The 51,170-nt window shown below is 67.5% G+C and carries 38 protein-coding genes, 2 tRNA genes and 1 pseudogene; 24 read left to right on the top strand and 17 right to left on the bottom strand.

Annotated features, from left to right (window positions below):
* Positions 1–272: pseudogene (locus tag ACWDTI_RS25825) on the bottom strand (HNH endonuclease); the annotation flags it as partial.
* A gap of 359 nt (positions 273–631) precedes the next feature.
* Here ACWDTI_RS25825 and ACWDTI_RS25820 point away from each other — a divergent pair.
* Positions 632–1,843, top strand: a complete 1,212-nt coding sequence (locus ACWDTI_RS25820; protein ID WP_449740988.1) for an IS110 family transposase — start codon at positions 632–634, stop codon at positions 1,841–1,843.
* A gap of 72 nt (positions 1,844–1,915) precedes the next feature.
* Here the strand turns inward: ACWDTI_RS25820 and ACWDTI_RS25815 are convergent, their stop codons facing one another.
* The 3 genes from ACWDTI_RS25815 to ACWDTI_RS25805 all read right to left on the bottom strand — a co-directional run bounded on the left by ACWDTI_RS25815 (position 1,916) and on the right by ACWDTI_RS25805 (position 4,078).
* The gene (locus ACWDTI_RS25815) at positions 1,916–2,389 is read right to left on the bottom strand and encodes an SRPBCC family protein (protein WP_449740987.1); all 474 of its coding nucleotides are present in this window, start codon (positions 2,387–2,389) and stop codon (positions 1,916–1,918) included.
* The gene (locus ACWDTI_RS25810; protein WP_449740986.1) at positions 2,386–2,703 is read right to left on the bottom strand and encodes an ArsR/SmtB family transcription factor; all 318 of its coding nucleotides are present in this window, start codon (positions 2,701–2,703) and stop codon (positions 2,386–2,388) included. The genes ACWDTI_RS25815 and ACWDTI_RS25810 overlap by 4 nt, the downstream gene beginning before the upstream one ends.
* 88 nt (positions 2,704–2,791) lie before the next feature.
* Complete coding sequence (locus tag ACWDTI_RS25805; protein WP_449740985.1) at positions 2,792–4,078, bottom strand: uracil-xanthine permease family protein; 1,287 nt, start codon at positions 4,076–4,078, stop codon at positions 2,792–2,794.
* 85 nt (positions 4,079–4,163) lie between these two features.
* Between ACWDTI_RS25805 and ACWDTI_RS25800 the strand changes: the two genes are divergently transcribed.
* The 7 genes from ACWDTI_RS25800 to cmrA all read left to right on the top strand — a co-directional run bounded on the left by ACWDTI_RS25800 (position 4,164) and on the right by cmrA (position 12,085).
* Positions 4,164–4,661: an RrF2 family transcriptional regulator gene (locus tag ACWDTI_RS25800; RefSeq protein WP_449740984.1), complete on the top strand. Its 498-nt coding sequence runs from the start codon at positions 4,164–4,166 to the stop codon at positions 4,659–4,661.
* Positions 4,662–4,690: 29 nt separating this feature from the next.
* Positions 4,691–5,875 carry a globin domain-containing protein gene (locus ACWDTI_RS25795; RefSeq protein WP_449740983.1) on the top strand — a complete coding sequence of 395 codons (1,185 nt, stop codon included), beginning with the start codon at positions 4,691–4,693 and terminating at the stop codon, positions 5,873–5,875.
* A complete protein-coding gene (locus tag ACWDTI_RS25790) occupies positions 5,875–6,306 on the top strand; it encodes a hypothetical protein (RefSeq protein WP_449740982.1) in 432 nt (143 codons plus the stop codon). The genes ACWDTI_RS25795 and ACWDTI_RS25790 overlap by 1 nt, the downstream gene beginning before the upstream one ends.
* Before the next feature lie 338 nt (positions 6,307–6,644).
* Positions 6,645–8,324: an ABC transporter ATP-binding protein gene (locus ACWDTI_RS25785; protein ID WP_449740991.1), complete on the top strand. Its 1,680-nt coding sequence runs from the start codon at positions 6,645–6,647 to the stop codon at positions 8,322–8,324.
* Positions 8,325–8,431: 107 nt separating this feature from the next.
* Positions 8,432–8,977: a PadR family transcriptional regulator gene (locus tag ACWDTI_RS25780; RefSeq protein WP_449740981.1), complete on the top strand. Its 546-nt coding sequence runs from the start codon at positions 8,432–8,434 to the stop codon at positions 8,975–8,977.
* Between the two features lie 40 nt (positions 8,978–9,017).
* Positions 9,018–11,081, top strand: coding sequence for an oxidoreductase (locus tag ACWDTI_RS25775; protein ID WP_449740980.1), 2,064 nt, complete (start codon positions 9,018–9,020; stop codon positions 11,079–11,081).
* Between the two features lie 194 nt (positions 11,082–11,275).
* Positions 11,276–12,085 (top strand): mycolate reductase, encoded by an 810-nt coding sequence (gene cmrA / locus ACWDTI_RS25770; RefSeq protein ID WP_449740979.1) that lies wholly within the window; start codon positions 11,276–11,278, stop codon positions 12,083–12,085.
* A 4-nt stretch (positions 12,086–12,089) separates the two neighbouring features.
* On the opposite strand, the gene ACWDTI_RS25765 is transcribed toward cmrA, so the two are convergent.
* Positions 12,090–13,655, bottom strand: coding sequence for a helicase HerA-like domain-containing protein (locus tag ACWDTI_RS25765; RefSeq protein ID WP_449740978.1), 1,566 nt, complete (start codon positions 13,653–13,655; stop codon positions 12,090–12,092).
* Between the two features lie 111 nt (positions 13,656–13,766).
* Here ACWDTI_RS25765 and orn point away from each other — a divergent pair, with 111 nt between their 5' ends.
* From orn to ACWDTI_RS25740, 5 genes are all read left to right on the top strand, one after another.
* Positions 13,767–14,366 (top strand): oligoribonuclease, encoded by a 600-nt coding sequence (orn, locus tag ACWDTI_RS25760; protein WP_449740977.1) that lies wholly within the window; start codon positions 13,767–13,769, stop codon positions 14,364–14,366.
* Between the two features lie 105 nt (positions 14,367–14,471).
* Positions 14,472–14,544: transfer RNA gene (locus tag ACWDTI_RS25755), tRNA-His, on the top strand.
* A 155-nt stretch (positions 14,545–14,699) separates the two neighbouring features.
* Complete coding sequence (locus ACWDTI_RS25750) at positions 14,700–14,918, top strand: three-helix bundle dimerization domain-containing protein (RefSeq protein WP_449740976.1); 219 nt, start codon at positions 14,700–14,702, stop codon at positions 14,916–14,918.
* Positions 14,919–14,993: 75 nt separating this feature from the next.
* Positions 14,994–15,155 carry a hypothetical protein gene (locus ACWDTI_RS25745; protein ID WP_449740975.1) on the top strand — a complete coding sequence of 54 codons (162 nt, stop codon included), beginning with the start codon at positions 14,994–14,996 and terminating at the stop codon, positions 15,153–15,155.
* Positions 15,156–15,174: 19 nt separating this feature from the next.
* A complete protein-coding gene (locus ACWDTI_RS25740) occupies positions 15,175–16,428 on the top strand; it encodes a PucR family transcriptional regulator (protein WP_449740974.1) in 1,254 nt (417 codons plus the stop codon).
* A gap of 50 nt (positions 16,429–16,478) precedes the next feature.
* On the opposite strand, the gene ACWDTI_RS25735 is transcribed toward ACWDTI_RS25740, so the two are convergent.
* Both ACWDTI_RS25735 and ACWDTI_RS25730 read right to left on the bottom strand, forming a co-directional pair.
* Complete coding sequence (locus ACWDTI_RS25735; protein WP_449740973.1) at positions 16,479–18,452, bottom strand: GMC family oxidoreductase N-terminal domain-containing protein; 1,974 nt, start codon at positions 18,450–18,452, stop codon at positions 16,479–16,481.
* Between the two features lie 31 nt (positions 18,453–18,483).
* On the bottom strand, positions 18,484–19,944 hold the full coding sequence (locus ACWDTI_RS25730) for an aldehyde dehydrogenase family protein (RefSeq protein ID WP_449740972.1): 1,461 nt from the start codon (positions 19,942–19,944) through the stop codon (positions 18,484–18,486).
* Between the two features lie 241 nt (positions 19,945–20,185).
* Here ACWDTI_RS25730 and ACWDTI_RS25725 point away from each other — a divergent pair, with 241 nt between their 5' ends.
* The 3 genes from ACWDTI_RS25725 to ACWDTI_RS25715 all read left to right on the top strand — a co-directional run bounded on the left by ACWDTI_RS25725 (position 20,186) and on the right by ACWDTI_RS25715 (position 23,099).
* On the top strand, positions 20,186–21,664 hold the full coding sequence (locus ACWDTI_RS25725; RefSeq protein ID WP_449740971.1) for a flavin monoamine oxidase family protein: 1,479 nt from the start codon (positions 20,186–20,188) through the stop codon (positions 21,662–21,664).
* 52 nt (positions 21,665–21,716) lie between these two features.
* Complete coding sequence (locus tag ACWDTI_RS25720) at positions 21,717–22,352, top strand: TetR/AcrR family transcriptional regulator (protein WP_449740970.1); 636 nt, start codon at positions 21,717–21,719, stop codon at positions 22,350–22,352.
* A 144-nt stretch (positions 22,353–22,496) separates the two neighbouring features.
* The gene (locus ACWDTI_RS25715; RefSeq protein WP_449740969.1) at positions 22,497–23,099 is read left to right on the top strand and encodes a hypothetical protein; all 603 of its coding nucleotides are present in this window, start codon (positions 22,497–22,499) and stop codon (positions 23,097–23,099) included.
* 9 nt (positions 23,100–23,108) lie between these two features.
* Here ACWDTI_RS25715 and ACWDTI_RS25710 read toward each other — a convergent pair whose 3' ends face one another.
* The 5 genes from ACWDTI_RS25710 to ACWDTI_RS25690 all read right to left on the bottom strand — a co-directional run bounded on the left by ACWDTI_RS25710 (position 23,109) and on the right by ACWDTI_RS25690 (position 27,632).
* The gene (locus ACWDTI_RS25710; RefSeq protein WP_449740968.1) at positions 23,109–24,596 is read right to left on the bottom strand and encodes a DUF4185 domain-containing protein; all 1,488 of its coding nucleotides are present in this window, start codon (positions 24,594–24,596) and stop codon (positions 23,109–23,111) included.
* A 113-nt stretch (positions 24,597–24,709) separates the two neighbouring features.
* A complete protein-coding gene (locus tag ACWDTI_RS25705) occupies positions 24,710–25,900 on the bottom strand; it encodes a L,D-transpeptidase (protein ID WP_449740967.1) in 1,191 nt (396 codons plus the stop codon).
* 133 nt (positions 25,901–26,033) lie between these two features.
* Positions 26,034–26,106 (bottom strand) — tRNA-Lys (locus tag ACWDTI_RS25700).
* 90 nt (positions 26,107–26,196) lie between these two features.
* On the bottom strand, positions 26,197–27,354 hold the full coding sequence (locus ACWDTI_RS25695) for a L,D-transpeptidase (protein ID WP_449740990.1): 1,158 nt from the start codon (positions 27,352–27,354) through the stop codon (positions 26,197–26,199).
* Positions 27,355–27,410: 56 nt separating this feature from the next.
* Complete coding sequence (locus tag ACWDTI_RS25690) at positions 27,411–27,632, bottom strand: DUF3618 domain-containing protein (protein ID WP_449740966.1); 222 nt, start codon at positions 27,630–27,632, stop codon at positions 27,411–27,413.
* A gap of 197 nt (positions 27,633–27,829) precedes the next feature.
* Here ACWDTI_RS25690 and bcp point away from each other — a divergent pair, with 197 nt between their 5' ends.
* Positions 27,830–28,303, top strand: coding sequence for a thioredoxin-dependent thiol peroxidase (gene bcp, locus ACWDTI_RS25685; protein WP_449740965.1), 474 nt, complete (start codon positions 27,830–27,832; stop codon positions 28,301–28,303).
* Between the two features lie 102 nt (positions 28,304–28,405).
* A complete protein-coding gene (locus ACWDTI_RS25680) occupies positions 28,406–28,978 on the top strand; it encodes a TetR/AcrR family transcriptional regulator (protein ID WP_449740989.1) in 573 nt (190 codons plus the stop codon).
* Positions 28,979–29,064: 86 nt separating this feature from the next.
* On the opposite strand, the gene acpS is transcribed toward ACWDTI_RS25680, so the two are convergent.
* Both acpS and ACWDTI_RS25670 read right to left on the bottom strand, forming a co-directional pair.
* Complete coding sequence (gene acpS, locus ACWDTI_RS25675; protein ID WP_449740964.1) at positions 29,065–29,457, bottom strand: holo-ACP synthase AcpS; 393 nt, start codon at positions 29,455–29,457, stop codon at positions 29,065–29,067.
* A 50-nt stretch (positions 29,458–29,507) separates the two neighbouring features.
* Positions 29,508–38,747: a fatty acid synthase subunit beta domain-containing protein gene (locus tag ACWDTI_RS25670; protein WP_449740963.1), complete on the bottom strand. Its 9,240-nt coding sequence runs from the start codon at positions 38,745–38,747 to the stop codon at positions 29,508–29,510.
* Positions 38,748–39,504: 757 nt separating this feature from the next.
* On the opposite strand from ACWDTI_RS25670, the gene ACWDTI_RS25665 reads away from it, so the two are divergent.
* Together ACWDTI_RS25665 and ACWDTI_RS25660 are read left to right on the top strand one after the other, a co-directional pair.
* On the top strand, positions 39,505–39,933 hold the full coding sequence (locus tag ACWDTI_RS25665) for an HIT family protein (protein WP_449740962.1): 429 nt from the start codon (positions 39,505–39,507) through the stop codon (positions 39,931–39,933).
* Positions 39,930–40,685 carry an NAD-dependent deacylase gene (locus ACWDTI_RS25660; RefSeq protein WP_449740961.1) on the top strand — a complete coding sequence of 252 codons (756 nt, stop codon included), beginning with the start codon at positions 39,930–39,932 and terminating at the stop codon, positions 40,683–40,685. Before ACWDTI_RS25665 ends, ACWDTI_RS25660 begins: the two co-directional genes overlap by 4 nt.
* 121 nt (positions 40,686–40,806) lie before the next feature.
* On the opposite strand, the gene ACWDTI_RS25655 is transcribed toward ACWDTI_RS25660, so the two are convergent.
* The 3 genes from ACWDTI_RS25655 to ACWDTI_RS25645 all read right to left on the bottom strand — a co-directional run bounded on the left by ACWDTI_RS25655 (position 40,807) and on the right by ACWDTI_RS25645 (position 47,377).
* Positions 40,807–44,973: an AAA domain-containing protein gene (locus ACWDTI_RS25655; protein ID WP_449740960.1), complete on the bottom strand. Its 4,167-nt coding sequence runs from the start codon at positions 44,971–44,973 to the stop codon at positions 40,807–40,809.
* A gap of 43 nt (positions 44,974–45,016) precedes the next feature.
* Entirely contained in the window at positions 45,017–45,352 is a 336-nt protein-coding gene (locus tag ACWDTI_RS25650) for a rhodanese-like domain-containing protein (protein ID WP_449740959.1), read from the bottom strand.
* A gap of 243 nt (positions 45,353–45,595) precedes the next feature.
* Positions 45,596–47,377, bottom strand: coding sequence for a DEAD/DEAH box helicase (locus ACWDTI_RS25645; RefSeq protein ID WP_449740958.1), 1,782 nt, complete (start codon positions 47,375–47,377; stop codon positions 45,596–45,598).
* Between the two features lie 249 nt (positions 47,378–47,626).
* Here ACWDTI_RS25645 and ACWDTI_RS25640 point away from each other — a divergent pair, with 249 nt between their 5' ends.
* The 4 genes from ACWDTI_RS25640 (at position 47,627) to ACWDTI_RS25625 (ending at position 50,938) form a co-directional block, all read left to right on the top strand.
* Positions 47,627–49,411: an AMP-dependent synthetase/ligase gene (locus ACWDTI_RS25640; protein ID WP_449740957.1), complete on the top strand. Its 1,785-nt coding sequence runs from the start codon at positions 47,627–47,629 to the stop codon at positions 49,409–49,411.
* Positions 49,412–49,600: 189 nt separating this feature from the next.
* Entirely contained in the window at positions 49,601–50,101 is a 501-nt protein-coding gene (locus ACWDTI_RS25635) for a MarR family winged helix-turn-helix transcriptional regulator (RefSeq protein WP_449740956.1), read from the top strand.
* On the top strand, positions 50,098–50,520 hold the full coding sequence (locus ACWDTI_RS25630; protein WP_449740955.1) for an organic hydroperoxide resistance protein: 423 nt from the start codon (positions 50,098–50,100) through the stop codon (positions 50,518–50,520). Before ACWDTI_RS25635 ends, ACWDTI_RS25630 begins: the two co-directional genes overlap by 4 nt.
* A 25-nt stretch (positions 50,521–50,545) precedes the next feature.
* Positions 50,546–50,938: a DoxX family protein gene (locus ACWDTI_RS25625; RefSeq protein ID WP_449740954.1), complete on the top strand. Its 393-nt coding sequence runs from the start codon at positions 50,546–50,548 to the stop codon at positions 50,936–50,938.
* Positions 50,939–51,170 lie beyond the last annotated feature (232 nt).

The following is a 51,170-nucleotide window of genomic DNA, read 5'->3' as shown; positions in this document are numbered from 1 at the left end:
GACTGCGATATCCGGGTGGCGGCGTCGGCGAAGCCGTCGACGACGAACCCGTCGGTGTCCTCGCGGGCGGCGACGAACCGGTCATAGAGCACCGCGGCCGAGCGGTAGTCACGGTAGGCGAGGTAGGCGTGTCCCCGGTCGAGGTCACCCATACCCGCCAGCAGATCGTTGGTCGGTGTCTCGTCGATCTCCTCGAGGTCGACACCACCGACAAACCCGGCCGGCAACCCACGCCACAACGGCGCAGCTGCAGAACCGGTTGTCGGGGACACGAACGGCCTTCCAGAGATGCGGACATGACTGCAGGACAACCACATTCATCTCTGTGCGCCTCCCGACTCCCGGGTGGCGCGGCCCCTCATCAACTCTTTCCTGCGATGACAACAACCTACAACAGGGGTCCGACGTTTAGGGTTGTAAGTGTTCGTCGGGGATGTGGCCCTGGGTACGACTGACTCCCGTGCGGGATGTCCTTGACTTGATCCGCCCATCCTCGATGAACGTCATCCCAGGCCTAGTTCGGCCGGCGGGCGAGACCTTATAGGAGCCTGGCCTAGAGGCCCCGTAAACGTCCTGTCCGCCCGACCGACCGAACATGTGCCGCCCATCTGAAAGAGGAGGCACGTTCATCATGACCGAAGATCGCCGCGCTGTCATCGGCGGAGTCGACACCCACTCGGCCACCCACCACGCGGCTGTGATCGATGCCGTCACGGGCGTCTACCTGGCTGATGCCCAGTTCCCGGCCACAACCGCGGGCTACCGCCAACTCGGCGAGTTCCTCGCCGCTCACGGCCAGGTCGTGCGGGTGGGCGTGGAAGGCACCAACAGCTATGGCGCTGGTCTGACCCGACATCTGCGCGCGGTAGGCATCACCGTCCGTGAGGTGATCCGCCCGAAGCGTGAACAACGCCGCCGCGGCAAATCCGATCCCCTCGACGCGATCGCCGCTGCGAGAAATGCTCTGGCACACAACGATTTACCTGAACCGAAAGTGGGAGACGGGGCGATCGAGGTCATCCGGGTACTGAGCATCGTGCGCAAATCGGCGATCAAAGCGCGCACGGCAACGATCCAGCAGATCAAGTCGATCCTCGTCACCGCACCCGCGCAACTGCGCGAACAACTCGCCGGGCTCACCGACGGTCAACTGTTCACCGTGCTGCGTACACCGACACAGACCGATACCTCATCGTGTCAGGTCACCACCGCCACGACACGTGCGCTACGCAGCCTGGCCAACCGCTACCACCACCTCACCGACGAAATCAATACCACCACAACAGAACTCGAATCCTTGACCGAGCAACAGGCGCCGGCGATGGTTCACGCCCTCGGGATCGGCGCCATCACCGCCGCGCAACTGCTCGTCACCGCCGGTGACAATCCCGAGCGTCTACGCACCGAAGCCGCCTTCGCCGCACTGTGCGGCGTCAGTCCGATCCCGGCATCATCGGGCAAGACCAACCGCCACCGACTCAACCGCGGCGGCGACCGCGCTGCCAACTGCGCGATCCACCAGATCGCGCTGGTTCGGATGGGCTGCGACGATCGCACCCAGGCCTACATCGCCAAGAAGACCACTGAGGGCAAGTCCACCCTCGAGGCCATGCGATGCCTCAAACGCGCCATCGCCCGAGAGGTCTTCGGCCTACTCACCAATCCACCGGCCGTGCCCACCATCGACGACCTTCGACCCGCCCGAAAATCCCGCGGCTGGTCGCTTCAACACGTCGCCGACCACTTCGGCGTCTGGCCCGCCCGCATCTCCGAAATCGAACGCGGCAAACGCCGTGACAATGTGTCCTTGATCAACGCCTATCGAGAACTACTCGCGGCTTGACAACCTATAGGAGCATCAAAGTTCCTGACCTGCGGGGCCCCTTCGCGACGACCGCTCTTACACCACGGACTCTCAGGCGCGCGCCACCGCGGCCCGATCGGCGTAACGGCCGAGATCCCAGCCGCGACCCACTGCGTCACGCATACTCTCCCAACCCTCACCATGGCGGTCCAGATTGCGATGTGTCAGAACAACTTCGGTCCGATCCGAGGAGAGTGCGCGGAAGCAGACCTCAATCTCGCTCGTCTTCTCGGGGTCGGTCTCCAACTGCCATTGAGTGTTGATATCCCAGCTGAAGCACACCCGTTGCGGGGGTTCATAAATCAGCACCCGCGACCACCGGCACTCACTGCCGTCGACCCCGACATCGATGATGTTCCCGCCGACGAACGGTTCGAAGACCATCCGGTCCAGTGGCGCGGAGAGGATGTGATGATCGGGATCCCACCATGTGCCGATGTCGGCGGTGAAGACGCCGAACGCCCGCTCGATGGGGATACCGACCTCCGTGGACACCCGGATCGTGGTGTCGTCGATGACTGTCATGAGGAGCCTTTCTCTTGTTCGGCCATCTGCTCGAACGAGGCCAGTGACCGCTGCCAGAAGGAATCGAAGTATGAGCGCAGCAGGGCGAGCATGTCCGGATCGACGTGATAGATCCGCCGTGTTCCCGAAGCCCGGTCCTTAACCAGGCCAACGGATTTCAGAACTTGCAGATGTTGCGACACGGCCGATCGGCTGATCGGCATGTCGCGAGCCAGATCCGTGACCGACGACGGGTGATCGACGAGTCTTTCGACGATCACCCGTCGGGTCGGTTCGGACAGCGCGTCCAGGATCTCTGAAGCGTTAGTACCCACTAACGAAAGTTACCGCTAACGATTCCCACGGTCAAGGGCTAAAGGGCCAAGAGCCCAATAGGTCAAGGGGCCCACAGCATCACGACGGTCAGTCGACCGGAACCTCGACCCCACCCGTCCCCCGCCGCCCACCGATGATCCGCATCGAGTGAAAGATGACCAGAGCGGCAGCCGCGCCCAACGCGATGCCACCGAAGTTGAGATCACCCACGACCCAGGTGAAGTCGGCGATCCCGATCACCAACGGGATGGCGGCGGTGAACTGGTTGATGGCCCGGCCGAAGTCGACGCGATTGGACACCCAGATGTGGACACCGAGGATGCCGACGAGCCCGTAGAGCGCCGTCGTGACGCCACCGAGCACCCCATCCGGCACCGCCGCGATCACCGCACCGATCTTGGGCGAGAGCCCGAGCACGATCGCCACCCCGCCCGCGATCCAATACGCCGCGGTCGAGTACACCTTCGTCGCCGCCATCACGCCGATGTTCTCGGCATAGGTTGTCGTCGCCGAGCCACCGCCGCTGCCGGCCATCACGGTCGCCAGGCCGTCGGCCAACAGGGCCCGTCCGATCCGGCGGTCGTAGTTCGTCCCGGTCATCGTGGCCACCGACTTCACGTGCCCGATGTTCTCCACCAACAGCACCAGCACGACCGGCAGGAACATCGGGATGACCGACATGTGAAAGCTCGGTGCCCGGAACTCGGGGAACCCGATCCACGCCGCGTCGCCGATGCCGCTGGTGTCGACCTTGTCGAAGGCCAGGGAGATCAGGTAGCCGATGATCACACTCAGGAAGATCGCCAGCCGGCCCAGCAAACCGCGGAACAGAACCACCGACGCCACGAGCAACACCAGGACAATCGTGGCGATCACCGGGTCCTTCTCGAAGTTGGTCTTCGCCGTCGGCGCCAGGTTCAGACCGATCAGCGCAACGATCGTCCCGGTCACCACCGGGGGCAGCAGGACATCGATCCAGCCGATGCCGGCGAACTGAACGATCGCACCGATCACGATGAGCAGCGCACCGACGACGACGATCCCGCCCAACGCCGACGACTGGCCGTGCGAGGCGGTCGCCGCCGTCACCGGCGCGATGATGGCGAAGCTCGATCCGAGGTAGCTGGGCAGTCGGTTACGGGTGATCACCAGGAACAGCAGCGTCCCGATGCCGGAGAACAACAACGTGGTCGACGGCGGGAAGCCGGTCAGCACCGGCACGAGGAAGGTCGCACCGAACATCGCCACGACGTGCTGCAGACCGATGCCGACGGTGCGTGGCCAGCTCAGTCGCTCGCCGGGGGCGATCACCACTCCCCCGTCGACCCGACTCCAGGAAAAGAACCCGCCCGTTTTTGTTTCCGGTGCCGTCATGGGATCAGTCTGCGACATCAGAACGTGATGCGCCCCACTACTCATAAATATTCATCTCAGATGCCAATTATGGTTCACTCGTTACATGCAGTTGACCCGCTTCACCGACATCGGCCTCCGGGTCGTCATGCGTCTGGCCGTCGCGGGTGAAACCGGTTCGATGACAAAGCCTTTGACCACGCGGCAGCTCGCCGAGGAGCTGGCGGTGCCCTACACCCACGTCGCCAAGGTCGTCGGTCGCCTCTCCGAGATGGGTGTCGTGCACGCGCGACGCGGACGTTCGGGCGGGCTCGCGATCACCGACCTCGGGCGTGGGGCGCGCGTCGGCTGGCTGGCCGGCACCCTCGAGGGCGACGGCGAGGTCGTCGACTGCGACGGCCCCCAGCCGTGCCCGCTGCGGGGCGCGTGCCGGTTGCGTGGCGCGCTCGCGACTGCACGCGCCGCCTTCTTCACCAGCCTCGACGATCACACGGTCGCCGACCTCGTCGCCCAACCCACTGCGGGCGTGCTGCTCACCCTAGCTCCGCCCGGACCACGGGTGGATTCCCGAAAAGACGCCGAACCACGTTCGGAATCAAGGTAGTTCAACAACCCTCGAAGATCGGAGACACCGTGCTGTCCGCTGCACACCGTGCCACCCTGGCCGCCACCCTCCCCGCCGTCCAGAACGCGCTGGCCGACATCACCACCGGCTTCTACCGCCGGATGTTCGCCGCGCGACCGGAACTCCTCGACGATCTGTTCAACCGGACGCATCAGAAGTCCGGGGAGCAGCCGCAGGCTCTCGCCGGGTCGATCGCCGCATTCGCTGCACTGCAACTCGAACCCGATGCGCGTCGGCAGAAGTTCATCCTCGACCGCATCGCACACAAGCACGCCTCGCTCGGCGTCACCAGCGACCAGTACTCGATCGTGCACGAGCACCTGTTCGCGTCCATCGTGGATGTGCTCGGCGATGCCGTCACGCCCGACGTCGCCGATGCGTGGGACCAGTTGTACTGGGACATGGCCGATCTGCTGATCGAGTCGGAGGCAGACCTGTACGACCGTGCCGGAGTTACACCCGGCGACGTGTGGCGCGACGTACGGGTCGTCGAGCGGGTACAGGCCTCGCCCGACACCATCTCATTCACCCTGGCCGCCTCCGAGAAGGACGGCCGTCTTCCGGCATTCGTTCCCGGACAATACATCTCGGTGCAGGTCGAGTTGGCCGACGGCGCCCACCAGATCCGCCAGTACAGCCTGATCGGGGCGCCCTCCGAGGCGACGTGGCGGTTCAGCGTCACCTACGCCGGCGAGGTATCGGCACATCTCCACGAGCACGTGTTCGAGGGCGACCTGTTGCACGTGAGCACGCCGTTCGGCGACCTCACGCTCCCCGACGACGAATCTCCGATCGTGCTCGCGTCGGCCGGTATCGGCTGCACCCCGGTCATCGGCCTGCTGACCGCCATGACCCAGGAGCGCGACGAGCGGCCCGTCACCGTGCTGCACGCCGACCGCTCACGCCGGCGGCAGCCCCATCGCGGGCAACTCGCCGCGCTCGTCGAGTCGCTGCCCAACGGCCAACTCATTCAGTGGTACGAGGACGCGTCACCGCACATCCTGTCCGACCGGGTGCGAGAGGGACACATGGCGTTGTCCGACATCGAGATTGACGACAACGCTCACGTATTGCTCTGCGGCCCGGGAGGTTTCCTGTCGGCGATGCGCGGAGCCCTGCTGGATCGCGAGATCGACGAGAACCGTATCCACTACGAGACATTCGGACCCGAGCTGCTGCGCACCGGCGCGTGATGACCACGGCATCGGCGGTGGCGGTCGCGATCACCTTCGTCTGGCTCGGCATGGTGCTCGCGATCTCGTTTCTGGAGGCCCCGTTGAAGTTCCGGGCACCGGGGGTCACGGTACCGATCGGTCTGGGCATCGGGCGGCTGGTGTTCCGGGCGCTGAATGCGACCGAAACCGTCTGGGCGGCAATCATCGTGGTGGCCGTCGTGGCCCGCTCCGGGGACGGCGCGGCCGTCCCGGTGGCCACCGCGGTCGCCGTCGGTGCGCTGGTCCTCCAACTCGTCGCCATCCGCCCGGCACTGACGCGCCGATCGGATGCCGTCCTCGCCGGGCACGAAGGTCCGCGCAGCCGAGTGCACTATTTCTACGTCTTGCTGGAGGTGGTCAAGGCGATTTCTCTTGTTGTGCTGGGCATCACACTTCTGGCAGGTGGCTGACACGTCGAGTCGCTGACAGCGACCTCCAAGCTTCGTTCAAGCTCGCCCGCAGGATGCGCTCCTAGGTTGAATCTCGTCGGCGACGGTGCCGACCACGACCAAGGGAGACAACAATGCCTCAGCCCGGACACAACGGCCCCGCGCCGGCCCCGAAGCCCCAGCCGCAGCACCCGGCTCCGCCGCGGCGTCGGCGCCGGCGTCGCGTCTGGAACCGTCGTCTGCATCGTTGGGACTGGGTCTGGTTCTGATCCAACCCGGTTTCTGACCACCTCCCCGCACGTTCCGGGACTGCGATCTCGCGCGGTCCCGGAACGTCGCATATCACCGATCGGATGAGCATGACCGCGCGTGCCGCTTTTCGCCGTTTCCTTCCCGCCCTCGCAGGTGAGGGCAGGCGCTTCGCCCTGGCGGCCGGCCTGCTGCTCCTCGCGGCGGTCTGCGAGATCGTCGCGATCTTCGTGCTCTCCGACGTCATCGACGGCGCACTGAACGCCGACAGCGTTGTCGCCTTCGCCCGGCTCGCGGTGCTCTGGCTGCTCATCACGCTGGTTTCCACCGCCGCCGACTACTACGGCCAGATCACCTCCATCGGCATCTCCGAACGTGTGGTTCTGCGCCTGCGCGACAGACTCTTCGCCCACGTCCAGCGTCTCAACCCCGTCATCCACCGCAGGTTCGGCCTCGGCGACCTCGTCACCCGCCATTCCAGCGACCTCGAAGCGGTCGAGTACCTCGTCGGCTCCGGCGTCATGCAATTCATCATCGCGGCGGCCAACACCCTCGGCCTGGTCGTCGCCGCCTTCATCATGAGCTGGCAGGTGGCGTTGGTGGCGCTCGCCGCGGTCCCCTTCCTGTGGGCCATCTCGACCTTCTTCAGCCGCCGCCAGAGCGTCGTCACCCGCAGCGAGCGGGCCGCCAACGCCGACATCGTCGGCGCCGTCCAGACCGCGCTCGCCGGGCACGAGACGGCGGTCGCCTACAACCAGCAGGGGCGCGAACAGACGCAACTGCACCGGCACGGGGTCACCTGGCTCGGCGCCCGGATGTCGCAGACCCGGATCGAGGCCGGCTTCGGTGCCGTCATGGGATTCGGCCAGGTCATCGTCACCCTGGTGATCGCGGTCGCCGGCGTGTGGCAGGTCCGGCAAGGGGCGCTGAGCGTCGGCCAATTGCTCGCGCTCACCGGCTACCTCGGCATGCTGTACCCGAAGATGCAGGAACTCGCCGAGGTGCGGTTGTCGCTCGCGACCGCGGTCGTCAGCGCCGACCGGCTCGCCGAACTGCTCGACCTCACCCCCACCGACCGTGACCGCGTCCATGCCGTCGCCCACGACGGGCCCGATCACGACATCGCCGTGCACAACGTGACGCTGCGCCGCGGCGACGCGACGGTGCTCGACGACGTGTCACTCGACCTGCCCGCGGGCCGTATCGTCGCGCTCGTCGGCGCCAGCGGTTCGGGCAAATCCACCCTCGCCTCGCTGTTGTGCCGGTTCGAGGAACCGGACGCCGGGCGAATCACGCTCGGCGGCACCGATATGCGAGATCTGACCGGCCACTCGATCCGCGACGCCATCACCTTGCTGCCACAACAACCGGTCATCAAGTCCGCGACCATCGCCGACAACATCGGCTACGGCCGACCCGGTGCGAGCCGCGCCGAGATCATCGGCGCCGCGATCGCCGCCGACGCCGACTCGTTCATCAGCGCACTGCCCGACGGGTACGACTCGATGCTCAACGAGGACGGCCTCACCTTGTCCGGTGGTCAGCGCCAACGCATCGCCATGGCACGCGCGCTGTTGCGCGACACCCCGGTGCTGATTCTCGACGAGCCGACCACCGGACTCGACGACATCACCGCACGCCGCATCCTCCACCCGCTACGCACCATCGGCGCCGACCGCTGCACGCTGCTCATCACGCATGACGCGCGCGCGATCGAGATCGCCGACGAGGTGTACGAACTCCGCGACGGTGTGCTGCTCAGCCGCCGCGAGGAGCTCGTCACCTCCTGAGAGTCCCGGCACAACGAGTACGGGCCGGCCCGCGCGCGCAGATCGACACCCAGCGGCCGATATGCACATAGTTGCATAGTGCGTAGTTGCACTGCTACTCTTCTCGCATGGCACTCGAGCACGCGATTCTCGTCTCGCTGGCGGAACGTCCCGGAACCGGGTACGAGATCGGTCAGCAGTTCGACCGATCCATCGGCTACTACTGGTCGGCGACACACCAGCAGATCTATCGCACGCTCAAGAAGTTGCACACCGACGGACTCGTCACGTTCGAATCCATTGCGCAGGACGGCCGTCCGGACAAAAAGGTGTACACGATCTCCGACGAGGGCCGAAAGGTGTTGTCGGAGTGGGCCATGAGCCCCACGCCATATCAGCCGCTGCGTAGCGACATCGGAGTGAAGCTGCGCGCCGCCGAGTTCGGTGATCTCGCCACCATTCTCGGCGAGCTCAAGGCACACCGCGACGAACACGTCGCGCAACTCGCGGTGTTCACCGGGTTCGAGAAGGAATTCTATCCCGACCCGGACACGCTGCATGGCCGAAAGCTCTACCAGTACCTGGTGTTACGCGGCGGCATCCTCTCCGAAGAGGCGTTCGTCGCGTGGTGTGACGAGGTCATCGCCACGCTCGAACGCCAATTGTCTTCCTGACCAACCAGTTTCACACCCAACACACAAGAAAGGTCCGGCCATGTCAGCCCACACGGCAGAACCGAACAAGAACTACCCGCACCTGTTCGAGCCCCTGCAGCTCGGCGGCACCACCCTCAAGAACCGGCTGATCATGGGATCGATGCACACCGGCCTCGAGGATCGCCTCTGGGACACCGACAAGCTCGCCGCCTACTATGCCGAGCGCGCCCGCGGCGGCGTCGGCCTGATCATCACCGGCGGTTTCGGCACGTCGCGCACCGGACTACTCCTGCCGTTCGCCGGCAAGATGACCAACCGGATCGACGTCGAACGGCACCGTCGCATCACCAAGGCTGTGCACAAGGCCGACGGCAAGATCGCGCTTCAGCTCATCCACGCCGGCCGCTACGGCTACACGCCGTTCAAGGTGGCGCCGGGCAGCGAACCGTCGCCGATCCACCCGTTCAAGCACCTGACGATGACCGAGCCGATCATCCGGCACGTCATCAAATCCTTCGGCCGCTCCGCCAAACTCGCGCACAAGGCCGGTTACGACGCCATCGAGATCATGGGCGGCGAAGGCTATCTGATCAACCAGTTCCTGTGCCCGCACACCAATGACCGCACCGACAAGTGGGGCGGCTCGACCGAGAACCGGCAGCGGTTCCTCGTCGAGGTGATCAAAGAGATCCGTCGCCAGACCCCGCGCGACTTCCCGGTCATCCTGCGTCAGTCCATCGCCGACTTCGTCCGCAAGGGGCAGACCTGGGACGAGATCGCGTTGATGGCCCGCAAGGCCGAGGAACTCGGTGTCGACGCGATCAACACCGACATCGGCTGGCACGAGGCGCAGGTCCCCACCATCGTCACGTCCGTGCCGCGTGCCGCGTTCGTGAAGTTCACCGAACGGCTGCGCGACGAGGTGTCCATCCCGCTGATCGCCAGCAACCGCATCAACACCCCCGAGGTGGCCGAGGAGATCCTCGAGCGCGGCAAGGTCGACGCCATCTCGATGGCCCGCCCGCTACTCGCCGACCCGGACTTCGCCATCAAGGCGCAGGCCGGCCGCGGCGACGAGATCAACACCTGCATCGGCTGCAACCAGGCCTGCCTGGATCACGCGTTCGTCGGGAAAAAGGTGTCGTGCCTGCTCAATCCGCGTGCGGGCCGCGAGACCACGCTGACCCTGGGACCGACCCGTCGTGCCAAGCGCGTCGCGGTGATCGGCGCCGGTCCGGCCGGGCTGTCGGCCGCGGTGTCGGCGGCCCAGCGCGGCCACAGGGTCGATCTCTACGAGGCGGGCGAACACATCGGCGGCCAATTCTCCATCGCCGCACGCATTCCCGGCAAGGAAGAGTTCAACGAGACGATCCGCTACTACACCCGCCAACTCGAGGTCACCGGTGTCACCGTGCATCTGAACACCCGGGTCACCGCCGACGAACTGATCGCCGAGAAGTTCGACGAGGTCATCGTCGCGACCGGTGTCACACCACGCATCCCGCAGATCGACGGCATCGACCATCCGATGGTGATGTCCTACGCCGACGCGGTGCTCGGCCGCCGCGAGATCGGCAAACGGGTCGCCGTCATGGGTGCCGGCGGCATCGGCTTCGACGTCACCGAGTTCCTCACCGTCGACGAGTCGCCGACCCTGAATCTCAAAGAGTGGGAACAGGAATGGGGCATCAGCGAGGATCTGTCCAAGCCGGGCTTCCTCACCAAGCCGCGGCCGCTGCCGGCCGTCCGGCAGGTGTATCTGGTGCAGCGCAAGCCCGGAAAGCAGGGGGCGGGCCTCGGCAAGACCAGCGGCTGGGTCCATCGTGCGACGGTGAAGATGAAAGGCGTGGAACAGATCTCCGGCGCGAGCTACGACAAGATCGACGATGCCGGACTGCATCTGAGCTTCCGGGACGAGTCGGGAGCGGTCACCGAGACGCGAATCCTCGAGGTGGACAACGTCGTCGTGTGTGCCGGACAGGAATCCGTCCGTGAGCTGGTCGATCCGCTGACCGTCGCCGGCGTCACGACGCACGTCATCGGTGGCGCGGACGTCGCCGCCGAACTCGACGCCAAGCGCGCCATCCGGCAGGGCACCGAGGTGGCCGCCGGGATCGCCTGATCCGTTCCGACTTCGATGCCGACGGCGCACACTTGTGTGCCGTCGGCCTCGGTCGCCGGGAGGCAGGCACATGGTTCGCGACCACCTCGACTTTTCCGACGATGCGCGGATGCGACTCGAGGATCGCGAGATGTAGGTGATGCACCCTCGATGCCCACGGCTGCCGCGTGCATGACCCGACTACCATGCCCAGCATGGGAGTTCCCGCACCATCCGAGTCCGCCCGCGCCGTCGTCACCGGAGCGTCCTCCGGCATCGGGATGGCATTGGCGCGCGAGCTCGCCCGACGCGGATACTCGACGATCCTGGTCGCGCGACGCGGCGACGTCCTCGAAGAACTGGCGACCGAACTGCGCACGGAGCTCTCGGTGGAGGCCGAGGTGCGACCGGTCGACCTGTCCGAGCCGACGGCCGTCGAGGTGCTGTGCGCCGAGCTCGCCGGCCGCGAGATCAGCATCTTGTGCAACAACGCCGGCATCGCCACCTTTGGGCCGGTCAGCGAACTCGATCCGGACTACGAACGCGCCCAGGTACGGCTGAACGTCAACGCCGTGCACGACCTGACGCTCGCCGTCCTGCCGCAGATGGTGCAACGTGGCTCCGGCGGCATCCTGATGGTCGGATCCGCGGCCGGCAACATGCCGATCCCCAACAACGCCACGTACGCCGCGACGAAGGCGTTCGTCAACACCTTCAGCGAGTCCCTGCGGGGCGAGGTCGGCGGCCAGGGCGTGCACGTGACGCTGCTCGCGCCGGGGCCGGTGCGGACCGAGACCCCGGCCGCCGAGGAGGCGTCCATCGTCGACCGGATGGTTCCCGACTTTCTCTGGCACTCCAGCGACAAGGTCGCCGAGATGAGCCTGGACGCTCTGGCGCACAACAAGATGCGGATCGTGCCGGGCATGATGTCCAAGGCCATGTCGGTGGCCGGCGGCTACTCGCCGCGCGCCGTCGTCGCGCCCATCGTCGGCACGTTCTATCGCAGACTCGGCGACGGCGACTGAGTATTCAGCGCCGCCGCCGACTCGTCCCGAAGATCGCCCGGCTGAACTCACGTCCGGCCGCGCTGGCCGCGGACCTCAGGAAACTCTGCATCGGCTTGCTGGTGAGCACCTCGGTGAGGATGCCGGACTCGTCGGGCTGCGGCGCCGGGGCGGGTGCGGGCATCGGCGGCAGCGGCACGGTGTCGGGCACGGGTGCATCCGCGGGCTCCCCCGGAGCCAGCGTCTTGGCGGCCAGCTTCTCGTAGGCCGATTCCCGATCGATCGCCTGACCGTACTTGGCGTAGAGCGGGCCGGCGGTGGCCGCGGCGGTGATCCCGTCGGCGCCAAGAGCTTCCATCGACGACCGGGGCGCCCGCATCACCGTCCAGGCGACCGGCGTCGGCGCACCCCGCTCGGAGAGCACCGTCACGACGGCCTCGCCGGTACCGAGCGAGGTGAGCACCTGATCGAGCTTGTACACGTCCGAGACCGGATAGGTCTTGACGGTCTTCGAGAGCGCCTTCTGATCGTCGGGCGTGAAGGCGCGCAATGCATGCTGGATGCGGGCACCGAGTTGCGACAACACCGCGTTCGGGATGTCGGTGGGCAACTGCGAGCAGAAGAACACTCCGACGCCCTTGGACCGGATGAGCTTGACCGTCTGCTCCACCTGCGCCTTGAACGCCTTGGAGGCATCGGCGAACAGGAGATGCGCCTCGTCGAAGATGAACACCACCTTCGGTTTGTCCAGATCGCCGACCTCGGGCAGGAACTCGAAGAGGTCCGCCAGAATCCACATCAGGAAGGTGGAGAACAGGGCCGGCCGTGCGGCCTGGGCGCCCAGCTCGAACAGGGTGATGATGCCGCGGCCGTCGCCGTCGAGGCGTAACAGGTCTGCAGGCTCGATCTCGGGTTCACCGAAGAAGGTGTCGCCGCCGTCGGCCTCGAGATTGGTCAGCGCACGCAGGATCACCCCGGCGGTCTGTGTCGACACGCCGCCGATCGCCTTCAGTTCGGGCTTGCCCTCGTCGCTCGTCAGGTACGCGATCACCGACCGCAGATCCTTGAGGTCGAGGAGCGGCAGGGTTCGCTGGTCGGCCCAGTGGAAGATCAGGCCGAGCGTGGATTCCTGGGTTTCGTTGAGCCCCAAGACCTTACTGAGCAGGATGGGACCGAAGGAGGTGACGGTGGCGCGGATCGGCACACCGATGCCCGACGCCCCGAGCGACACGAACTCCACCGGAAAACCGGCCGGCTGCCAGTCGTCGCCCGTCTGCTGTGCACGCTCGGTGATCCGGTCGTTGGCGATGCCCGGGTTCCGCAGCCCGGACAGGTCACCCTTGATGTCGGCCATGATCACCGGCACCCCGTTGGCCGACAGCTGCTCCGCGATCACCTGCAGCGACTTGGTCTTTCCAGTGCCGGTGGCCCCGGCGACGAGTCCGTGCCGGTTCATCATCGACAACGGGATTCGCACCCTCGCCGTCGGATCGACCTGTCCGTCAACCGAAATCGAGCCGAGCTCCAGCGCGGCCGACTCGAACGCGTACCCGGCACCGATGGCTTGCGCGGATTCATGGGCGTCGGTCACAAGATGCTCCCTCTCGGCCGTGCGGTTGCCCGCGAACCGGTGTGTGGCCCGCCACAGCAAACAATAGCGGCCGACGGCTCCGCGTCGGTGGCGCCGACTAGTCTTGACCGGATGCAGGACAAACTCGTGTGGATCGACTGCGAGATGACCGGGCTGCAGCTCGAATCGGACAAACTGATCGAGATCGCCGCGCTGGTCACCGACAGCGACCTGAACATCCTCGGCGACGGCGTGGACATCGTCATCCACGCCGACGACGACGCGCTCGCGGCCATGCCCGACGTCGTGACCAAGATGCATGCCGCATCCGGACTCACCGACGAGGTCCGCGCGTCGACCGTCACGCTCGCCGAGGCCGAGAAGCAGGTCCTCGACTACATCCGCTCCCAGGTCACGACCCCCGGCACGGTGCCCCTGGCCGGCAACTCGATCGCCACCGACCGCGGCTTCATCGCCCGCGACATGCCCGAACTCGATGCCTACCTGCACTACCGAATGGTCGACGTCAGCTCGATCAAGGAACTGTGCCGGCGCTGGTATCCGAAGATCTACTTCGGTCAGCCGGAGAAGGGCCTCGCGCACCGCGCGCTGGCCGACATCCGCGAGTCCATTCGCGAGCTGCGCTACTACCGCGCGGCCGCCTTCGTCCCCGCTCCCGGACCCGATTCCGACGCCCTGACAACGATCGTCGCAGACCTCGGACCTGCATGAACACGCCGGGCGGGAACCGATTGGAGTTCCGGCACCCTGACCCGCTAGAGTAAGTCCCTGGCTCTGAAACTCGGTGATGAGAATCCCGGGTGTCGGACGCCGATGGTGGATGTAGTTCAGTTGGTAGAGCACCAGGTTGTGATCCTGGCTGTCGCGGGTTCGAGTCCCGTCATCCACCCCGACATCGAGGCCGGAGGGTTCATCCCTCCGGCCTCGTGCGTTTCCACCGGTGGCCGCCGCACCGCGGCCGGGGCGGGTGGCTCTCTATTTGTTACAACGTATGTTGAAACTCACAACGACCTGAATAGGTCGGGTGACTTAGGCGGATTTACGATGAACACCATGCACGGGGGAAATGAACGGCAGCTCGTTGAAGCTGTCTGCAATCGATTGATGTCCTACTTTCCGGACCGCACGTCCGACGAGGTGACCGTCGCAGTCGACGACGCGTACGCCCGGTATCGCGGGGCGAAGTCCGCCGAGGTCATCCCACTGCTGGTCGAACACCGGGCGAGCGCAACCCTGCGCGGACTCGAGTTGGCAGCAGGATAGGGTCTCCCCCTCGAGGGGTGTCGGACCATCGCGTCCGACATCAGCCGTTCACCTGAGTACCGTACGATCCCGCTCATGCTCGAGGATCTGAACAAAGCGGCCAAGAAGGTCGGGCTTCATGTCGCGGCGGCCAAGAAGGATGGGCACTACTCCATCCGCAAGGCGAAGAACGGGAAACTGGTGGCCAAGAACGTCGACAAAGACGAAGCCGCCAAGATCATCAAGAAGTACAAGTAGCCCTCACTACGATGGGTGCATGACGACCACCCAGCAGTTCTCGACGGTGACGTCAACGCTCGTCACAGCCATTGCCGGGCAGATCCTCGACGTCGCCGAAGCCGTGATCGACGAGATCAACACGGCCGTCGACCGGGGCGCTCCCGCCATGATGAGCGATCCTGCGATCGCCCATGACACGACGGCCAGCAATCGGGTCATCGTCCTGCACTTCCTGCACACGGTTTCGGTGGACCCGGATTCTCCGGTGCCCGTGCGCACCCTGCCCGAAGGCGTCGTGAAGGCACGCAACCTGGTGCGCCGTGGCATCGAACTCGACGTGCTCGTGCAGGCTTACCGATTCGGCCAGGAAGCGCTGTGGCGGCGGTGGATTGAAGTCGCCACCGACGTGGTCGACGACCGCGCCGAACTCGTCCGGGTGCTGGCCCGCAGTTCCGATCTGATTTTCCGCTATGTCAACGACTCGATGGCGATGGAGATCGCCGAGCTCAAGAACCAACACGACGAGCTCAATCACGGCGGGCTGACCCGGCGCGCGGAGACCATTCGTCTGCTGATCGACGGCGCACCCGTGGACCACGACGTCGCTACCCGGCTCCTCGGTTATCCACTGTCCGCTCGGCACACATTCGTCGCGATGTGGTCACACGACGCCACGGCCGCAACCCTCGAACGCGCGGCCGGTGAACTCGCCGCCCGCCTCGGTGCGCGCTGGGCGAGTCACCCGGCGGGCGCCGGACAGATCTGGCTATGGCTCGAGACCGGGCCCGAGGTCGATCGCGAGGCGCTCCGCCGGGCCGCCACCGATCTATCCGCGTCACCCCATGTCCTCGTCGGCCCCACGGCCGCCGGCTCCGAAGGTTTCCGGCTGGCGCACTCACAAACGGTTGCCGTCCAACGGCTCGCCATGACGAGCGACACCGACGGCGCCGTCCTCACCTATGACGACCTCGTTCCCGCGGCCCTGGCCACCGAAGACCCCACCAAGGCAGCGCGATTCGTCCGCGATGTCCTCGGCGACCTCGCCGGCGCCGATCCGGTTCTCGAGACCCTCCGGGACACCGTACGAATCCATCTGGAGGAAGGTGAATCGGCGCCCCGCGCGGCCGCCCGACTGTTCACCCACCGAAATACGGTGCTGCAGAGACTGTCTCGGGCGGAGTCGTTGATGGGGCAGCCGATAGCACCGCGTCGCCTGCAGGTCTTCCTCGCCCTCGAGATCGCCCATCGCTCACCAGAGACCCTCCCCGTCACCCGCGAGGTCACCAGATGACCAGTGGGACAGAGACATTCATGCCCCTGCCCCACTCGCCGAGCCGATGATCAGCGGGCGTCGGCCGCCAGGATCGCGTGCGCCGTCCGGCGGGCCAGCGTCATCACGGTGACCATCGGGTTCACCGACGAACAGGTGGGCATGCCGCTCGCGTCGGCGATCCACACTCCGCGGACGTCGTGGAGTTGTCCGCTCGGGTCGGCGACACTCGTCGATGGATCGGCACCCAGTGCGGCGCTGCCCATCTGGTGCGCGCTGAAGGCAACCAGCCCGCCTGGGCCGATCGGCAGCGCCTGTACCCGATCGATGTACGCGTCGACGTCGTCACCTCGACGCCACGGCGCGAACGGCTGTCCGCTCACCCAAATCGTGTCCGCTCCCTGCGCCGCATGCATGCGGATGCATGCACCCGCGGCCGCGTGGAACGTCCGCCGGTCCGCCTCGTCGTCGAACGGGTAGCGCGCCACCGACCGACCATCGTCGTCGATCGCAACGGTCCCGCTGCCGTGATCCTCGGTGATGAACACCCAGTCGGCACGCGAACGGTAGCGCCCGATGAGGTCCTTGCGCTCGGCCGCGGACGTCCACGGCGTCACCGAGGCGAACAGACCCGGGAACTGTTGCACACCCTCCACGAGGAACGCGTGATGCTCATCGGAGCCGGCGGCGAACTCGTCCATGATTCCGGCCTGAGCGGGGCCACGGAACGGCGCGAGATCCTCGTCGCCGTACAGGCCGCTCACCAGTCCGGCGGGATGCAGTCGCAGATTGGCGCCGGCCGCCGGTCCGCCGATTCCCGATCGCAGCAGCAGGGCGGGGGTCTCCATGCTGCCGCCGGCCACCACCACCGTCGGGGCCATGATCCGAAATGTCTGCGAGACAAGGCCTTCCGCGTCGACGATGTCGACGATCACGCCATTCGCCCGCCCGTCGGCGTGCAGGATCTCGCGGGCACGGGCACGCACGATCAGTTCGGCGCCGGCATCGCTGGCATCTTGTAGATATGTACGCATGGTGCCCTGCTTGGCGCCCGTCGCGTCACCGAATCCGCTGAAACCGGAGAGCTCCGGATCGAACAGTTCGGGATCGATGTTGAGGTTGGTGTGCTTGTAGCTCCATCCGCATGCCGCGGCACCCTCGGACAGCTTGGTGTGCGGACCGTTCTGGTACGCGACCTTTTCGTTGGCGCCGATGCGGTTCATCACGGCCTCGATGTGACCGTCGAACTCGTCGGTGGCGACGTCGGTCAGGCCGAACTCGTCGGCCCAGCGACGACGCAACCGCATCGGCAAGGGCACCGAGTTGGACCAGTTGAGCGTCGACCCTCCGCCGACGACTCCGCCGGCAAGGATGTTGACCGTGCCGTCGACGGTCGGAAACGCCCCGCCGTTGAGGCAGAGCTGCTGGTAGGCGGCGAGCTCGGTCAGTCCGAACTCCGCCTCGCTCACGTAGTCGCCGGCCTCCAGCACGATCACATGCTTTCCCGCACAGGCGAGTTCCGCCGCGGCAACCCCGCCGCCCGAACCCGAGCCGACGACCACCGCATCGCAGACGATCGTCTCGTCGGCGTCGGTCTCCCGCACCGTCAGGGTGCGCCCTCGCCGCCCGGGGATCTGCGGCACGCCGGGGAACCCCATACCGGTGACCAGCGGCGAGTGACCCTGCTCGTCGGTGATCGCGTAGGCGAAATTGATGGCGAGTTGCCGGACGGCGCCGATGCCGATCGCCGCTTCGGGAGCGATGCGTGCGACCACGCCCACCGTGGTCTCCCGCACGTGCTGCGGCTGGTTCTTGAGTCCGACCAAGGCCAGCGCGTCGACGAGCTGGAGCAATCCGGCGAGCTGATCGCCCGGCAGTTTGGCGGTGAGGTAGTGCTCGACGGCGAGGTGGGCGCCGACCGCACTGCCGGCGGTCGCGTAGAACCCGTACGGGTCGTCGCCATCGTGCGGTACCGGTGCGACGAAGGTGTCGACGAGTGCCGCGAGCGTCTCACGGCGCAGTGGGGTGAAGGTGATGTCTGTCATCAGTGGTCTCCTGGTGGTGTCGGAAAGGTGGTCAGGGCAACTGCAGCGAGGTGGTCTCGAGGAAGTCCTCGAAACCGGCCACACCGAGTTCGCGGCCGTTGCCGGACTGCTTGACCCCGCCGAACGGGGCATGGATGTTGAAGGCGCCGTCGTTGATCTGCACCTGGCCGGACTCGAGCCGCAGTCCGACGGCGATCGCGCGATCGACGTCGGCGGAGTACACGCCGGCGTTCAGCCCGTAGACGCTGTCGTTGGCCAAGGCGATCGCCTCGTCCTCGGTCTCGTAGGTCTGGATGATCAGGACCGGGCCGAAGATCTCCTCGCGGACGATGCGCATGTCGGGTGTGGTGTCGGTGAACACGGTCGGGCGGACGTAGTAGCCGGTGTCGAGTCCGGCGGGCGCTTCGGTCCCGCCGGTCAGGAGAGTCGCGCCCTCGTCGATACCGCACGAGATCATGGCGCGGACGCGATCGCGCTGCAGCTCCGAGACCAGCGGCCCGATGTCCGACGACGGGTCGAAGGGATCTCCGACCACGACGCTCTCGGCAGCGACCTTCGCGATGGCCTCGTACTCGGCCTTGCGCGCCGCGGGAACGATGAGCCGGGTCAACGCGATACACGTCTGGCCGGAGTTGAGGTAGCACGCGTTGGCGCTCGCGGTGGCCACGGCAACCGGATCTGCGTCGTCGAGCGCGATCAGTGGCGACTTTCCTCCGAGTTCGAGTGCGACGCGCTTGATGGTGTCGGCGGCGACGGCACCGATCCGGCGTCCAGCCATGGTGGAGCCCGTGAAGGTGACCATGTCGACGTCCGGGTGCGCGACCATCGCCTCCCCGACGGTGGTGCCGTAACCGGTGACCAGGTTGAACACGCCCTGCGGCAGGCCGATGGTCTCGAAGATCTCGGCGAGCAGGAACGCGTTGATCGGTGCGACCTCGCTGGGCTTGGCGACGACGGTGCAGCCGGCGGCCAGCGCCGGCGCGACCTTGGCGACGAGCTGATGCAGCGGGTAGTTCCACGGCGTGATGGCCGCGACCACTCCGATGGGCTTCTTGACGACCAGCGAGTTGTGGACGTGCTCGGTGTAGGGGTAATCCAGGGCGATCTGCGCGGTGGTCGCCAGCATCATCTGTGGCAGTCCGGTCTGCACCACATTGCTTGTCGCATAGGGTGTGCCGACCTCGCGGCTGATCACCGCGGCGATCTCGTTCTGGCGCCGCGCGAGCTCGTCGGCGGCCAGTTTGAGGTAGCCGACCCGCTCGGCGACATCGCGGGCGGCCCAGTTTCCGAACGCCGCCCGTGCGGCCGCGACGGCCGCGTCGACATCGGCTGGGGTGCCCGCCGGCACGGTCGCCATGACCTCGCCGCTGCCGGCGTCGGTCACCTCGATGACATCTGCCGAGGTTGACGGGATCCAGGCCCCGTCGATGAACTGGTGAGAGCGGGTGAGCACGCTCGCCTCCTTCGTGTGTTTGTTGCTGACAGCACCCATCGTCGCGCGCCGTGAGTCCCATCACCATGGGCGTCCGCACGAATCCCTGGCACCTCGATAGGCGAGTGCACATCCGCGTACTTCGGCGGCCTCATCCCGAGCCTCAAGGAAGAAGCGAGCTCACCATGGTCTGTTACCATTCCCGCTACTTCAGGTCATCTGACCTGAAGATGTCGGTACCAGCGTTTTGTCGTGTCCGCCCGAGTGACCCCAAGATCCCGCACGAGAATCGGAAATGCTTATGAGCCAACATATCTCGCGTCGCACCTTCCTCTCGGGCGCCGCGGCGGCCGCGGGTGCGGTGGCCGGAGCCGGCATCCTGGGCAGCGGCCCGGCGGGCGGCGCGCCCCGAGAGCGCACCGCCGATGTGATCGTCGTCGGCGGTGGGCTGAGTGGCCTGGCCGCGGCGAAGTCGCTGGCGGCCGCCGGCACGTCGGTGCTCGTCCTCGAGGCCCGTAGCCGTGCGGGCGGACGCGTGCACAACATCACGACACCGATTCTCGGCGCGACCGTGGATGCGGGCGCCGAGTTCATCGGTCCGACCCAGAACCACATCGCGGCACTCGCCCGCGAGTACGGCGTCGGCACCATCCCGACCTACAACCAGGGCGACAGCATCTTCTGGAACTCCGGCACAGCCACCCGGATGCCGTCTGCGCTACCGCTGCCCGCCGTCCCGGCGGCGCCCCAGGCCCTCGGCGGATTGGCCAGGGCGCAGATCGAGGCACTGGCCGGGTTCCCCGTCGGCCAACCGTGGAAGCACCCGAACGCACGCTACCTCGACTCCATCACGTGGCAGCGCTACATCGACTCCACGATCGCCGATCCGACGGCCAAAGCGCTGATGACCGTTGCCATGTCGGCGGCCCTCTCGGTCCGTGCCGACGAGGTCTCGGCCCTCTACTTCCTCAACTACATCGCGGCCGCCGGCGATGAACAGAACCCGGGCACGCTCATCCGACTGTTGAGCACCGACGGCGGCGCCCAGGAACGACTCTTCGTCGGCGGTGCGGCCCAGGTCCCGCTGCGCATGGCCCGGGCGCTGGGCAGTCGGATGATCTACAACGCGCCGGTGCGTTCGATCGGCTGGACGGGCCAGGCGGCAACCGTGAAGAGCGACGCCGGGACGTTCACCGCACGCCGGGTGATCGTCGCGATGTCCCCGGCGATCAGCGACCAGATCCGTTATCTCCCCGGGCTTCCGGCCGCTCGAGTCGGGCTGACCCGCGGCTATCACATGGGCGCGATCAGCAAGTTCTCCGCGCTCTACAAGCGACCGTTCTGGCGGGACAAGGGTCTGTCCGGCCAGGTCTACGGCAACGGTCGCCCGATCGACGTGACGTTCGAGAGCTCCACCGAGGGCCACCACATCCTCATGGGTTTCATCTCGGCCGACGCGATGCGCCGTCTCGACCATGCGTCCGAAGCCCAACTCGTGGCGGAGTGCATCGACAATTTCGTCGAGTACTTCGGGCCGGAGGCTCGCGACCACCTCGACCACGCGAACTTCAAGTGGGATCTCGAGCAGTGGTCCCGGGGCGGTCCGGTCGCGGTGAGCGCACCCGGAACCCTGACGAGATATGGTTCGGCACTTCGGGATCCGGTCGGGCCCATCCATTGGGCGGGGACCGAGACGGCCGACTTCTGGACCGGCTACATGGACGGCGCGGTCCGTTCCGGGCAACGCGCGGCACGCGAGGTACTCGCCGGGCTCCGCTGACCGCACCTCCCTGTCCCCCACACCGATCACGAAAGCGATCTCCATGGCGCGCATGCCGGTCGAGAGACGGCGAGAACTGTTACTGGAAGCCGCATTCCGGGTGATCGCCCGGCACGGTGTCGACGGCGCCACCACGCGGGCGATCTGCACCGAGGCCGGGATGACACTCTCGACCTTCCACTACGTGTTCGACTCGCGCGACGATCTCCTCGCCGCCCTGGTGCGTCGTGGCACCGACTCCGAACTGGCGGCGATCGCGCACGCGCTGAGCGAGGCGACCGCGCATCCCCACGAAGGGGTCGAAGGACTACGGAACATCCTGCGCGAGAGCCTTTTCGGCTATGTCGACGGGGTGGTGGCCGATCCCGAGCGCGAACAGGCGATGATCTCGCTCAATCAGTACGCCCGACAGCGGGCCGGACTCGCGCCGCTGGGCAGCGAGATGTACTACCGCTACTACGAAGCGATCGCGTACGGGCTGGCGACGGGAGCCCAGCTGACGGGGGTCGTGTGGGCCGAACCCGTCGACGAGCTCGCACCCCTCGTCGTCGCCGCCACCGACGGAATCACGTTGGCGTATCTCAATACTCGCGACGTCGTGTTGTGCCGCCGGATCGCCGAGGCCACGGTCACGATGCTGCTGACACACGTGGTGCCGTCTCCGGCGCTGTCACCGCCGGGGAACTGATCACCGGTCACATCGCCGGGTTCATCGGGACATCCGGCACCGTCCTCGTCGATTGACCGATCGAATCGGTCATTACGCCCAAACGAGGGACGAACCGGACGGATAATCTGACGCATCAGCCTTCGCCGACGCCGAGGAAACGACATGAAACTGCTCCGACTTGCCCTCCTGACCGTCGCGGCGATCGCGGCGCTCACCATCACCGCATCCACCGCGCACGGCGCGCCCACCACCGGCGCCCCCACCCAACGCACCGTGGCATCGATCGACGGCCGGTCGATCACCTCGATACTCACCAACGCCACCTTCGTCAGCGCACCGGGCGGCGGACTGTCGGTGGTCGACCGCAACGGCCGCGTGATCGATCGCATCGCATCGTCGATTCCGCTCAACGGCATCGCGATCCCGATGCGCGCCGTGGTGAGCGAAGACCGGACGACCGCGGTGTTCACCCCGCTCATCACACCGCAGGCCAAGGAACTGATCGGCAGGGGCATGCATCCGGCGGCCAGCAAGAAGGACCGCGCCTACCAGAGCATGATCGGGCACATCAACAACGGATGGAACCGGGGCGGCGGCGTCGCGACCGCCGTCGGCGCGATCGTCGGCCTGATCGTCGGGTGCCTGTTCATCGTCGGCTGCATCTGGGGTGCCGGAGTGGGTGCGGCGATCGGCGCGGTCGTCGGCATAAACGGGGGCGACCCACAGGCCGGGCAGGCGATCCTGAACTGGATCAACACGCCCTGACGGCGCTCGTCAGTACAACCGCGCCCGCATCAGGGTCACGTTGTACTCCGTCCACGTCGACATCGTGAAGTAGAGGTCCCCTCCGCTCGACCACGGATGCAGGAATCCGCCGTAGAGCTGGGCGTATCGGGCGGAGTGCACGAGGTCGGCGGGTTCGGACCACAGACCCTGCGGTGACCGTGCGGTACGCAGCACGATCGCCTGCCGCAGCCCGTCGAGGTAACTCAGTTGCCAACGCTGCGACGCGGCGTCGTAGCGAGCGGAGATCTCGCCGGCCGGCCCACCGAACAGCACCGACGCGACGTTGCCGTCACGGGCGGGAACCCAGCGACCGTCACGCCAGTACTGGTAGGCGGTCTTGTTGAGGACGCTGTCCTTGGGCACGCGAGCGAGACCGATCGACCCGAGCCGCGAGTTGGGCGTTCCGAACATGTAGACGTAGTCACCCTGCGGCACCATCGACGACACCTGGAACTGACTGGTGCCGAAGATGTTGTCCCACCGGGCATACGAGTCCTTGGTCCAGGTCGATCCCCCGTCGTCGGAGTACGCCAGCCCACCGTAGTTGGTCAGCCACACCCCGGGGATGGGTCCCCAGGTGCGCACCGACATGTAGCTCATGTACTGGCGGTTGCCGACCGCGAAACCCGACGTGGGAATCGTCGTCATCTCGATGTGGTCGATGTGCCTGGCCGAGATGACCTGGGCCGCATGACACCTGCTGTCCTGCACCATGGTGTCGATCGACATCCCGTCGGCGAGCTTGCGATCCGAACTGAACCCGAGGATGTTGCTGCGCCAGTCGCGGCCGTTCGCGCCCGGCGGCATGAAACCCTTGCCGAAGGTGTCGCCGAACGCGACGGCGACCTTGTCGGGCGCGGCTTCCCACATGATGCCCAGATCGGTGCCCTGCACCTGCCAGCGTTTGTCGGTGCGACTCGTCGACCCCTTGCCGGTCAGCGTCGACACGTAGTCGACACCGCCGACTCGGGGCGGCGCGGGTTTGGGCGACACCGGGGCCGGGGCGAATCCGGGCCGCTGCGCCGGCGGTGGCGGCGGCAGCGGTGCCGGATTCGGATTCGGTATCGGGATCGGGATGTCCTTCGGCGCCGGGTCCAGGGTGATCTTCGGGAACTGGATCGAGAGCGCGGGCCCGTTCGACGGCTTGGGCGGGTCGGTGAGGTCTGGGCACGGATCGGTACACGGCTTCTTCGGCGGCAGCTCGGACGGGATCCGCACCGGCGGTGCGGGCGCCGGCTCCGGCATCGGCACCGGAACGATCCGCGGATACGGCAGCGGGATACCGATGTGGTCGGGCAGCTTCGGAATCAGGTCCCGCGGATCGAACGGTTTGGGCTTCGGCGGCGCGTCGGCCTCACACCCCGAGCTCGGCAGCCACGACGGCTGGGCGTGACCGATCGCGGGTGTGACGGCCGACAGCGCGCCCGCGGCCATCACGACGGCCACCACAAGCCGGCTCCCGGAACGCGCAATCATCGTCGTCGACTCCTCGGTGATCGATTTCGAGGACGATATCACCTACGGCGCAACCGAAGCGGCCTCAACGCGGTGTTTGCGGTGCCGTCACTGCCGCGGGTTGCCGCTGCCGATCAGGCGTTGCCCTGCGACCACTGCGCCCACGGGATGTTCCAGTCGCCGAGGCCGTCGACGCCCGACAGCGTGCCGCCTGCCGTGTTCTTCACGACGACCGGGTCGCCGCGCAGCGTGTTGTGCATGACCCACAGCGCGTCGTCGGGACTCAGATTGAGGCATCCGTGGCTCGTGTTGGTGTTGCCCTGCGCCCACACCGACCACGGCGCGGAGTGAAAGAAGATGCCGCTGTAGCTCATTCGGGTCGCGTAATCGACCGGGGTGCGGTAGCCGTCGGCCGAGTTGATCGGGACGCCGTAGGTGGACGAGTCCATGATGATGTGGTCGTGCTTGTCGGAGACGAGGTAGACGCCGTTGTCGGTTTCGGTGCCCGGCTTGCCCATCGACGTCGGCATGCTGCGGATGACCTGTCCCCCACGATCGAACGTGACCTGCTTGGTGCGGTCGTCGGCGGTGATGATCATCGACCGGCCGATGGTGAAGTTGGTCGCCACGTTCTCCTGGCCGAACAGTCCGTCACCGAGGTCGATGCCGTAGGTGTTCACCGCGACGTTGACCTTGGTTCCCGGCGCCCACCAGCTTTCCGGGCGCCAGCGCACCTCGGAGTCGCTGATCCAGTAGAACGCCCCCTGGACCGGCGGGTCGGTGGTGATCCGGATGGCATCCTGGGCGGCCCGGCGATTCGGAATCGGTTCGTCGAACTTGATCGCCACCGGCTGGCCGACGCCGACCGTCTCGCGCGGCGACGGCGTCAGGTAGGCCTGTGTGAGGTTGTTCGGTGCCCGCGTGGTGAACGAGACCCGCTTGGTGCTCTTGCCACCGATACCGACCGCGTCCGCCTGCAGTGTGTACGTGCGGTTGTAACCCAGGGGCTCGGCACTGATCCAGGTGGTGCCGTCGTCGGAGAGCTCGCCCTTGATGGCGGTGCCGTCGATCTTGTCGATCCGCACCGCGGTGATCGACCCCTCGCTGGAGCGGACGGTGATCGGGGCGCCGGGCTGGATTCCGACGGCCTTGTCGACGAGGGGCCGGTTCGCCCACTCGGTGATCGCCACTCCCGGCTTGAGCATGTCCTCGAACAGGTTGGAGCTCTGGACGTTCTCCGAATAACTCGGCTTCTCGGTGCACGAGGTGACCGTTCCGATGATCGCGATGAGAATGACGAGAATCGCCGGCCGTGTGCGCCGCATGTTCCTCCAACCAGTTGCCGCCGCGGTGTCGCGACCAGTGTACGAGAAATACCGTTCGACCGGATTGTCCGACTCCGACCGCCCCGCACGAGAAAAGACGCCCCGCGGTGCGGAGCGTCCTTCTTCTGTGATGTGCGCCATCAGGGACTCGAACCCCGAACCCGCTGATTAAGAGTCAGCTGCTCTGCCAATTGAGCTAATGGCGCTTGGCGAACCGAGAGGCAACATTACATGACACGTGGCCGAAGAGTGAAATCGGCTGGTCAGCGACGTTTTCGTCCCGGCCCGAACTCCTTCTAGGCGTTACCCTTCTGCCACACCGCCCACGGCACATTCCAGTCGCCGAGGCCGTCGTCGCCCGGAAGCACCGGTCCCACAGTGTTTTTCGCGATGACGACGTCTCCCCGCAAGGACTTGCCGAGGAACCACTCGGCGTTGTCCGGGCTCACGTTGAGGCAGCCGTTGCTGACGTCGTCGTAGCCCTGGTCACCCAGCGACCATGGAGCTGAGTGGACATAGATGCCGCTGAACGAGATTCGCGTGGCGTCGTACACGGTCTCGCGGTAGCCGCCCGGTGAGCTGACCGGGACACCGTAGGTCGATGAGTCCATGATCACGCTCGGCGCCCGCTCCGCGACGATGTAGATGCCGTTGTTGGTGGGCGTCGAATCCTTGCCCATCGAGGTCGGCATCGTCCGTACGACCTTGCCGTCGATCGACACGGTGATCTGGTGTGTCTTGTCGTCGGCGACCGAGACCATGCTGCGGCCGACGGTGAAGTTCGTCGACAAGTTGTTGTCGCCGTACACGCCGTCGCCGAGATCGATGCCCTTGGTGTTCACCGCGACGTGCACCTTGGTGCCCGGCGCCCAGAAGTGCTCCGGCCGCCACCGCACCATGCTGTCGTTGAGCCAGTAGAACGCACCCTCCACGGGTGGGTCGGTGGTCACCTTGATCGCGTTCTGCGCGTTGAGTTTGTCGGTGATCGGGGTGTCGAAGTTGATGGCGACGGGCTGGCCGATGCCGACCGTCTCCCCGTCCTCGGTGATCGACGACGCGTCGGCCAGCGAATCGGCCGACGCGGTGGTGAACCCGATCTTGCTGGCGCCGCTGCCGTCGATGCCGCGGGCAGCCGCGGTCAGCGTGTAGTCCTCGCCGAAATCGAGGGCCTGCTTGGACACCCAGGTCGACCCGTCCGCCGACGTGGTTCCGGGCACCGGGCCGTCGGGTCCGGACACCACCACCGACGACAGACTGCCGTCGCGTGCGGTCACGGTGATCGGGGCGCCGGGCATGACGCCCACGGCATTGTCGGTCATCGGCTTGTCACGCCACCCGGTGACCGAGATCGTCGGCTGCGCCAACGAATCCAGGCTCGGCGCGTTGCTCACCTGATCGGAGTAGCTCGGCGATGCCGAGCAACCGGCGATCGCGCTCGCCGCGACACCGATCATCGCAACGGCGACGGCACCTTGCCGTCGCCGATTCTTCGTCGTTGTGTCCTTCACCGTCACCGCACTATCTTTCGCACCACCAGAAACACCACCACCGCGCCGACACCGGCGAGGGTGTACTTGACCGCCGGCTGGTTGAGGGTCGCGAGCACCTTGTGCTTCGCATCGTCGGCCAGACGCTGCGGATTTGCGCGGTCGGCCAGCTGGTCGAGAGTCTTGGCCAGGTCCTCACGCGCCTGCGCGATCTCCTGCTCGATGCGTTCGGTATCCCCGGCCACGTCGTTCCTCCCAGCTTGGTTCGGCAAGTCGGCTGACCCGCGTTTTCAACCACTCGAGCCTACGGCATTGTAGGCCGGACACCGTGATGTGCAGGGCGTTCGGCGCGCGGCGAGAATCGGTGAGAATCGCCCGATCCGGACATTTCGCGCCGTGACGCGGCATCTGCCCCACAGTGTCATCGACTAGCCTGGCTCGTATGCCAACCACCACGCGGTTGTCCGCCGGAGATCGTGCACCCGCCTTCACCCTTCCGGATGCGCAGGGCAACGACGTTTCCCTCGCCGATTACGCAGGCCGGAAGGTCATCGTGTACTTCTATCCCGCTGCGTCGACGCCGGGATGCACCAAGCAGGCGTGTGATTTCCGTGACAATCTCGCCGAACTGAACGACGCGGGCATCGACGTGATCGGTATCTCCCCCGACAAGCCGGCGAAGCTGCAGAAATTCATCGACGCCGAGGGGCTGACCTTCCCGCTGCTGAGCGACCCCGAGAAGAAGGTGCTCACCGCGTGGGGCGCGTTCGGCGAGAAGACGATGTACGGCAAGACCGTCACCGGCGTCATCCGCTCGACGTTCCTGGTCGACGCCGACGGCACCATCGAGGTCGCGCAGTACAACGTGCGGGCGACCGGACACGTGGCGAAACTCCGGCGCGACCTCTCGGTGTGACCGGGACCCGCAGTGACCACGCCGACGTCCGTGCAACGCGCCGAGCCGCTTCTGCCCCGTAAGCGACCGACGCAGGAACGCAGCAAGAAGAAGTTCTCCGCGATGCTCACCGCGGCGCGCGAGTTGCTCATCGAGGTCGGCTTCGAATCGCTGACCTGCGAGGAGATCGCCTCCCGCGCAGAGGTTCCCATCGGCACGCTGTATCAGTACTTCGCCAACAAGTACGTCATCGTGTGCGAGCTCGACCGGCAGGACACCGTGGATGTCCGCGAAGAACTCGCCGCGTTCTCCTCCGAGATCCCGTCGCTGGACTGGCCGCATCTGCTCGAGAAGTTCCTCGACCATCTCGCCGCGCTGTGGCGCGACGACCCGTCGCGGCGCGCGGTGTGGCTGGCGGTGCAGTCGACACCGGCCACCCGGGCGACCGCGTCACAGAACGAACGGGTGCTCGCCGATCAGGTCACGCACATCCTGGCGCCGCTCACCCCGACGCAGCGTGAACGCCGCGAGATGATGTCGCAGGTACTGGTCCACACGGCCTATTCGGTGCTGAGTTTCTCCGTGCAGGACAGCCACGACCACGACCTCACCGTGGCCGAACTCAAGCGCATGCTCGCCGGGTATCTCCTGCTCGAGGAGACCACCGCCGAGGCCGAGGAGGCCGCCGAGGCCTGACCAGACAGTTCTTCCGCCGGTTGTCGGTTCTTCCCCCCTTTGCAGGTGGGGGATGACCGAACTCCCGGCGGAAGAACTGTTGACCGTTAGTGACCCTCGAGGATCGCCACCGCGGCGGCGGTGTCGCCGTCGTGGGTCAGCGAGATGTGCAGGCGGGTGTCGGCGAGGATCTCCCCGATCTCCCCGGCCAACCGGATCGCGGGGCGACCCCAGTTGTCCGTCACCACCTCGATGTCGCTGTGGCGGATCAGCGGCAGCAGCGGCGACCGCGAGAAGCGGCTCACCGACCACGCCTTGACCACGGCCTCCTTGGCGGCCCACCGCGCGGCCAGGTGACGGGCCTCGTCACCTGTGCCGGCGGCGGCGTCGCGACGTTCGCGGGTGGTGAACCGATCCCCGAACGTCGTTCCCGGCTGTTTCAACTGATCGGCGAACTCCGGGATCGACACGATGTCGATGCCCACGCCCAACACACTCATCTTCTGTTCTGACTCCGACTTCACAGACCCCGGTTGCACTGTCCCCTGCGTCACTCTGCCACACCTGCCCGGCCGTAGCTGCCGTCCGCGGCAAGCCGCACCGACGGATTGAGCAGCAAGCTGGCCTCGGCGTCGTGCTCGTCGACCGACGCATCGAAGCGACGGTTCGGCGGCCGCTTGTAGGCTGCCTCCACACCGCACATGGCCTCGAGCAGACGCTGGCTGCCCTTGCGGGCCCGCTCCGTCGAGACGCGCCGGTACTCCTGCGCCTCTGTCTCGTCCAGGGTTGCCACGAAGGCCTCCGGATGGACGACGGCGATCAGACCCGACACGTGACCGAAACCGAGGCTGGTCAGCAGACCCGCCTTGAGCGGGAAGCGCTCGCCGAAATTCAGGGTCTCGCGCGCCCACACCAGGTGCGGGTACTCCCGCATCTTTTCGTCGATGCAGTCGAGGCTGCGGTTCGGCGGGATGACGCCGTCGCGCAACACCTGGCACAGACCGATCAGCTGGAAGGCGGCCGCACCGCCCTTGGCATGGCCGGTGAGCGACTTCTGCGACACCACGAACAGCGGGGCACCGTCACCGCGGCCGATCGCCGAGGCGAGCCGCTCGTGCAGCTCCGACTCGTTGGGATCGTTGGCCTTGGTGGAGGTGTCGTGCTTGGAGATCACCGCGACGTCGTCGGCACTGACACCGAGCGCGTTGAGCGCGAGCGCCATCGGCGAGTCCTGCGCACCGCGGGCAGCACCCAGCGCACCCAGGCCGGGGGCCGGGATGGAGGTGTGCACACCGTCGCCGAAGCTCTGTGCCCAGGCGACGACGCCGAGGACCGGCAGGCCCATCTGTGCGGCCACGTCACCGCGGGCGAGCAGAATGGTTCCGCCACCGGCCGATTCGACGAAGCCACCGCGACGGCGGTCGTTGGCCCGCGAGAAGCGGCGTTCGTCGATGCCGCGTGCGGTCATCTTGGCCGACTCGGCGGTCGCGGACATGTCACCGAATCCGACGATGCCCTCGATGCCGAGGTCGTCGAAGCCGCCGGCCACCGCGAACAGTGCCTTGCCGAGGCGGATCTTGTCGACGCCCTCCTCGACCGAGACCGCCGCCGTGGCACAGGCCGCCACCGGGTGGATCATCGCGCCGTAGCTACCGACATACGACTGGACGACGTGTGCCGCAACGACGTTGGGCAGCGCCTCCTGCAGGATGTCGTTGGCCTTGGACTCGCCGAGCAGCGTGTTGATGTACAGCTCGCGCATCGACGTCATGCCGCCCATACCGGTGCCCTGGGTGTTGGCCACCAGGCCGGGGTGCACCCACCGCATCAGTTCACTCGGGGTGAAGCCCGAGGTGAGGAATGCGTCGACGGTCGCGACCAGGTTCCACAGGGCGACCCGGTCGATCGACTCGGCCATGTCGGGCGACACGCCCCAGCGGGTCGGGTCGAAGCCGGTCGGGATCTGACCGCCGACAGTGCGCGACATCGAGAACTGCCGGGGAACCCGGATTTCCGTGCCGGACAGGCGCGTGACCTGCCAGTCGCCGGTCTCCTCGTTCGCGACCACGCGGGTCTTCTCCGGGTTCGACGCGGCGAACGCCCGGGCCTCGGCCTCGGAGCTCACGGTGAAGGTGAGGTCCTCGTCGAGGAAGACGGAGGTGAGCAGTGGCGCGGTGTTGTTCACCATCGCACCCTCGTCCGCGTAGCGGCGGATACCGCAGCGGGACACGACCTCGTCGTGGTAGCGCTCGGCGATCTCGCTCTCCGGCACCAGGTCACCGCTCTCGGTGTCATACCAGCCGGCCTTGGGCGCGGTGTCCCAGTGGATCAGGCCGGTGTTCCACGCCAGCTCCACAACACCTGCGGCCGAGAGCTTTTCGTCGACCTCCATCTCGAAGCGGGTACGCGACGAACCGTAGGGTCCGAGCTCACCGGCACCGACGATGACCACCAGGTCCTCCGGGCGGGCGTCGATCGACGGCCAGGCCGGGGTGTTGTTGGACTTCGGTGCCCGCGCCGGCGGCGGCAGTGCCGCGACGGTCTCGACGGCTTCCTCGGCCTCGTCGGTGGCGTCGGCGGCGGCCTCGGCGGCCGCGGCACCGAGTGCCTTGAGGTCGATCGACGGATCGAGTCCGCCGGTGAAGTCGGCGACGACCGGCTTGGTGCGTGCCGCCTCGCGCTGCTCCGGGGCGCACAGGCCCAGGAGGTTGGCCGCCATCTCGTCGGTGCTCCAGGTGCGCACACCCGCTGCCTCGACGGCGGTGACCATCCCGTCGTTGTGGCCCATCAGACCGGTGCCGCGGACCCAGCCGATGAGGGCGTGCGCCAGCGTGGTCTTGCTGCCCCACGAGTCCTCGGCACCCCAGCGGGTGACGAGCGCGTCGAGGGCGGCCTTGGACTCGCCGTAGGCACCGTCACCGCCGAACATGCCGCGGTTCGGGGAACCGGGCAGCACGACGTGGACGCGGGACGCGATGTCGTGATCGGAGCGCAGATCGCCGAGTCCGGCGATCAGCCGCTCCACCGACCACAGCAGCACCTTCATCTCCAGTTCGGCGCGACCGCCGGCGTCGGTGAGGTCACCGGCCACCCGCGGGGCGGCGAACGGGAACAGCATGGTCGGCTTCATCGCCGGCTTGACCACCGCCGTGGTGCCACCCAGGTTCTCGGTCTGCTCGGCACCGATCCACTCGACCAGGTCGTCGACGTCGGTGTAGGACGCCATGTTGGCCGGCGCCACCCACAACGCCGCGTCGTGGCGGGCGTTCTCGCGGTAGAGCTTCTTGTACAGGGCCAGCTTGGCGGAATCCAGCCGCGACGTCGTCGCGACAACCGTCGCGCCGCCCGCGAGGAGGCCACCGATGACCCCGGCCGCGATCGAACCCTTGCCGGCACCGGTGACGACGGCGATCTGATCGGACCACTCACCGACGCCGGGCTCCTCGGCCGCTTGCGCGATGGACCCGAAGATGCGTGCGTGAACGGCGTTTCCGGAGGCCAGCGACTTGCCCTGCCACCAGGTGGCGTGCTGGGAGACGGTGTGTCCGGCACCCTCGAAGCGGGAGACGACGTCCTCGAAATCGACGTCGAGTTCCTGCTCGTCGGTCAGCCAGATACGGACCAGGTCCTCGCGGGAGGTGGCCCACCGGTCGTCGACGAGAACCACCTTGGCGGGATCGAAGGCCGGGGCGACGGTCCGTGCCCAGTCGGAGCCGAGTTCGGCGCTGACCAGCTCGGCGACAACGGCGTTCGGGTCCTCGGCGACCTCGGCGGTCTGCGCCACATCGGCCAGGCCGAGCTTCTCGAGCACGGTGTAGGCGGCCGAGGCGAGCGCTCCGGAGCGACCGGTCAGTGCCTCGGTGAACTCGCCCAGGGCGGCCGCGTCCACGGTCCCGCCGGCTCCGCCGTCGGCGGCGGGCTTGGCGACCGAGATGCCGCGGCCGGCGCCGACCGAGGTCACCGCACGGTCGATCAGGGCGTCGAGCGCGTCGGCGTTGGCCAGCGGGCCCTCGAGCAGGTTGCCGAGATCCTCACCACGGACACTGGCACCTTCACGGGTGCCGAGCGCGAGGGCGACGACGGTGTGCAGACCCCAGCCGGGGCCGAGCTGCCACACACCGGTGACGCGATCGGTGATGTAGGACTGGCGCTTGCCCACCGGGCCGAGCACCTTACGGACCTGATCGCCGACGGCGTCGGTGAGCACCGGGCCGAGCGGCTTGTAGCCGCGCGCCAGGGTCGACACGGTCGACGCCAGGGCGTTCATGTCGGCTTCGGCGGCACCGTCGATGGCGCCGAGGCCGAGCTCACCGCCGATGTCGAGGAGCAGCTGGTTGCGGCGTGAGGACACACCGTCGCAGAGCGCCTCGATCGTGTCGGCGGAACCGATCTGGTCGGTCCGCATCTTGGTCCACAGCGCGATCACCGACTTGACCGCATCGGCAGGTCCGAACGCGATGTCGTCCGGGCGCGGTCCGGCGGCTGCCGCCGGAACCGGTGCCGGTGCGGCGGCCGGTGCCGCGGCGGCCGCGGCGGGCGCAGCTGCCTCGGCAGCGGGAGCCGCAGCGGACTCGTCGGCTTCGTCCTCGGGCTCCGGTCCGGAGTCCTTGGCGAGGATGACGTCGGTATCGCGCTCCACGTTGACCACCTCGGTGGTGGCCGATGCGTAGTCGTCGAGCTTGAGGGTGTTGGTCGCGAGGCCGGAGAGGGTCGGTGCGCCCTTCAGGCCGATCTCGACGAATCGCTGGATGCCGAGGCCGTCGCGCTCGGTGCCGGCGAACAGCAGCTCTTGGGTCTCGATCCACCGGACCGGGCTGGCGAACTGCCAGGCCAGCAGCTCGATGAGAACCACGCGAAGCAGGTCGCTCGGCTTGGCCTCCCACGAATCCCAGTCGGCCAGAACCTCATTCAGCGGATCCGACGGGACGAGGGCGGCGATCTCCTCGACGAACGGGCGCTCGAGGTTGAACAGACGGGGCACCAGGTTCGGGATGTAGCGACCGACGAGGATCTCCGGGTCGATCTGCTCGGGCAGCAGTTCGCCGAGCTTGGCGCGGAACTCCGGAACGCCGGCACGCAGCACGGTGGAGTGGAACGGGACGTCGATGCCGGGCACCAGGATGAACGACCGCTTTCCGCCGAACTCCAGGCGGCGACGCTCGATCTCGTCCTCGAGAAGTTCGAGACCGCGGACGGTGCCGGCGATGGCGTACTGCGAGCCCAGGAGGTTGAGGTTGACCACCTCCAGGAACTCGCCGGCCTCCTCGCCGACCGAGTTGACGAAGTCGGTGACGTCCTCGTCGGCCAGACCGAACTGGCTCGGGCGGATGGCGGCCATACGATAGTCGCTGCGGCCCTTGGCATCTCGCGGAACGAGATGGTGCATGGCCGATCCGCGCTGGAACACGACCTCGAGCACCGCCTCGAGCGGCAGCACTCCGGCGCACGCGGCGAGCGCGTTGTACTCACCGACGGAGTGACCGCAGGTGATCGCACCCTCGACGAAGCCACCGGCCTCCTTGAGCTCGGCGATCTGCGCGACACCGAGCGTCGCCATGGCGACCTGGGTGAACTGCGTCAGGTACAGCACGCCGTCCGGGTGGTGGTAGGTCTCGCCGTTGGCGACCAGGGTGGTCGGGTTGTCGCGAACCACCGCCAGGATCGAGAAGCCGAGCGCGGCGCGGGTGTGCTTGTCGGCGCGGTCCCAGATCTCGCGCGCGGCCTTCGACCGCGAGCGGGCGTCGAGCCCCATGCCCTTGCTTTGGATGCCCTGACCCGGGAATGCGTAGACGGTACGCGGCGCGGCGAGCAGGCCGGTCGCGGCCATCACCAGATTGTCGCCGACCTTGGCGGTCACCTCGAGCACCTCACGGCCGGCGTCGAGCCCGACGCGGTCGACGCGGACGGTGATCGCATCGCCGGTGCGCACCATCCCGAGGTAACGGGCGGTCCAGCCGAGCAGCGGGCGCGGCGACGGGATCGGGTGCTTGCTGTCGGTGGCGGTGGCGACCTGCTGGGCCGCGGCCGAGAGCCACATGCCGTGCACGATCGGGTCGCCCAGGCCGGCCAGCTTCGCGGCGTTCGCGTCGACGTGGATGGGGTTGCGGTCACCGGACACCGCGGCGAAGCCGTTCATCCGGCTCGGGGCGGTGATGGTGGCCTGCCGCACCAGCTTGCGGGTTGCCGACTGCTCGGAGTCGGCCGCCCCGCCGGCACGCGCCGGGTCGGCCAGTTCCACCGAGCCGAGGCGTCCGCGGATGGCGAAGCGCTCGTCGAGGGTGGCGATCGGGCCGTCCGGCCCGGCCACCTCGACGCTGACCTCGACAACCCGGCCGACCTCGGCGTCAAACACGTTGCCGCACTTGGCGGTCACGGTGAGTTCGGTTGCCACAGCAGGGATCTCGCCGACGACCTTGATCACGTGGTCGAGGTGGACGAGGTCGAGCAGACCTTCCACGACCGGCTGGCCGTCAGCGGTGCGGGCCGCACCGATGACGCTGAAGACGCTCGGCCAGGAGGCGCCGACGAGGGTGTCGGGCACCGCGAAGCCGAACGGCTCGGACGGCGTGGTCGGACGCAGATGCGACGGCATGGTGTAACCGGTAACCGCGGCATGGTCGGCGACACTGTCGGGGTCCCACGCGACGGTGGTGACCGAGACGCCGTCGGAGACCTCGGCGAGGCTGCCGCCCGCGGCGACGGTGAGGATCTCGCGCATCGCCTGGCTGGCCTCGTCGATGCCGACGCGCGGGGCACCGCCGTCGCGCAGGGTGGCATCGGTGTGCAGCGGGATGCGCACGGTGGCACCGGAGATCGGGGTCACCAGATCGAAGCGGTTCTCGCCGGTCTTCTCCAGCACCGAACCGGTGGGCTCGTGCTCGGCGCGATCGGCGTCGACGAGCTGCCACTTGTCGCGATCACCAAGCAGGACAATGGGATTGCGGACGATACGGCCCACCCACTCGACGTCGTCGGCCTCGATGACGGAGACCAGCTCGCCCGAGGAGCCGACCAGATCGGTCTGCTTGCGGGTCTCGACGGCGACCGCTTCGGTGCCGGCGCTCGCCAGATCGGTGACGACCTGCGCCTCGAACCGGTCGAGCAGTTCCCCGACGGGCTCGTCGACGCGGGTGATCCCGGCGACGGCGACGGTGCCGGGGATGATGCACACGGCATCGGCGGGATAGCGGGCGTCGTGGGCCTGCCAGAGGGAGTCACTGCGCCACCAGCGGCGCACGTCCTTGTCGACGACCGGCACGAAGTTGACCGGCTTGCCCGGGGTGCGGCACAGCTCGAGGAAGAACGAGATGTCGGCAGGATGCAGGACATCGGTCTCGATCTCGGGATACACCGAACCGAGGGCGTCGATCGCCGCATGCGGGTCGTCGGCGCTCGCGATCGAACCGAACATGGTGGGGATCTGACCCGAGTCGACCGGGCTCATGCGGGCCTCGGTGCGCTGCAGCATGTCGATGAAGCGCTGCTGCCAGGTGATGTCGGCCCACGGGTACTGATCGCCGTCGGCGCTGCCGACGGTGAGGGTGGCGTAACGGTCGAGCCACTCCCGGTAGGTCATCTCGGCGACGTCACCGAAGTACGGCTTGGCGGTGGCGGCCATCGCGGCGATGATCTCGTCGCGGCGCTCGGCGACGGCGTCGGCATCACCGGCGACCTCGTCGAGGATGCGGCCGCAGCGCGAGGCGGTGTTGTCGATCTCGTGGATGTCGGCGCCGAGCTGGCTGCGCCCCGACGCCATGCCGGCGGTGGCGTGACCGGCGCCGATCCACTCGTCGCACCCTTCGGTGTCGACCAGCAGCTGCTTGACCTCGGGAGCGGTGGTCGCCTCCTTGGTGGCCATGGCAGCGGTGCCGACCAGGATGCCGTCCAGCGGCATCGACGGGTATCCGTACGCCGACGACCATGCGCCGGTGAGGTATTCGCTGGCACGCTCGGGGGTGCCGATGCCGCCGCCGACGGCGATGACCACGTTCGGGCGCGCCCGCAGTTCACCGTAGGTGGCCAGCAGCAGGTCGTCGAGGTCCTCCCACGAATGGTGGCCACCGGCGCGGCCACCCTCGATCTGCACGATGACCGGATGATGCGGGACCTCGGCGGCGATACGGATCACCGCGCGGATCTGCTCGACGGTGCCCGGCTTGAAGGCGACGTAGCGGAGCCCGGCGTCGACGAACTCATCGACGAGGGCGACGGCGTCCTCGAGCTCCGGGATGCCGGCCGAGACCACCACGCCGTCGAGCGGGGCGCCCTGCGCGCGGGCCTTCTGCACGAGGCGCTTGCCGCCGAGCTGCAGCTTCCACAGGTACGGGTCGAGGAACAACGAGTTGAACTGGGCCTGACGGCCGTTGTCGAGCAGGTCGGTGAGCTTGGCGACGTTGTCGGCGAAGATCTGCTCGGTGACCTGGCCACCGCCGGCGAGCTCGGCCCAGTGGCCGGCGTTGGCGGCCGCGGCGACGATCGCCGGATCGACGGTGGTCGGGGTCATGCCGGCCAGCAGCATCGGCGAACGGCCGGTGAGACGGGTGAACGGGGTGTCGACGACGGTGCGGCCGTCGGGCAGCTCCACCAGGCGCGGCATGAACTCGGACCACATGCGGTCCACCTCGGGCACTCCGCCCGGGCTGAACAGGTTCCGCTGGCCGACACGCACCGCGGCGGGGATGAGGCCGACGCCCTGGCCGCGGACCAGCGACGAGGTCAGTCGGGTGGCGAGATCGCCCGGACCGAAGTCCAGAACCCACTTCGCACCGCCGGCGACGACTCCGTCGACGGTGGCGACCCAGTCGACGGGGTCGACGAGGATGTCTTTCGCGTGCTTGACGGCGACGTCACGGTCGATGCCGGCTTCGGCGGCCCACTGCCCCACCAGCTCCACGCCCTCGGCCATACCCGGGTGATGGAAGGCGGCGCTGACGTTGAGGTGATCGAACTTCGGCGCGAACGGCGCACCACCGGTGAGCTTCCGCTTGCGCTGATCGGCCTCGTCGGCGGCGATCCGCTCGCAGAGCGCGGTGAACGCGGAGAGGTGACGGGGCGCGCCCGACAGTGCCACCGAGCGGCGGCCGTTGCGGATGGCGATCACCGGCGCGGTCACCTGCTCGGCCTCGCTCAGGCCCGCGCGATACTCGGCCAGGATCTCCTCGATCCGGGCCGGGTCGGCGGTGATGGCGAGCATCGGGGTGCCCTCGGTGGTGGTCGCCAGTCCCCGGCGGCGCGCGATCAAGGTGCCTGCGGCACCGATCAGCTGCGCGATGGCGAGCAACAGACCCTGCCCCGATTCGGCGACGTTCCCCTCGATGCCGATGGCGTGGGTGGCGAGCGACCCCTGCGAGTGACCGATGACGGCCGTCGGGGCGATCTCGGTGGTGTCGAGACCCTGCTTCTTGAGCGCCTCGATCGCGGCCAGCTGGGTCAGCAGCACACCCGGGCCGGACAGCGTGAAGTCGGCGAGGTCGACCTCGGACGGGACGGGTTCACCGGCGTCGAGCGCGCGAACCCAGCTCAACGGGTGGAATCCGTCACCGCCGGCGACGGTGAGTCGATCGGCAACCGGCTCGATCATCTGCTCGGCAGCGGCGACGACGTCCGCGATCCGATGCTCGAGATCGGCGTCGACGACCAGCTCGGCAAGCGTCGGCAGCCACGCCGCGCCCTGACCGCCGAAGCTGATGGCATAGGGCTCGCCGGCAGCGAGACGATCGATCAGGGTGGGGCTGGGGCGGCCTGACTGTGCGGCGCCCTGTCCTCCGGATCGGAATTGGTCGACGGTCACGGGTTCTCCTCTGATCTCGACGGGTCCTGGGGGGAATGGCCCGTCGGGGTTGTGGGGCGGGGTCACAGGCGCCAAGAAGCGCCCGTTGGAGGTCTCTCGTACGGGGGTCGGCGTTCGGGGGTCGCCAGCGTGACGTCCGGGTGGCACACTGGACGAACACACCTGCCGCACAAGACTTTTGACGGCGTCTGGACTCATCTGCGGGTCCGGGGGTTCGGCGTGAACGTGCACCTATGATGACACAGGAAAATGAGGCTTTCCTCATGTTTTGAACTGACCGGTGGGTATACCCGTCGGTAACCTTGGAAGTAGTACAAGTGTTCACCGAACCACCCCGGTAAAGGGCTTTTAAACCACCTGTTGGGGACCGGTTTTCCCGGCCCGAATTCCGCCGAACGAGCGCTCGGGAAAACTGTTATAAAATTGTTATGTGATGTGCTGCACAGTGGTGTTGTCCGGCATGCCACACACCCCGCGACCACCGGGTTTGGCTGAGACGAGGTAGCACGCGAACTCGGCTCGGAAGTGCGATCTCGGCCGTGGTCGCGTCGTCGAAACGGCGTCCCCAGCGACCTCGTTCCGACCTCTTACGACGGCGCCGACACGCACCGACGACCGTGCGGTCCCGACACCTGCGTCAACTAGCCTTGGGCACCGTGGAGACCTGCAGAATCGCCGAGAGAACAGTCGTTTCGCACGATGTCGCCGTCGAGGGCCGGCTATCGGGTCGCGTCGCGGCGAGGGAGCGCTGAGGGCAATGGCGACGTGCATCTTCTGTGACATCGTGGCGGGCACCGCGCCGTCGCGAACGGTATTCAGCGACGACGACGTCGTCGCGTTCCTCGACATCCGCCCGGTCACCCGCGGACACACCCTGATCGTGCCGCGCTCGCACTCCGCCGGCCTGGCCGACCTCGATCCGGCTGTCGGCGGTGCGCTGTTCGCGGCCGGTCAGCGACTCGCCGCGGCCATGAAGCGCAGCACACTGGCCGCCGACGGCGTGAATCTGGTGGTCAATGACGGCCGCGCCGCCTTCCAGACGGTGTTCCACACGCACCTCCACGTCGTGCCGCGCCACGACGGCGACAAGCTGAGCTTCGCCAAAGGGCTCGTCGTGCGGCGTGACGCCAATCCCGACGAAACCGCCGACATCCTGCGCGCGGCGATGGAAATGTGGGAGCGATGATCCCGGCCGCCGCGGTGGAGGCGCTCCAACGCGCCGCCTGGGTGACCGTCTTCACCGGCGCGGGCATGTCGGCCGAGAGCGGGATCGCGACCTTCCGTGACAGCGAGACCGGCCTCTGGGAGCGATTCAGCCCGGGGGAACTCGCCTCACCCGAGGCATGGGCGCGCGATCCGGCCCTGGTGTGGGGCTGGTATCAGTGGCGGGCCCGGCTGGTCGCCGAGGCCCAGCCCAACGCCGGCCATCGCGCGCTCGCCGACCTCGCTGCCGACCGCACGGTCATGGTCGTGACGCAGAACGTCGACGACCTGCACGAACGCGCCGGCAGCAACGTGATCAGTCACCTCCACGGGAGCCTGTTCGCACCCCGCTGCAGCCACTGTGGGGTGCGATATCACGGCGTCGACGCCGAACCGGAGCGCGCGGTCGAGGAGCTTCGGGTGGACCCGCCCGCGTGTCCGGTCTGCCTCTCGGCGGTCCGGCCCGGAGTGGTGTGGTTCGGCGAGGCACTTCCCACCGATGCCTGGGAGCGGGCGGAGAGCGCCGTCGCCGGCAGCGATGTCCTGATCGTGGTCGGCACCAGCGGCATCGTGTATCCGGCCGCGGCGCTTCCCGAGCGCGCCGCGCGGCGTGGCATCCCGGTCATCGAGGTCAATCCCGACCCGTCGGCGCTCAGCGAGATCGCCACCTGCCGCATCGAGGCAGGCGCGGCCGTCGGACTCCCGGCGTTGCTGGATGCCGTGCGCGAAGCCTGACCCCGTCCACTGGGCGCCCTCCCGCGTCCACTGGGCGCCCTCGCATGTCGACTGGGTGCCCTCGCGCGTCCACTGGGCGCCCTCGCGCGTCGACTGGGCGCCCTCCCGCGTCGACGAGGTGCTACTCCCCCGCCCCGAGGTCGATCGGCTCCCAATGGGCACCCGACCCCGCGACCGCCGTCGCCTCCGGAGTCGCGACCGATCCCGGCTTGACGCCGCGCCGATCGAGGGCGGCCCACAGACCGTCGAGCGCCCGGTCCGGGTCGAGCTCGAACTCCGATTCACGCACCCGCCAGAACTGCCACCCGCAGCGCCGCAGTTCCCGTTCACGTTCCATGTCCGAGCGGGCCTGCTCCCCGGTCGTCCGGAACGCATCCCCGTCGCACTCGACGGCCATCCGGGCATCCGATCCGGTCACCACCAGATCGATCACCCGATTGTTCACCGTCACCGAGGGCACCACGTAGTACCCGCGCTCGGCCAGTCGGTTGAACACCCGTTGTTCGAACAGGCTCGAGAATGGTTGCTGCCGTTCGCTGTTCGACACATCGACGGGCATCGGCGCCAGCGACGCCCCCTGATTGGCGGTGACGAAGCCCAGCAGGGACCAGCGCAGGTCGCGCTCGCGCAGGTCGGACTGCGCGACGGAATGGAACAGCCACATCTGGTCCATGGCGCGGGAGGTGGCGACGTTGATGCGCCGTTGCGACTCGGCCCGGGTCAGCGGCGCGATCGAGGCGGCATCCGACACGACCATCGACAGCAGGATCACGTGGCGTTCGTCGCCCTGGAAGTCCGGTGGCGTGCCCACCCGCAACCGCCGGGCCCGCCAGTCGTCGTCGGAGATCGCCGCACGCAGGCGGTGGGTGATCTCGTCCACCTGCTTGCTGCCCTGTAGCGCGATGACCCCGAAATCCAATCCGTCGTAGGCGGAATCGTCGAGACACGATGTGATGGTGTCCACGATCGCGTCCGCCTCGCCGACGTTGATCAGCGACGCACCCTGCCCGGTGGCCGTACCGTCCACCGCGACCGACCGCAGCGGTGGAAGCCGATCGGCACCGAACTGCCGGACCGGGATGAGCGGTGCGCCGGCATAGAACTGCCGCGAGGAGAACTCGATGATCTCCGGCATCGACCGGAACTGTTCCCGCAACCGGATCAGGTGTCCGAATCGGCTGCGCAGCAACGAGAACAGACTCGAGCGCGGGGTCAACCCGTCGCGCAGATACGGTGGCAGATCCGGCAGGTGGGAGTCGATCTTGGCGAACGCGTCGTCGAGCGTGGTGCCGGTCAGTCCGTTGGGTGCACATTGCCGATCGTCGCCGACGACGATGACCCGCGGTGCGAGCCACAGCAGGAAGGAACTGGTGATGTCGGCCTGGCTCGCCTCGTCGACGATCACCACGTCGAAGGAATGCCGGACCGGCGCGACGGTCTCGGCGACCTGACTGATCGACATGATCCACGCCGGCACTGCAGCCTGCGCCTCCTGCATCGCCGCGCGCGCCGCGGACCGAAAACGATTGGCGTACTTGCCGGATCCCTTACCCAGGTTGATCATGTGGTCGCGGTAGGACTGCAACGCCTGCACTTCGGCGACCGTCATCCGCTCCAGACAGGCCCGCCATGCGTTCAGCGCGCACAGCCGGGTGGTGAATGCCGAGATGTCGGCCTCATGGGTGTCGAGTTCGCCCTGCAGGCGCATCTCCAGATCGGGATCGGAGCGTTCGACGGCCCAGGTGTGTGCGCGACGCCAGGCCCAGGCAGCGGTCACGTCGCGGAACCGGGCCGGCCATGCCGGGTCCTCGGGGGTGCCGTGCAGCAGGGTGTAGAACTCGGGCGCCTTGCTGCGTAGCCGGAGCGTCAGCAGGTCGAGCGAGGTCTGCGCCTCCAGCTCGGCGCGTGCGGTGTTCCACGCCCGGCGCGCCGCCTTGATCGACGCCGCGTCGGCGGTCGCCAGCGCCGCGACCAACGCGTCACCTTCCGGGGACGGACCGTGTTCGACCTCTGCCGAGATCCGGTAGGCCCACTTGGCGAGTTCGTGTTCGGCGATGACCGCATCGTTGGCGGCGGCGATCGCCCCCGCCTCGTGGGCGACCTCGGTCAGTTCCGCGACGCTGCGTGGCCGCGGACCGCCGGGGCTGATCGCCTCGAGTTCGTGGACGAGGCGATCGCGACCGTGCATCAGGTCCGAGATCCACGCGAGCTGTGCGTCGAGTTCCACCAGCCGACTCAGCTGAGCCGACCGCGAACCTGAATTATCCACCGGCACATGCAGATCCGCGAGGACCCGCTGCACCTGCGAGACCGCATCGAGGACGGCGAGGTGATCGGCGACCATGCGCAGGGAGGCTTCGTCGGTCGGTGGGCGCCCGTCGACCGTCGCGGCGACCCCACTCTCCTCGACGGCCCGCTGCTCGGCCGACCGCCGCAGGCGCCCACGCCATCTGCCCCCGGCGGCCAGCTGGTCTGCGGCCGCCCGGAACACGGCCTCGTCGCCCGGTCGTGCGCCGTCGACGATCACCAGGTGCGCCCCGAGTGCGCGATCACGGTCGGCGGCCTCGCCGATGATCGACGAGAGTCCCGTGACGCGCGACCACAGATGACCCGACTGACCGCCGAGGAGGCGATCGGCCATGTCCACCATGGTCGGCGGGAAGTCCGCAACGGTCGCGGACGCGATCCCGAGGTGCTCGCAGATCTCCCGGACCCGGACCAATCGGGGGCTCTCGACATCGTCGAGAATCGACAGCAGCGAACCGCTGCCGACCATCGGTTCGTGGGGTCGCGCGGCGATGCGCTCGCAGATGCGGTCGAGGTCGGTGGGCTCCGGCAGAAGCCCGCCGAGGTCGGGCAGTCGTTGCCCCATTCGGCTCGCGGAGTCGTCGGCGGTCTGGATGAGGTCGGTGAGTCGTTCCAGTTCGGCGAGGTCCAGTGGCGGGGCGATGCCCTCCAGCGGGCCGGGCAGCCAGCCGTGGCGGGCCGCATCATTGTTGCACTGCCGTACCACTTGAGCGGCGGTGCCGTGGTAGTCGCCGGCCACGTACTCATGGACCTCGGTCTCGGATTCCCTGGCCGTCCAGAGGTCCCGCAGCACCCGCTCACGCTTCGTGATGGACTGCTCGCGTTTCGCGGCGAGGTCCGCGATCTCGGCGGCCACCACACGCGGCTGATAGCTGGCCTTGCGTTGCGCGATGGCCTCGACCCCGGCAGCGGTCACATCGAAGTCGTCGCGGCCGACGTCGGCGATCGAAATGGTCAGATCCTGGAGTTCGGCCGGCAGCATGTCGCGCAACACGCGCAGCGCCTGCGCCTTCTCGCTGGTCACGAGCACGCGTTGGCCCTTGGCGAGCAGCGCCGCCGCGAGATTCGCGATCGTGTGGGTCTTCCCGGTTCCGGGCGGGCCCTCGACCACCACCCCACTGTCGACGCCGAGCTGTGCCAACACGTCTCGCTGTTCGACATTCGACGGCAGCGGATAGAGGACGTTACGCACCAGATCAGCCGCGGGCAGCGCACCCGATCGGGTCAGCGCGGCCAGGCGTTCGGGCGCCTCGATGGGTTCGACCAGCTGAGCGAGCCCGACGGGCGGTTCGGCGTCGCACGTCCGCAGGTCGGCGATGATGGCGTCGTAGAACCCGAGGGCCGCGGTGACGCCACGATGCCGCAGCACCAGGGCCGGGCGCATATCCACCGACAGCGTCACCGCGTCGTCGTCGACGACGATCTGTTTGCGCCAGGTGTCCATCAGGTCGGTGAACGGCGAGCCGAGGGGGCTGGGCAACTCGGCCAGTCGGCCGCGCGTCTTCACCGCCCCGGCGAGGTCGATCCCGGCGATCGGCGCCAGTAGGTAGGTGTCGTGCACCAACGGCGTCGCACCGGTGCCGAGCGTCACGCGAAGCACACCGGTGTCGGCGTCACGTTCGGCGACCACGTGCTGCGTCACCAGATGATCGCGGGCGATCGGGGCGTCGGAATCGACGCCGGTGACGGTGACGAGCGCGTTGGCCAGGACGAACTCGAGGTTCTCCGGGCTGTCGCCCAGGTCGTCGACGACCTGGGCGAGTATCGGGTACTTGTCGTGGTCCGGGTGAACTTCGAGGAGGATTTGGCCGGGCGTCACCCCCGCCTTGACCGGCAGCTGTGTCGACTTGCCGACCCAGACGACGGCGGGATGCGCGTCGACGTCGGTGACCACTTCCGAGCGGGACCGCACGATCTCACGGAGATACCCCAGGAGTCGAAGGACGCGGTCGTCGCCCGGTGTCGCGATCTCGTCGGCCATGCGTCGCAACGCTACCAACCCCGGACCGCGCCGGCGGGTACCTTTACTGTTGCGTCGCGGTGCGAAGTGCGGAATATCCGCCGTCGACGTAGTGGACGTTGGTGTAACCGAGGTCGGCGATCTGCTCGGCGATCACCGGGGCCTGCGATCGAACGGACACCACGGCGATCTCGGTGTCCGGGTCTCGCACCACGGGGAAGGTTCCCGACGGGGTCGGCGTGAAGCGCGCAGGCACGTCGATCGGATCCACGACGACGGCGACGCCGGGCACGCTGCCCTGATGTCGCATGACCTGCGGACGTGCGTCGACGATCACCGCGTGATCGTGTGCGCGGTGATCCACCGCATCGGCCGCTGTTATCGAATGCACCACTGACACTGGTGACTCACCTGTTCCCTGTAGCTCGGTTGTGTTCGGGGCTTGCGCCGCACGGGATTCCGCGCGATCGGACAAGCCGCGAGGATCGCGTGCCGGACGCGGTCCCATGGTGTCTGTCGGACACCCGACGATCCATGTTACGGATCGACATCAGTGGGACCAACTTGCCGACCTGCGATGCGCCGAAGACACAGAAAGACCACAGCCTCCGCTCGGTCTTCTCAGTCCCGATTCAGCCGTGCCTCAGCCGCGCCCGCGTCCCGCGACCCGCGGTGTGCCTCGCTTGCCCCAACTGTCCGAACGCTTCTGGTAGCCGTCGCGGCCATGTCCGCCGCCGCGCTGGCCGGGGCCCCCGCGCTTGGACCCGCCGCGTTGCCGCGGTGGCCCCTGATCGCGTCGGATGTCGATCGGGTTCTTGCCGATCCGCGTGTTGCGCAGCGCCGACAGCGTCTCGTTGTCGAGATTGTCGGGCAGTTCGACGAGCGAGAAGTCGTCGCGGATGCTGATGTTGCCGAAATCGCCGCGCGTCAGGCCGCCCTCGTTGGCGATCGCCCCCACGATGGCGCCCGGAGACACCTTGTGCTTGCGGCCCACCGCGATCCGATAGGTGGCGAACTGGCCGCCGGGCCGGCGGGGTGCGCGTTCCCGACGCTCGGGACGCTCGCCCTCCGGCGGGTCGGGCGCCATGAGGAAACCGCCGTCGCGGGTTTCGAGCGCCAGCGCCGCCGCGATGTCGGCCATCGCGACGTCGCTGTCGCGCGCGTAATCCTCGATGAGTTTGCGGAACATGTCGAGGTTGTCCGAGCCGAGGTTCTCGGTGATGGAGTCGGCGAACTTGGCGACACGCTGCGCGTTGACGTCCTCGACGCTGGGCAGACCGATCTCGGTCAGCGTCGAGCGGGTCGCCCGCTCGATGGACCGCAGCAGATGGCGCTCGCGCGGCGACACGAACAACAGGGCGTTGCCCGACCGGCCGGCACGACCGGTGCGGCCGATGCGATGCACGTACGACTCGGTGTCGTGCGGGATGTCGTAGTTGACGACATGCGAGATGCGGTCGACGTCGAGACCTCGAGCGGCGACGTCGGTGGCCACCAGGATGTCGATCTGCCCGTTCTTGAGCTGATTGATGGTGCGCTCACGCTGCGCCTGGACCATGTCGCCGTTGATCGCGACCGCCGAGAAGCCACGGGCCCGCAGTTTCTCGGCCAACTCCTCGGTGCCCGACTTGGTCCGAACGAACACGATCATCGCGTCGAAGGTCTCGACCTCGAGGAACCGGGTCAGCGCGTCGAGTTTGCGCTGATGGGACACCTGCAGGTAGCGCTGGCTGATGTTCTGTGCGGTCGCGGTCTTCGCCTTGACCGTGATCTCCTGCGGATCGGTCAGATACTTCTGCGCGAGACGGCGGATCGCGCTGGGCATCGTCGCCGAGAACAGGGCGACCTGCTTGGAGTCCGGCGTCTCGGCCAGGATGCGCTCGACGTCTTCGGCGAAGCCCATCGTCAGCATCTCGTCGGCCTCGTCGAGGACGAGGTAGTCGAGATCGGAGATGTCGAGGGTGCCCTTGTCGAGATGGTCGATGACCCGGCCCGGCGTGCCGACGATCACCTGGGCACCGCGCTTGAGCCCGGCGAGCTGCACACCGTAGCTCTGGCCGCCGTAGATCGGGAGGACGCGGACCTCGGGCAGATGCGAGCTGTAGCTGCCGAACGCCTCGGCCACCTGGATCGCGAGTTCGCGGGTCGGGGCCAGGACCAGCGCCTGCGGGCGACGGTCGGAGGGATTGAGGCGGGACAGGATCGGGAGGGCGAATGCCGCGGTCTTACCGGTGCCCGTCTGGGCGAGACCGACGACGTCGCGCCCGGCCATCAGCGGCGGGATGGTGGCCGCCTGGATCGGGGACGGCGATTCGTAACCGATGTCGGCGATGGCCTGTCGGACACGATCATCGAGACCGAGGTCATCGAAGGTGCCGACGGAGTCCTCGGCGGAGTCGTCCCGCTCGTCTCCCGGTGCGCTCATGCTCGATCCGTCTCAGTCACACGACAACTGTAATCGGCCGAGGGGATCCGCGAGGAATCTCTCGCCATGCCGTGGCCGGACGGGTACACCCGGCGAGTTGCGAGTTGCACTCAATCTGTGAGATCGACCACATCGACGCTGGTACGCTCGGGGCCACTCATCGGCCCGATGTCGTACCCACGACATCGGCAAAGTGTCTGGTATGTCCGTTTGCAGCAAAATGTTCACAGGGTCTCTCGGGAAGGCGTCATGGAGCAGTACACAACACCGTCAGAGTTCTCGATCGAGGACAAGGCGACGACCGTCGACAGCATCCTCCGTTATCGGTCCGAGCGTCCGACCATGCCGCTGTTTCGGCGGCGCCAGTCGGGCACCTGGGTCAACGTCAGCGCCAAGCAGTTCGCCGACGATGTCGATGCCATCGCCAAGGGACTCATCGCGTCCGGGGTCCAGCCCGGCGACCGGGTGGCCATCCTCTCGTCGACGCGGTACGAGTGGACCCTGATCGACTACGCCATCTGGCGCGCCGGCGCCACCACGGTGGCCATCTACGAGACCTCCGCCTCCGATCAGGTCGACTGGATCCTCACCGACTCGGGGACGTCGGTGCTCTTCGTCGAGTCGGAGGATTACAAGACCCGTCATGCCGCGGTGATCGACGCGGCACCGGATCTGCGCGAGACCCTCGTCATCGATTCGGACGCCATCGCGACCCTCACCAAACGCGGCGAAGCGATCGGCGACGACGAACTCGAGGCACGTCACGCGAACGCGATGGCGTCGGATCCGGCGACCCTCATCTACACGTCCGGTACCACCGGTCGCCCCAAGGGCGTCTCGCTCACCCACGCGAACCTGCTCGCCGAGTGTCAGACGGTCGTCGCCATCCTGCAGTCGCTCTTCGTGGAGGGTAAGTCGACGCTGCTCTTCTTGCCGTTGGCACACGTGTTCGCCCGGGCGGTCGCGGTCGGCTGCGTCGAGGCGCGGGTGACGATGGGCCACACCAACGACATCCCGAACCTCGTGAACGACCTCGCCGTCTTCAAGCCCGACTACGTGCTGTCGGTGCCGCGTGTGTTCGAGAAGGTCTACAACTCGGCCAAACAGAAGGCCTACGACGACGGCAAGGGCAGGATCTTCGATATCGCCGCCAACACCGCCATCGACTACAGCAAGGCTCTGGACACGGGCGGGCCCGGCCTCATCCTCAAGCTCAAGCACGCGGTGTTCGACCGCCTCGTCTACACCAAGCTCCGCGCTGCGCTCGGCGGACAGTGTGAGGCCGCGATCTCCGGCGGCGCACCGCTGGGGGCCCGTCTCGGACACTTCTTCCGCGGAGTCGGCGTCCCGGTGTACGAGGGATACGGCCTGACCGAGACCACCGCCGCGGTGACCGTGAACACCATCGAGCACCAGCGAGTCGGCTCGGTGGGTCGGCCGCTTCCCGGCGTGACCATCGGGATCGCCGACGACGGCGAGGTGTTGGCCAAGGGACCGGTCGTCTTCGACGGGTACTGGCACAACCAGAAAGCGACCGACGAGTCGATCGTCGACGGCTGGTTCCACACCGGTGACGTCGGCAAGCTCGAGGACGGGTTCCTCTTCATCACCGGGCGCAAGAAGGAACTGATCGTCACCGCGGCCGGGAAGAACGTCTCGCCCGCACAGCTCGAGGACTCCGTCCGGGCGCACCCGATGGTCAGCCAGTGCCTGGTGGTCGGCGACAAGAAGCCGTTCATCGCGGCACTGATCACGCTGGACACCGAGTCCGTGCCGGGATGGCTTGCCCGACACGACCTTCCGGCCGATACCTCGCTGTCGGCGTTGACCGACAACACCGACTTGCTGGCCGAGCTCGACGGTGCCGTCAAGGAAGCGAACGCCAAGGTGTCCAAGGCCGAGGCGATCAAGAAGTTCGCCGTGCTCGACATCGACTTCACCGTCGAGTCCGGCGAGCTGACCCCGACGCTGAAGCTGAAGCGCAACGTGATCCATGACGCGCAGAAGGAAGCGATCGCCGACCTGTACACCTGACGGTCGGGCCTCGACATCGCCGCGCGCCACCCGCGCACGGCGATGTCGAGGCGCTGCCGGCCACCCGGCGGCACGAATCAGGTTGTGCGCCCACCGCGCCTGCGCACCTCACGTCATGAGCACACGTCCGGTGTGATATGTGCCTCACAATAATGTTGTGCACAACCTAATTGCGCTACGCTATCCATCGTGAGCGTCGCCCCACTCGATCAACAACTCTGCTTCGCGCTGTACACGGCATCGCGGGCGGTGATCGCCGCACAACGACCGGGGCTGGCGGAGCTCGGACTCACCTATCCCCAATACCTGGCCATGCTGGCGTTGTGGGAGTCCGACGACCTCACGATCGGCGAGCTGTGCCGGCGCCTCCACCTCGACTCGGGCACCGTGTCGCCCCTGATCCGCCGCCTGGAGGGGCTCGGCTACGTCGTCCGTCGACGCTCGACCGAGGACGAGCGTTCCGTCACGGTGAGCCTCACGCCGGACGGGATCGCCCTCGGCGGGCGCGCCGACTGCGTGTACGAGTCGCTCACCGCGGCCATCGCCGACGCGGCCGCCGAGGATTCCGACCGGGATACTCCGGTCGACGTCGAGGCACTGACCGCGTTGCGCACCACCCTGCACAACCTCACCGATGAACTGCGTCGTCATCTCGACGCGACCCAACCCACGAAAGGACATACACGATGAAGGCTCTCTACACTGCCGAGGCCCTGGCGACCGGAGACGGACGCAACGGACACGCCCGCACCTCCGACGGCAAGCTGAACCTCGATCTCGACATGCCCAAGGAGCTCGGCGGCTCCGGCGTCGGCACCAATCCGGAACAGCTGTTCGCGGCGGGTTACGCGGCCTGCTTCCACAGCGCGCTGCGGCTCGTCGCAGGCCAGGCCGGAGCTGACGTCACCGATTCCGCTGTCGGAGCACGTGTTTCGTTGGGTACCACCGCCACCGGCGGATTCGGGCTCGCCGTCGAACTCGAGATCACCCTGCCCTCCGTCGACGCCACGACGGCGCAGTCGCTCATCGAGAAGGCGCACGAGGTGTGCCCGTACTCGAACGCGACCCGCGGCAACATCGACGTCGCGCTCACCCTGACCGACGACTGATCACCTCTGGAGGGAGGAGCCCGCGATGTCTACGTCTGCCACCGAATCGCGGTCACGACGGATCACCCGGCTCACGCTCGGGAGCATCCTGACCACCGCTGGTATCGGCCATATGACCTTCCAGCGCAGGGAGTTTCAAGCACAGGTACCGGACTGGGTACCACTCGACCCGGACGCCACCGTGCTGGCCTCCGGTGTCGCGGAGATCGGCCTGGGCCTCGGGTTGATAGCCCTGCCACGGCACCGGCGCACACTGGGCACGGCGGCCGCGGCGTTCTTCGTCGCGGTGTTCCCCGGCAATATCCACCAGTACCGCAACAAGATCGACGCGTTCGGGCTCGACACCGACCGGAAGCGAATCATCCGCCTGTTCGGCCAGCCGGCACTCGTCGCCGCGGCGTGGTACGCGCGCGGCTGAGACAAATCCATCCGCCGAGCGCAGCGAGGCGCCCCCACCGCTGATCGAGTAAGGCTCCGAGCGCAGCGAGGCGCCCCCACCGCTGATCGAGTAAGGCTCCGAGCGCAGCGAGGCGCCGCATCGAGATCACCCGGACGGCCCGGACTCAAGGGATCGACGCAACACCCTGACCTGTGGAGGTTGCGGTGGCGGATCGGGAACGGATGCGGGCGTTGGCGGTGAAGTGGTTTGC

The organism is Gordonia sp. NPDC003424 (genome assembly GCF_053588655.1).
Note: the sequence above shows the minus strand (reverse complement) of the source record. Positions and strands in the feature narration are given on the sequence as shown.

Bases quoted from the DNA above. Each gene is read 5' to 3' on its own strand.
- ACWDTI_RS25820 (WP_449740988.1), top strand. From the start codon at position 632: ATGACCGAAGATCGCCGCGCTGTCATCGGCGGAGTCGACACCCACTCG.
- ACWDTI_RS25815 (WP_449740987.1), bottom strand. From the start codon at position 2,389: ATGACAGTCATCGACGACACCACGATCCGGGTGTCCACGGAGGTCGGT.
- ACWDTI_RS25805 (WP_449740985.1), bottom strand. From the start codon at position 4,078: ATGACGGCACCGGAAACAAAAACGGGCGGGTTCTTTTCCTGGAGTCGG.
- ACWDTI_RS25800 (WP_449740984.1), top strand. From the start codon at position 4,164: ATGCAGTTGACCCGCTTCACCGACATCGGCCTCCGGGTCGTCATGCGT.
- ACWDTI_RS25790 (WP_449740982.1), top strand. From the start codon at position 5,875: ATGACCACGGCATCGGCGGTGGCGGTCGCGATCACCTTCGTCTGGCTC.
- ACWDTI_RS25785 (WP_449740991.1), top strand. From the start codon at position 6,645: ATGACCGCGCGTGCCGCTTTTCGCCGTTTCCTTCCCGCCCTCGCAGGT.
- ACWDTI_RS25780 (WP_449740981.1), top strand. From the start codon at position 8,432: ATGGCACTCGAGCACGCGATTCTCGTCTCGCTGGCGGAACGTCCCGGA.
- ACWDTI_RS25775 (WP_449740980.1), top strand. From the start codon at position 9,018: ATGTCAGCCCACACGGCAGAACCGAACAAGAACTACCCGCACCTGTTC.
- cmrA (WP_449740979.1), top strand. From the start codon at position 11,276: ATGGGAGTTCCCGCACCATCCGAGTCCGCCCGCGCCGTCGTCACCGGA.
- orn (WP_449740977.1), top strand. From the start codon at position 13,767: ATGCAGGACAAACTCGTGTGGATCGACTGCGAGATGACCGGGCTGCAG.
- ACWDTI_RS25750 (WP_449740976.1), top strand. From the start codon at position 14,700: ATGAACACCATGCACGGGGGAAATGAACGGCAGCTCGTTGAAGCTGTC.
- ACWDTI_RS25745 (WP_449740975.1), top strand. From the start codon at position 14,994: ATGCTCGAGGATCTGAACAAAGCGGCCAAGAAGGTCGGGCTTCATGTC.
- ACWDTI_RS25740 (WP_449740974.1), top strand. From the start codon at position 15,175: ATGACGACCACCCAGCAGTTCTCGACGGTGACGTCAACGCTCGTCACA.
- ACWDTI_RS25735 (WP_449740973.1), bottom strand. From the start codon at position 18,452: ATGACAGACATCACCTTCACCCCACTGCGCCGTGAGACGCTCGCGGCA.
- ACWDTI_RS25730 (WP_449740972.1), bottom strand. From the start codon at position 19,944: ATGGGTGCTGTCAGCAACAAACACACGAAGGAGGCGAGCGTGCTCACC.
- ACWDTI_RS25725 (WP_449740971.1), top strand. From the start codon at position 20,186: ATGAGCCAACATATCTCGCGTCGCACCTTCCTCTCGGGCGCCGCGGCG.
- ACWDTI_RS25720 (WP_449740970.1), top strand. From the start codon at position 21,717: ATGCCGGTCGAGAGACGGCGAGAACTGTTACTGGAAGCCGCATTCCGG.
- ACWDTI_RS25715 (WP_449740969.1), top strand. From the start codon at position 22,497: ATGAAACTGCTCCGACTTGCCCTCCTGACCGTCGCGGCGATCGCGGCG.
- ACWDTI_RS25710 (WP_449740968.1), bottom strand. From the start codon at position 24,596: ATGATTGCGCGTTCCGGGAGCCGGCTTGTGGTGGCCGTCGTGATGGCC.
- ACWDTI_RS25705 (WP_449740967.1), bottom strand. From the start codon at position 25,900: ATGCGGCGCACACGGCCGGCGATTCTCGTCATTCTCATCGCGATCATC.
- ACWDTI_RS25695 (WP_449740990.1), bottom strand. From the start codon at position 27,354: ATGATCGGTGTCGCGGCGAGCGCGATCGCCGGTTGCTCGGCATCGCCG.
- bcp (WP_449740965.1), top strand. From the start codon at position 27,830: ATGCCAACCACCACGCGGTTGTCCGCCGGAGATCGTGCACCCGCCTTC.
- ACWDTI_RS25680 (WP_449740989.1), top strand. From the start codon at position 28,406: ATGCTCACCGCGGCGCGCGAGTTGCTCATCGAGGTCGGCTTCGAATCG.
- acpS (WP_449740964.1), bottom strand. From the start codon at position 29,457: ATGAGTGTGTTGGGCGTGGGCATCGACATCGTGTCGATCCCGGAGTTC.
- ACWDTI_RS25665 (WP_449740962.1), top strand. From the start codon at position 39,505: ATGGCGACGTGCATCTTCTGTGACATCGTGGCGGGCACCGCGCCGTCG.
- ACWDTI_RS25660 (WP_449740961.1), top strand. From the start codon at position 39,930: ATGATCCCGGCCGCCGCGGTGGAGGCGCTCCAACGCGCCGCCTGGGTG.
- ACWDTI_RS25655 (WP_449740960.1), bottom strand. From the start codon at position 44,973: ATGGCCGACGAGATCGCGACACCGGGCGACGACCGCGTCCTTCGACTC.
- ACWDTI_RS25645 (WP_449740958.1), bottom strand. From the start codon at position 47,377: ATGAGCGCACCGGGAGACGAGCGGGACGACTCCGCCGAGGACTCCGTC.
- ACWDTI_RS25640 (WP_449740957.1), top strand. From the start codon at position 47,627: ATGGAGCAGTACACAACACCGTCAGAGTTCTCGATCGAGGACAAGGCG.
- ACWDTI_RS25630 (WP_449740955.1), top strand. From the start codon at position 50,098: ATGAAGGCTCTCTACACTGCCGAGGCCCTGGCGACCGGAGACGGACGC.
- ACWDTI_RS25625 (WP_449740954.1), top strand. From the start codon at position 50,546: ATGTCTACGTCTGCCACCGAATCGCGGTCACGACGGATCACCCGGCTC.